53 protein-coding genes (2 of these 53 only partly in view) are annotated in these 55,759 nt (G+C 64.8%); 25 read left to right on the top strand and 28 right to left on the bottom strand.

Features of this window, described 5'->3' with window-relative positions:
• From OSH05_RS08470 to OSH05_RS08460, 3 genes are all read right to left on the bottom strand, one after another.
• Positions 1–393 carry the 5' portion of a Zn-dependent hydrolase gene (locus OSH05_RS08470; RefSeq protein ID WP_104221217.1) on the bottom strand. The gene continues 858 nt to the left of window position 1, outside the view, so the window shows 393 of its 1,251 coding nt (coding positions 1–393); it begins with the start codon at positions 391–393; its stop codon lies off the left edge, out of view.
• A 155-nt stretch (positions 394–548) separates the two neighbouring features.
• Complete coding sequence (locus OSH05_RS08465; protein WP_104220744.1) at positions 549–2,042, bottom strand: CoA-acylating methylmalonate-semialdehyde dehydrogenase; 1,494 nt, start codon at positions 2,040–2,042, stop codon at positions 549–551.
• A gap of 25 nt (positions 2,043–2,067) precedes the next feature.
• Positions 2,068–3,390: an aspartate aminotransferase family protein gene (locus OSH05_RS08460; protein ID WP_104220743.1), complete on the bottom strand. Its 1,323-nt coding sequence runs from the start codon at positions 3,388–3,390 to the stop codon at positions 2,068–2,070.
• Between the two features lie 123 nt (positions 3,391–3,513).
• Between OSH05_RS08460 and OSH05_RS08455 the strand changes: the two genes are divergently transcribed.
• The 3 genes from OSH05_RS08455 (at position 3,514) to glsA (ending at position 6,850) form a co-directional block, all read left to right on the top strand.
• Positions 3,514–4,077 carry a cupin domain-containing protein gene (locus OSH05_RS08455; protein ID WP_104220742.1) on the top strand — a complete coding sequence of 188 codons (564 nt, stop codon included), beginning with the start codon at positions 3,514–3,516 and terminating at the stop codon, positions 4,075–4,077.
• A gap of 79 nt (positions 4,078–4,156) precedes the next feature.
• On the top strand, positions 4,157–4,807 hold the full coding sequence (locus OSH05_RS08450) for a TetR family transcriptional regulator C-terminal domain-containing protein (RefSeq protein ID WP_104220741.1): 651 nt from the start codon (positions 4,157–4,159) through the stop codon (positions 4,805–4,807).
• A gap of 183 nt (positions 4,808–4,990) precedes the next feature.
• Complete coding sequence (gene glsA / locus OSH05_RS08445) at positions 4,991–6,850, top strand: glutaminase A (RefSeq protein WP_165801686.1); 1,860 nt, start codon at positions 4,991–4,993, stop codon at positions 6,848–6,850.
• Between the two features lie 15 nt (positions 6,851–6,865).
• On the opposite strand, the gene bglX is transcribed toward glsA, so the two are convergent.
• The 3 genes from bglX to OSH05_RS08430 all read right to left on the bottom strand — a co-directional run bounded on the left by bglX (position 6,866) and on the right by OSH05_RS08430 (position 12,139).
• Complete coding sequence (gene bglX / locus OSH05_RS08440; protein ID WP_104220739.1) at positions 6,866–9,142, bottom strand: beta-glucosidase BglX; 2,277 nt, start codon at positions 9,140–9,142, stop codon at positions 6,866–6,868.
• Positions 9,143–9,449: 307 nt separating this feature from the next.
• Complete coding sequence (gene preA / locus OSH05_RS08435) at positions 9,450–10,772, bottom strand: NAD-dependent dihydropyrimidine dehydrogenase subunit PreA (protein WP_104220738.1); 1,323 nt, start codon at positions 10,770–10,772, stop codon at positions 9,450–9,452.
• Positions 10,773–10,786: 14 nt separating this feature from the next.
• The gene (locus OSH05_RS08430; RefSeq protein ID WP_104220737.1) at positions 10,787–12,139 is read right to left on the bottom strand and encodes an NAD(P)-dependent oxidoreductase; all 1,353 of its coding nucleotides are present in this window, start codon (positions 12,137–12,139) and stop codon (positions 10,787–10,789) included.
• 305 nt (positions 12,140–12,444) lie between these two features.
• Here OSH05_RS08430 and waaF point away from each other — a divergent pair, with 305 nt between their 5' ends.
• Positions 12,445–13,452, top strand: a complete 1,008-nt coding sequence (waaF, locus tag OSH05_RS08425; protein ID WP_104220736.1) for a lipopolysaccharide heptosyltransferase II — start codon at positions 12,445–12,447, stop codon at positions 13,450–13,452.
• A gap of 53 nt (positions 13,453–13,505) precedes the next feature.
• Here the strand turns inward: waaF and OSH05_RS08420 are convergent, their stop codons facing one another.
• Together OSH05_RS08420 and OSH05_RS08415 are read right to left on the bottom strand one after the other, a co-directional pair.
• On the bottom strand, positions 13,506–13,772 hold the full coding sequence (locus tag OSH05_RS08420) for a DUF2798 domain-containing protein (protein WP_104220735.1): 267 nt from the start codon (positions 13,770–13,772) through the stop codon (positions 13,506–13,508).
• Between the two features lie 168 nt (positions 13,773–13,940).
• Positions 13,941–14,684, bottom strand: a complete 744-nt coding sequence (locus OSH05_RS08415) for a GntR family transcriptional regulator (RefSeq protein ID WP_104220734.1) — start codon at positions 14,682–14,684, stop codon at positions 13,941–13,943.
• 285 nt (positions 14,685–14,969) lie between these two features.
• On the opposite strand from OSH05_RS08415, the gene OSH05_RS08410 reads away from it, so the two are divergent.
• The 7 genes from OSH05_RS08410 to OSH05_RS08380 all read left to right on the top strand — a co-directional run bounded on the left by OSH05_RS08410 (position 14,970) and on the right by OSH05_RS08380 (position 20,848).
• On the top strand, positions 14,970–15,953 hold the full coding sequence (locus tag OSH05_RS08410) for an ABC transporter ATP-binding protein (protein WP_104220733.1): 984 nt from the start codon (positions 14,970–14,972) through the stop codon (positions 15,951–15,953).
• Positions 15,954–16,001: 48 nt separating this feature from the next.
• Positions 16,002–17,282, top strand: a complete 1,281-nt coding sequence (locus OSH05_RS08405) for an ABC transporter substrate-binding protein (RefSeq protein WP_104220732.1) — start codon at positions 16,002–16,004, stop codon at positions 17,280–17,282.
• Between the two features lie 118 nt (positions 17,283–17,400).
• Complete coding sequence (locus OSH05_RS08400) at positions 17,401–18,282, top strand: ABC transporter permease (protein ID WP_104220731.1); 882 nt, start codon at positions 17,401–17,403, stop codon at positions 18,280–18,282.
• Positions 18,283–18,287: 5 nt separating this feature from the next.
• Positions 18,288–19,241 (top strand): ABC transporter permease, encoded by a 954-nt coding sequence (locus OSH05_RS08395; RefSeq protein WP_104220730.1) that lies wholly within the window; start codon positions 18,288–18,290, stop codon positions 19,239–19,241.
• 13 nt (positions 19,242–19,254) lie between these two features.
• Positions 19,255–19,989 (top strand): aspartate/glutamate racemase family protein, encoded by a 735-nt coding sequence (locus tag OSH05_RS08390; RefSeq protein WP_104220729.1) that lies wholly within the window; start codon positions 19,255–19,257, stop codon positions 19,987–19,989.
• 212 nt (positions 19,990–20,201) lie between these two features.
• Positions 20,202–20,498 carry a glycine zipper domain-containing protein gene (locus OSH05_RS08385; protein WP_104220728.1) on the top strand — a complete coding sequence of 99 codons (297 nt, stop codon included), beginning with the start codon at positions 20,202–20,204 and terminating at the stop codon, positions 20,496–20,498.
• Positions 20,495–20,848: a hypothetical protein gene (locus OSH05_RS08380; RefSeq protein ID WP_104220727.1), complete on the top strand. Its 354-nt coding sequence runs from the start codon at positions 20,495–20,497 to the stop codon at positions 20,846–20,848. The genes OSH05_RS08385 and OSH05_RS08380 overlap by 4 nt, the downstream gene beginning before the upstream one ends.
• 28 nt (positions 20,849–20,876) lie before the next feature.
• Here OSH05_RS08380 and OSH05_RS08375 read toward each other — a convergent pair whose 3' ends face one another.
• The gene (locus OSH05_RS08375) at positions 20,877–21,680 is read right to left on the bottom strand and encodes a response regulator (protein ID WP_104220726.1); all 804 of its coding nucleotides are present in this window, start codon (positions 21,678–21,680) and stop codon (positions 20,877–20,879) included.
• A 195-nt stretch (positions 21,681–21,875) separates the two neighbouring features.
• On the opposite strand from OSH05_RS08375, the gene OSH05_RS08370 reads away from it, so the two are divergent.
• Both OSH05_RS08370 and OSH05_RS08365 read left to right on the top strand, forming a co-directional pair.
• Positions 21,876–22,088, top strand: a complete 213-nt coding sequence (locus OSH05_RS08370; protein ID WP_133163154.1) for a NepR family anti-sigma factor — start codon at positions 21,876–21,878, stop codon at positions 22,086–22,088.
• Between the two features lie 11 nt (positions 22,089–22,099).
• Positions 22,100–22,642: a sigma-70 family RNA polymerase sigma factor gene (locus OSH05_RS08365; RefSeq protein WP_104220755.1), complete on the top strand. Its 543-nt coding sequence runs from the start codon at positions 22,100–22,102 to the stop codon at positions 22,640–22,642.
• 75 nt (positions 22,643–22,717) lie between these two features.
• Here the strand turns inward: OSH05_RS08365 and OSH05_RS08360 are convergent, their stop codons facing one another.
• Both OSH05_RS08360 and ribB read right to left on the bottom strand, forming a co-directional pair.
• Positions 22,718–22,882: a DUF1328 domain-containing protein gene (locus OSH05_RS08360; protein WP_104220724.1), complete on the bottom strand. Its 165-nt coding sequence runs from the start codon at positions 22,880–22,882 to the stop codon at positions 22,718–22,720.
• A 120-nt stretch (positions 22,883–23,002) separates the two neighbouring features.
• Positions 23,003–24,103, bottom strand: a complete 1,101-nt coding sequence (gene ribB, locus OSH05_RS08355) for a 3,4-dihydroxy-2-butanone-4-phosphate synthase (protein WP_104220754.1) — start codon at positions 24,101–24,103, stop codon at positions 23,003–23,005.
• Positions 24,104–24,274: 171 nt separating this feature from the next.
• Between ribB and OSH05_RS08350 the strand changes: the two genes are divergently transcribed.
• Entirely contained in the window at positions 24,275–25,024 is a 750-nt protein-coding gene (locus OSH05_RS08350) for an SDR family NAD(P)-dependent oxidoreductase (protein WP_104220723.1), read from the top strand.
• A 170-nt stretch (positions 25,025–25,194) separates the two neighbouring features.
• Here OSH05_RS08350 and eno read toward each other — a convergent pair whose 3' ends face one another.
• Together eno and OSH05_RS08340 are read right to left on the bottom strand one after the other, a co-directional pair.
• The gene (eno, locus tag OSH05_RS08345) at positions 25,195–26,484 is read right to left on the bottom strand and encodes a phosphopyruvate hydratase (RefSeq protein WP_104220722.1); all 1,290 of its coding nucleotides are present in this window, start codon (positions 26,482–26,484) and stop codon (positions 25,195–25,197) included.
• Entirely contained in the window at positions 26,481–27,485 is a 1,005-nt protein-coding gene (locus OSH05_RS08340) for a phosphotransferase family protein (protein WP_266352120.1), read from the bottom strand. The genes eno and OSH05_RS08340 overlap by 4 nt, the downstream gene beginning before the upstream one ends.
• 110 nt (positions 27,486–27,595) lie before the next feature.
• On the opposite strand from OSH05_RS08340, the gene uxuA reads away from it, so the two are divergent.
• Both uxuA and OSH05_RS08330 read left to right on the top strand, forming a co-directional pair.
• Positions 27,596–28,792, top strand: coding sequence for a mannonate dehydratase (gene uxuA, locus OSH05_RS08335; RefSeq protein WP_104220720.1), 1,197 nt, complete (start codon positions 27,596–27,598; stop codon positions 28,790–28,792).
• Positions 28,793–29,072: 280 nt separating this feature from the next.
• Complete coding sequence (locus OSH05_RS08330) at positions 29,073–29,729, top strand: cyclic nucleotide-binding domain-containing protein (RefSeq protein ID WP_104220719.1); 657 nt, start codon at positions 29,073–29,075, stop codon at positions 29,727–29,729.
• A 15-nt stretch (positions 29,730–29,744) separates the two neighbouring features.
• Here OSH05_RS08330 and phaZ read toward each other — a convergent pair whose 3' ends face one another.
• Positions 29,745–31,394, bottom strand: a complete 1,650-nt coding sequence (gene phaZ, locus OSH05_RS08325) for a polyhydroxyalkanoate depolymerase (protein WP_104220718.1) — start codon at positions 31,392–31,394, stop codon at positions 29,745–29,747.
• 222 nt (positions 31,395–31,616) lie between these two features.
• On the opposite strand from phaZ, the gene OSH05_RS08320 reads away from it, so the two are divergent.
• Positions 31,617–33,005 carry an ActS/PrrB/RegB family redox-sensitive histidine kinase gene (locus tag OSH05_RS08320; RefSeq protein ID WP_104220753.1) on the top strand — a complete coding sequence of 463 codons (1,389 nt, stop codon included), beginning with the start codon at positions 31,617–31,619 and terminating at the stop codon, positions 33,003–33,005.
• Between the two features lie 91 nt (positions 33,006–33,096).
• Complete coding sequence (locus tag OSH05_RS08315) at positions 33,097–33,654, top strand: ActR/PrrA/RegA family redox response regulator transcription factor (protein ID WP_104220717.1); 558 nt, start codon at positions 33,097–33,099, stop codon at positions 33,652–33,654.
• A gap of 12 nt (positions 33,655–33,666) precedes the next feature.
• Here OSH05_RS08315 and OSH05_RS08310 read toward each other — a convergent pair whose 3' ends face one another.
• From OSH05_RS08310 to OSH05_RS08260, 11 genes are all read right to left on the bottom strand, one after another.
• On the bottom strand, positions 33,667–34,146 hold the full coding sequence (locus tag OSH05_RS08310; protein WP_104220716.1) for an MmcB family DNA repair protein: 480 nt from the start codon (positions 34,144–34,146) through the stop codon (positions 33,667–33,669).
• A gap of 60 nt (positions 34,147–34,206) precedes the next feature.
• The gene (locus OSH05_RS08305; protein WP_104220715.1) at positions 34,207–35,142 is read right to left on the bottom strand and encodes a lipid A biosynthesis lauroyl acyltransferase; all 936 of its coding nucleotides are present in this window, start codon (positions 35,140–35,142) and stop codon (positions 34,207–34,209) included.
• Positions 35,143–35,151: 9 nt separating this feature from the next.
• Positions 35,152–36,177 carry a zinc-binding dehydrogenase gene (locus tag OSH05_RS08300; protein WP_104220714.1) on the bottom strand — a complete coding sequence of 342 codons (1,026 nt, stop codon included), beginning with the start codon at positions 36,175–36,177 and terminating at the stop codon, positions 35,152–35,154.
• 83 nt (positions 36,178–36,260) lie between these two features.
• On the bottom strand, positions 36,261–37,541 hold the full coding sequence (locus OSH05_RS08295) for a beta-ketoacyl-ACP synthase (RefSeq protein WP_104220713.1): 1,281 nt from the start codon (positions 37,539–37,541) through the stop codon (positions 36,261–36,263).
• Positions 37,542–37,552: 11 nt separating this feature from the next.
• Entirely contained in the window at positions 37,553–38,773 is a 1,221-nt protein-coding gene (locus OSH05_RS08290) for a beta-ketoacyl-ACP synthase (RefSeq protein WP_104220712.1), read from the bottom strand.
• Positions 38,773–39,237: a 3-hydroxyacyl-ACP dehydratase FabZ family protein gene (locus OSH05_RS08285; RefSeq protein ID WP_104220711.1), complete on the bottom strand. Its 465-nt coding sequence runs from the start codon at positions 39,235–39,237 to the stop codon at positions 38,773–38,775. The genes OSH05_RS08290 and OSH05_RS08285 overlap by 1 nt, the downstream gene beginning before the upstream one ends.
• A gap of 20 nt (positions 39,238–39,257) precedes the next feature.
• Positions 39,258–39,539 (bottom strand): acyl carrier protein, encoded by a 282-nt coding sequence (locus OSH05_RS08280; RefSeq protein WP_104220710.1) that lies wholly within the window; start codon positions 39,537–39,539, stop codon positions 39,258–39,260.
• Between the two features lie 166 nt (positions 39,540–39,705).
• Entirely contained in the window at positions 39,706–40,587 is an 882-nt protein-coding gene (locus OSH05_RS08275) for a transglutaminase family protein (protein ID WP_104220709.1), read from the bottom strand.
• A gap of 2 nt (positions 40,588–40,589) precedes the next feature.
• On the bottom strand, positions 40,590–43,103 hold the full coding sequence (locus OSH05_RS08270) for a circularly permuted type 2 ATP-grasp protein (protein WP_407660385.1): 2,514 nt from the start codon (positions 43,101–43,103) through the stop codon (positions 40,590–40,592).
• A gap of 4 nt (positions 43,104–43,107) precedes the next feature.
• Complete coding sequence (locus OSH05_RS08265) at positions 43,108–46,428, bottom strand: transglutaminase family protein (protein WP_104220707.1); 3,321 nt, start codon at positions 46,426–46,428, stop codon at positions 43,108–43,110.
• Positions 46,429–46,543: 115 nt separating this feature from the next.
• A complete protein-coding gene (locus OSH05_RS08260; protein WP_104220706.1) occupies positions 46,544–47,515 on the bottom strand; it encodes an isopenicillin N synthase family dioxygenase in 972 nt (323 codons plus the stop codon).
• A gap of 53 nt (positions 47,516–47,568) precedes the next feature.
• Between OSH05_RS08260 and OSH05_RS08255 the strand changes: the two genes are divergently transcribed.
• Positions 47,569–48,576, top strand: a complete 1,008-nt coding sequence (locus OSH05_RS08255; protein ID WP_104220705.1) for a heparan-alpha-glucosaminide N-acetyltransferase — start codon at positions 47,569–47,571, stop codon at positions 48,574–48,576.
• 21 nt (positions 48,577–48,597) lie between these two features.
• On the opposite strand, the gene OSH05_RS08250 is transcribed toward OSH05_RS08255, so the two are convergent.
• Complete coding sequence (locus tag OSH05_RS08250) at positions 48,598–49,029, bottom strand: RbsD/FucU family protein (protein WP_104220704.1); 432 nt, start codon at positions 49,027–49,029, stop codon at positions 48,598–48,600.
• Between the two features lie 194 nt (positions 49,030–49,223).
• On the opposite strand from OSH05_RS08250, the gene OSH05_RS08245 reads away from it, so the two are divergent.
• The 6 genes from OSH05_RS08245 (at position 49,224) to OSH05_RS08220 (ending at position 54,436) form a co-directional block, all read left to right on the top strand.
• On the top strand, positions 49,224–49,655 hold the full coding sequence (locus OSH05_RS08245) for an RrF2 family transcriptional regulator (RefSeq protein WP_104220703.1): 432 nt from the start codon (positions 49,224–49,226) through the stop codon (positions 49,653–49,655).
• 145 nt (positions 49,656–49,800) lie between these two features.
• Positions 49,801–50,838 carry a sulfate ABC transporter substrate-binding protein gene (locus OSH05_RS08240; protein WP_104220702.1) on the top strand — a complete coding sequence of 346 codons (1,038 nt, stop codon included), beginning with the start codon at positions 49,801–49,803 and terminating at the stop codon, positions 50,836–50,838.
• A gap of 6 nt (positions 50,839–50,844) precedes the next feature.
• Positions 50,845–51,693, top strand: coding sequence for a sulfate ABC transporter permease subunit CysT (gene cysT / locus OSH05_RS08235; RefSeq protein ID WP_104220701.1), 849 nt, complete (start codon positions 50,845–50,847; stop codon positions 51,691–51,693).
• Complete coding sequence (cysW, locus tag OSH05_RS08230) at positions 51,686–52,567, top strand: sulfate ABC transporter permease subunit CysW (RefSeq protein WP_104220700.1); 882 nt, start codon at positions 51,686–51,688, stop codon at positions 52,565–52,567. The genes cysT and cysW overlap by 8 nt, the downstream gene beginning before the upstream one ends.
• 10 nt (positions 52,568–52,577) lie before the next feature.
• Complete coding sequence (locus OSH05_RS08225) at positions 52,578–53,669, top strand: sulfate/molybdate ABC transporter ATP-binding protein (RefSeq protein ID WP_104220699.1); 1,092 nt, start codon at positions 52,578–52,580, stop codon at positions 53,667–53,669.
• 77 nt (positions 53,670–53,746) lie between these two features.
• Positions 53,747–54,436 (top strand): D-lyxose/D-mannose family sugar isomerase, encoded by a 690-nt coding sequence (locus tag OSH05_RS08220; RefSeq protein WP_104220698.1) that lies wholly within the window; start codon positions 53,747–53,749, stop codon positions 54,434–54,436.
• A gap of 7 nt (positions 54,437–54,443) precedes the next feature.
• On the opposite strand, the gene OSH05_RS08215 is transcribed toward OSH05_RS08220, so the two are convergent.
• Both OSH05_RS08215 and OSH05_RS08210 read right to left on the bottom strand, forming a co-directional pair.
• Positions 54,444–55,211, bottom strand: a complete 768-nt coding sequence (locus tag OSH05_RS08215; RefSeq protein WP_207778807.1) for a siderophore-interacting protein — start codon at positions 55,209–55,211, stop codon at positions 54,444–54,446.
• A gap of 73 nt (positions 55,212–55,284) precedes the next feature.
• A protein-coding gene (locus OSH05_RS08210) for an MFS transporter (protein ID WP_104220697.1) crosses the window boundary here: on the bottom strand, positions 55,285–55,759 show its final stretch. Its footprint extends 1,238 nt past the window's final position; only the last 475 of its 1,713 coding nucleotides appear in the window; its start codon lies off the right edge, out of view; the stop codon is at positions 55,285–55,287.

Here is a 55,759-nt window from a genome sequence, read left to right as displayed (position 1 = left end):
GTTCGTCCAGTTGGTGACGACGATCGGATGCTTGGTCTGAATGCCGAGATCGTTCAGGCTGCGGACGACTTCCAGCGCCGAGAGCACGCCGAGCACGCCGTCATATTTGCCGCCGGTCGGTTGGGTGTCGAGATGCGAGCCGACATAGACGGGAAGCGCATCCGGATCGGTGCCCGGCCGCGTCATGAACATGGTGCCCATCTGGTCGACGCCCATGCTGAGGCCGGCGGCCTCGCACCAGGACTGGAACAGCTTGCGCCCCTCGGCGTCGGCATCGGTCAGCGTCTGGCGATTATTGCCGCCGCGCACCCCCGGCCCGATCTTCGCCATCTCCATCAGGCTGTCCCAAAGGCGCTCGCCATTGATGCGGAGGTTATCGGTCGGGGCGGTCATGTCGGTTCGCTATCCTCATTGGGCTCGATAGCCTGTTATTGCGGGGCTTGACCCGGCAATCCAGACCTTACTTGAGATCGGCAAGAAGTCTGGATCCCCGGGTCAAGCCCGGGGATGACGCTCGAGAATATGGCTGCCGAACCTGACCATATCCCTCACATCGTCGGGAAGTTGAACACGGCGCCTGACTTGATGCCGTCCGGCCAGCGGCTCGTCACGGTCTTGATCCGCGTATAGAAGCGCACGCCCTCCGGTCCGTAGATCGCATGGTCGCCGAAGATCGACCGCTTCCAGCCGCCGAAGGAATGATAGGCGACCGGAACGGGGATTGGCACGTTGATGCCGACCATGCCCGCCTCGACCTTGTCGGCGAAGGAGCGCGCCGCGTCGCCGTCGCGGGTGAAGATGGCGGTGCCATTGCCGAATTCATGGTCATTGATGAGCTTGAGTGCCTCGTCATAGGTCGACGCCCGGAGCACGGAGAGGACAGGACCGAAGATCTCCTCGCGGTAGATCGTCATTTCCTTGTCCACATGATCAAAAAGCGTGCCACCGACGAAATAGCCATTCTCGTAGCCCTGCAGCTTGAAGCCGCGACCGTCGACGATGAGCTTGGCGCCCTCGGCGACGCCCTTGTCGATATAGCCGAGCACCTTCTCCTGGTGCATCTTGGTGACCAGTGGCCCCATCTCGGCCTCGCGGTCGGTGGCCGGGCCGATCTTCAGCGCGCGCACGCGCGGCGCCAGCGTCTCGATCAGCGCGTCCGCCGTCTTCTGGCCGACCGGAACGGCGACGGAAACCGCCATGCAGCGCTCGCCGGCCGAACCATAGCCCGCGCCCATCAGCGCGTCGGCTACCTTGTCCATGTCGGCGTCCGGCATGACGACCATGTGGTTCTTCGCGCCGCCCAGAGCCTGAACGCGCTTTCCGGCCGCCGTGCCCGTCGCATAGACATAGGACGCGATCGGCGTCGAGCCGACGAAGGAGACCGCCTTGATGTCGGGATGGTGGAGGATCGCGTCGACGACCTCCTTGTCGCCATGCACGACATTGAGCACGCCCGGCGGCAGACCGGCTTCCTGCAGCAGCGAGGCGACGAGCAAGGCGGCGCTCGGGTCGCGCTCCGACGGCTTCAGGATGAAGGTGTTGCCGCAGGCGATCGCCACCGGATACATCCAGAGCGGCACCATGCAGGGGAAGTTGAACGGCGTGATGCCGGCGACGACGCCCAGCGCCTGGCGGTCGGAATAAGTGTCGATCGCCGGGCCGACATTCTTCGAATATTCGCCCTTCAGCAGATGAGGGATGCCGCAGGCGAACTCCACGACTTCGAGCCCGCGCTGCACTTCGCCCAGCGCATCGTCATGCATCTTGCCGTGCTCGGCCGAGATCGCGCGCGCGATCGCGTCGGCGTTCTGCTCCAGGAGTTCCTTGAACTTGAACATGACGCGCGCGCGCTTCAGCGGCGGCGTGTCGGCCCAGCGCGGAAAGGCGGCCTTCGCGACCGCGACCGCGGCGTCGAGTTCCGCGGCGGTCGAAAGCGGCAGCGTCGCCACCGCTTCGCCCGTCGCGGGATTGAAAACGGGCTGGCTGCGCGTCGAGGCCGAGCGGATTGGCTTGCCGCCGACGAGATTGTCGATCGTCTGCATGGTCGTTTCTCCCGGGGGGCCGGCCTTAGTCGATCTGCTTCAGGACGCGCGAAAGCGTCTCGAAGATCTGGTCGATATGGCTCTTTTCGATGATGAGGGGCGGCGACATGGCAATGATGTCGCCGGTGGTGCGGATCATGAGGTTGCTCTCGAACGCCTTCAGGAAGGCCGAGAAGGCGCGCTTTGTCGGGGCGCCAGGAATCGATTCCAGCTCGATCGCGCCGATGAGGCCGAGATTGCGGATATCGATGACATGCGGCAGGCCCTTCAGCGAATGCAGGCCGTCCTCCCAATAGGAGGCGAGATCGGCGGCGCGGGTGAGAAGGCCCTCTTCCTCATAGACGTCAAGCGTGGCGAGCGCCGCGGCGCAGGCGACCGGATGGGCCGAATAGGTATAGCCGTGGAACAGCTCGATCGTGTTCTCGGGCGCGTCCATGAAGGCGTCGTAGATATGCTTGCCGGCAAAGACGGCGCCCATCGGGATCACGCCCGAGGTGATGCCCTTGGCGACGCAGACCATGTCCGGCACGACGCCGAAATAATCGAGCGCGAAGGGCGTGCCGACGCGGCCGAAGCCGGTGATGACCTCGTCGAAAATGAGCAGGATGTCGTGCTTGTCGCAGATTTCGCGCAGGCGCTGCAGATAGCCCTTCGGCGGGATCAGCACGCCGGTCGAGCCGGCGACGGGCTCGACGATGATCGCGGCGATGTTCGACGCGTCATGGAGGGCGATGACCCGCTCCAGCTCGTCGGCGAATTCGGCGCCGTATTCCGGCACGCCGCGCGTGAAGGCGTTACGCTCCAGGTCATGCGTGTGGCGGATATGGTCGACGCCGGTCAGCATTGTGCCGAAGGTCTTGCGGTTGCCCGAGATGCCGCCGACCGAAATGCCGCCGAAGCCGACGCCGTGATAGCCGCGCTCCCGGCCGAGCAGGCGATATTTCGTGCCCTTGCCGCGGGCGCGCTGATAGGCGAGCGCGATCTTCAGCGCCGTGTCGACCGCCTCGGAGCCGGAATTGGTGAAGAAGACATGGTCGAGCGGCGCAGGCAGCATGTTGGCAAGGCGCGCGGCCAGTTCGAACGCCTTCGGGTGGCCCATCTGGAAGGCCGGCGCATAGTCGAGCTCGGCGACCTGCTTCGAAACCGCCTCGACGATCTTCTGGCGGCCGTGGCCGGCATTGACGCACCAAAGCCCCGCCGTGGCGTCGAGGATCTCACGCCCGTCGGCCGAGGTGTAATGCATGTCCTTGGCGGCGACGAGGAGACGCGGGTTCTGCTTGAACTGCCGGTTGGCCGTGTACGGCATCCAGAAGGCTTCGAGATTGTTCGAACGGAGCGGAGCGGTCATGCTAGGAAAAGTCCCTGTGCGAGCTCCGCGTTCTAGCGGAGCGATCATTTTCATGAACGTATTCTCCGCAAAACGGCCGGTCAATTCGTTGCAGCCGTTAATACTGTTCTATATATTGAACACATGAACGCGGGAAGCTTCGATATCGACGTCGGCGCGCGGCTGCGCGAACTCCGGCTTGCCGCGGGCCTATCGCAACGCGCTCTGGCCAAGCGCGCCGGGGTCTCCAACGCCACCGTCTCGATGGTCGAGGGCAACCGCGTCAGCCCTTCGGTCTCGGGGCTCCGGCAGATCCTGTCGGGCATCCCGATCAGCCTCTCCGATTTTTTCGCCGAGACGAAGAGCGATCGCGAGCAGGTCGTGTTCCGCGCCTCCGAATTGAAGGAGATCGCCGGCGGGCCGATTTCCTTCCGCCAAGTCGGCGCCAATCTCGATGGCCGCCAGCTGCAGATGCTGCATGAGCGCTACAAAGCGGGCGCGGAAAGCGGCAAGGCGATGCTGTCGCATCAGGGCGAGGAAGCCGGCCTCGTTATTCGCGGCCGCATGCTGCTCGAGGTCGCCGGAACCCGCTACGAGCTCTCCGCCGGCGATGCCTATTTCTTCGACAGCCGCAAGCCGCACTCGTTCCGCAATATCGGCGAGGGCGAGCTGGAACTCGTCTCCGCTTGCACGCCGCCGACCTTCTGACCGTCCCACCGGTTGAACCGCGCGCAGAATCATCAGAAGGTTCGCCCGACATGGCACAGACAGCAATTCGGGCGACGCGATGAACCCTGCCGGCATGGCGCGCGCGCATCGCACCAAGAAGCGCACCCGCATCCAGGAGGAGAACGAGGAGCGTATCCTCGACGCGGCGCTCGACATCTTCTCCGTCTACGGCTTTCGCGGCGCCACGATCGATCAGCTCGCCGAGCGCGCCGGCATGACCAAGCCGAACCTGCTCTATTATTTCCGCCGCAAGGACGACATCTATCTCTCCGTGCTCACCCGTACGCTGGAAGCCTGGCTGCAACCGCTGGAGACGCTGGGCGACACCGACGATCCCAAGGCCGAGATCCGCGCCTATCTCGACCGCAAGCTCGAAATGTCGCGCGACAATCCGAAGGCCTCGCGCCTCTACGCCATGGAGATCATGCAGGGTGCGCCGGTGATCGGCGAGATCTTGACGACAAGGCTCAAGCGTCTCGTCGATGACAAGGCCGCCGTGATGCAGCGCTGGATCGATGAGGGCCGCATGGCGCCGGTCGATCCGCGCCATCTCATCTTCATGATCTGGGCGACGACCCAGCATTACGCCGATTTCGAAGTGCAGGTCCGCGCCGTGCTTGGGGATGCCACCGAGGGCAACCGCCATCTGGAGACGGCGACCCGCACGATCGAGGACATCTTCCTGAACGGGATGTTCGAGCGCCCCTGAGCTCCGGCGCCCTGGCGGTCAGCTGATTAATCATTGGGCGATAACCGCGCGGCTGGCGTTTGTTAAGGCAGAGTGCTGGGCAGAAGCTGATGCAGGGCCTTCCGAACAGGCTGTTGGGTTGGCACGCAACTTGTGTTGATGCCGCCATCAACCCAGGGGGTGGTTCATCGGATGGACGTATCGTTGATCGAATCAATTTCGGCGAGTTCCGATGGGCCTGTCGCGGATTATCTGAGCGATCTGCATTTCCGGGTGAGCCGGCTCAGCGGCGGCAACGTCGCCACCTATATCCCCGAGCTTGCCAAGGCCGATCCCAATCTCTGCGGCATCGCCATCGCCACCACCGACGGCAAGATCTATGCGGTCGGCGACGCCGAGCATGAATTCACCATCCAGTCGGTGTCGAAACCCTTCGTCTATGGCTATGCGCTCGGCCGCTACGGCCGCGAGACCGTCCTGCAGCGCGTTGGAGTCGAGCCGACCGGCGAGGCGTTCAATTCGATCGTGCTCGACGACAAGCACAACCGGCCGTTCAATCCGATGGTCAATGCCGGCGCCATCGCCGTCGCGGAGACGATCCGCGGCAAGACCGACGATGAGCGCGTCGCCAACATGCTGGACCTGTTTTCGCGCCTGGCCGGGCGGCGGCTCGACATCGACGAGGCCGTGTTCCGCTCCGAGCGCGACACCGGCCACCGCAACCGCGCCATCGCCTATATGATGCTGAACACCGGCATGATCCGCCGGCCGCCGGACGAGATCCTCGACATCTATTTCCGCCAATGCGCGGTCCGCGTCACCGCCATTGACCTTGCCGTGATGGGCGCGACGCTCGCCAACAAGGGCGTCAATCCGCTGACTGGCGAGCGGGCGCTGCCGGAGGAGTTCATTCCCGACATCCTGACCGTGATGAATTCCTGCGGCATGTATAACTACGCCGGCCAATGGTCCTACGAAGTCGGCATCCCGGCCAAGAGCGGCGTTGCCGGCTCGATCATGGCGGCGATCCCCGGCCAGATCGGCATAGCCGTGTTTTCGCCGCCGATCGACGAGCATGGCAATTCGGTGCGCGGTGTCGCCGCCTGCCGCGAGATCGCCTCGGCCTTTGGGCTGCATGTCTTCAAAACCACGGTGGCGACCGGCACCGTGATCCGACGCGAACTCGACGGTGCCGCGGTGCGTTCCAAGCGGCTCAGAAGCCCCGTCGAGCGGGCGATTCTCGATCAGCACGGCGCCAGCAACCGCATCATCGAGGTTCAGGGACCGCTCTATTTCGGCTCGGCGGAACGGCTGATCCGAAGGGCGCGCGAACTAGCCTCCGAGGGAGCGCAAGTCGTGCTCGACCTCCGCCGCGTGCCGGCGATCGATGATACCGCGGCAAAGCTCCTGGCCCGCCTGGCTGCGGGGGACGAAACGGAGGCGTCGGCGATCCTCTTCGCCTATTTGCCGCGCGAGGGCCCGCTGGCCCGCCTCAGGGAAGAGCTGGAGTCGGCCGAGAGCGACACGTCAGCAGCGATTTTCGCGACGCGCGACGAAGCGCTCGAATGGTGCGAGAACCGGCTGATCGAGCGCGAGGGTCGCTCGCCGGACCTGACGCGCTTCTCGCTGTCCGAGATCGCGATCTTCAAGAACCTGGCGCCGGCCTATCTGAAGCTTCTGGAGGGCGCGGCGCGACCTTTGATGTTCGAGGCCGGCGCCACGATCATCCGCGAGGGCGACGCGGCGCGGATCTTCTTTGCGCTGGCGCGCGGCACTGTGGCGGTGCAACTCCCCGGCACATCGGAGGGCGGGCGCCCGATCCGCGTCGCGATGATGGGCCCGGGCCTCACCTTCGGCGAGATGGCGCTCTTCGATGGCGGCAAGCGTTCGGCCGATGTCGTCGCACTGGAACGGGTCGTCTGCTACGGCTTCGCCATCGAAACGCTGAAGGAAATCAGCCGCGACCACCCGGAAATTCTGACGACGATCTATGCAAATGTCGTCCGCGATTTCTCCGAAAGGCTCCGGCGGGCAAATGACGAGATCCGGGCGCTGGAATATTGAGAATGGGCGAGGCCCTCAAGCGATCAGTTCGACGCTGGCCGGAATGCCTCCCACGGCTGACGGCGCGATCCAGATGTCGAACAGGCCGGGTTCGGCCGCGAATCGCAGCTTGGCCGTCATGAATTCCAGATCGCTGCGGCGAAGGGTGAAGGTGACCGTCTGGGTCTCACCCGGCGCCAGATCGATATGGCGGAAGCCTGTCAGCGCCCGCACCGGCTGGGTCAGGCTGGCGACGCGGTCATGGATATAAAGCTGCACGACCTCATGCGCCGCGCGGCGCCCTTTGTTGGATACAGTGGCGCTCACCCCGACCGTACCGTTCCACTTGAGTTTCGCAGCATCGACCATCGTGGCGCCGTACGAGATGTCGCCATAGGTCAGGCCATGGCCGAACGGATACAGCGCCTCATTCGTAACCTCGCGGTAGCGCGCCTTGTATTCTCTGTCCGCGGTCCTCTGAGGCCGGCCGGTCGCGCGATGATTGTAATAATAGGGTTCCTGACCCGACGCCTGCGGGAAGGAGACCGGAAGACGGCCCTGCGGCGCATAATCGCCGAAGACGATGTCGGCGACGCTGTGGCCCGTTTCGGAGCCTAAGAACCAGGTGGCGAGGATGGCTGGAGCGGTATTCGCAGCGCCGGTCAGCGCCAGAGCGCGGCCGTGACGCAGCAGGACGACGACGGGCTTTCCCGTAGCCGCGACGGCCTCGGCCAGCGTCAATTGCGCCTCCGGGATGGAGATATCGACGCGCGATTGCGCCTCGCCCGACATGCCGGCGCTTTCGCCGATGACGAGAACGACGACGTCCGACGCTTCGGCGGCGCGGACCGCCTCGTCGATACCGCCATCATAGAGGCTTTCGTAGTGGCTACCCTTGGCCATGGTCAGGGTACCGTCGGCTCCCATCGCCGCCTGAAAACCCTCGGCCATCGTCACGCAGGTTGCGATGTCTGGAAACACCGCCCACGGGCCGGGATAGTCGTACTTGTCGTCGATGCAGGGACCGATCAGGGCTATCCTGGCCGATTTTGACAGCGGTAACAGGCCGCCCTCGTTCTTCAGCAGGACGATCGATTTCCGGCCGGCTTCGCGGGCGAGTGCCAGCGTTTCCGCCGTGCGGATGTCGGTCTTTTCCCGATCGAGTTCAAGCGAGCGATAGGGATTGTCGAACAGGCCGAGCGCCTGCTTGACGCGGAGCACGCGGCGTACCGCTTCATCGACGGTCGCCATCGACACCGTGCCGTTCCTGACGAGATCGGGCAGGTACGCGTTGTAGAGGCCCGACTGCATCGCGACATCGCAGCCAGCATTGATCGCCTTCGCCGTGGCGTCGGCGCCATCGGCGGCGAAACCATGCGCGACCAGTTCCTCTTCGGAAGTGTAGTCGGAAACGACCAGCCCCTTGAAGCCCCATTCGCCGCGCAGGATGTCGGTCAACAGGTAGTGATTGCCGGTTGAAGGCACGCCGGCGACGTCGTTGAATGCCGACATGGTCGATAGCGCGCCCGCGTCAAAAGCCGCCTGGAAGGGTGGCAGATGGGTCTGGCGCAGCGTCGTTTCCGGAATGTCCGCGGTGTTGTAGTCCATGCCGCCCTGGACGGCACCATAGGCGGCAAAGTGCTTCGGGCAGGCCAGCAGGGACGTATCGTCCTTGAGGCTGCTCCCCTGGAAACCGTTCACACGGGCGACGGCGAACTGGCTGCCAAGGAACGTGTCTTCCCCCGCGCCTTCCGCATTGCGCCCCCAGCGCTGGTCGCGCGCCACGTCGACCATGGGCGCGAAGGTCCAATGCAGGCCGACGGCGGTCGCCTCGACCGCGGCGGCACGGGCGGTGCGGAATGCCAGATCCGTGTCGAAGCTGGCGGCCTCCGCCAGCGGAATGGGAAAGGTCGTCTTGAGGCCGTGGATGACGTCGCCGGCGAAGACCAGGGGGATGCCGTGCGGGCTCTGTTCGACGGCGATCTTCTGCATCTCGCGGGCGCCGGCCACGCCGATGCCGTTGAAGAGACCGGTGATGCGGCCGGCGGCGATGTCGGCATAGACCCTGTCCTTGGTCGCGGCCTGTTCGCTGGTCGGGTTGATGATCGCGCCCTGAAAGCGCGTCGGGTCGCTGAAGAGGCTGAGCTGACCGGCCTTTTCCTCGATCGACATTTTCGAGATCAGGTCTTCGATGGAATCCACGGCTTTCCCGGTGGCTTTCGCTCTCGCGACGCCCAACGCGGCCACGGCGACCAAGGCGGCGGCTGACACGCCCTGGAGGAGGAGGCGGCGAGTGGGGTTGAGCAGGGTCATGGCGCGCCTCGAACGGGGCCTATCGCTATGCGGATATCCTCGCGGGCCGTGGCGAAGCAAGTCCCCGATCGCCCAAAGGCTTGATTCGATGGTTTGATGACGTGAATTCTTTGGAGCGAAAGGAAGGAGGTACAAGTGGCGCCATCGGTCGCCACTTTCATTCACCGTTTATGCCGCTCGGTGTGCGACCGGTCATCCATCGCCGCCTATAGCGGCACGGCCTTGCTTGCCTGACGGCCCCCGGTCCCTCGGCCGTTCACCGGAAAACGAAAGGTGGCGACCCGGACGAGGCCGCCTCCCGTCGTCCTTACTCCGCCGGCTCGACGACCACCGCCGGCTTCGCCATCGGGTTGTTCGGGTGCGTCGTCCAGTTGGCGTATTGGCCCGTGACCGGGAAGCCCGTACGCGGATCCGTGCCCGCGGTCATGGGCTCCATGGTGATGCAATCATCGATCGGGCAGACATTGACGCAGAGATTGCAGCCGACGCATTCCGCGTCGATCACTTCGAAATGGCGCTTGCCGTCGACCATGGAGGTGATCGCCTGGTGCGAAGTGTCCTCGCAGGCGATGTGGCAGCGGCCACACTTGATGCAGAGATCCTGGTCGATCTTCGCCTTGGCGACGTAGTTCAGGTTCAGATACTGCCAGTCGGTGACGTTCGGCACGGCGCGGCCAACGATCTCGTCGACCGAGGTGAAGCCGTGCTTGTCCATATAGTCGGAGAGGCCGGTGATCATGTCCTGGACGATGCGGAAGCCATAGGTCATGGCGGCGGTGCAGACCTGCACATTGCCGGCACCGAGCGCCATGAATTCAACCGCGTCGCGCCAGGTGGTGACGCCGCCAATGCCGGAAATCGGTAATCCGCGCGTGTGATGGTCGCGGGCGATTTCCGCCGTCATGTTGAGGGCGATCGGCTTCACCGCCGGGCCGCAATAGCCGCCATGGCTGCCCTTGCCGTCGATCGAGGGCAGCGGCGAGAAGGTGTCGATGTCGACGCCGATGATCGATGAGATCGTGTTGATCAGCGACACCGCATCGGCCCCGCCATCCTTGGCGGCGCGCGCCGGATAGCGGATATCGGTGATGTTGGGCGTCAGCTTGACGATGACGGGCATGCGCGTGTGCTGTTTGCACCAGCGCGCCACCATCTCGATATATTCAGGCACCTGGCCCACCGACGAGCCCATGCCGCGCTCGCTCATGCCGTGCGGACAGCCGAAATTCAGTTCGACGCCGTCGCACTCGGTCTCCTCGACCTTGGCGAGGATGTCCTTCCAATAATGTTCCTCGCAGGGGACCATCAGCGAGACGACCAGCGCCCGGTCCGGCCAGTCGCGCTTCACTTCCTTGATCTCGCGAAGGTTCACCTCCAGCGGCCGGTCCGTGATCAGCTCGATATTGTTGAGCCCGATCAGCCGGCGGTCGTTGGAATGGATCGCGCCATAGCGCGGGCCCGAGACATTGACGACGGGCGGATCGGTGCCGAGCGTCTTCCAGACGACGCCGCCCCAGCCATCCTTGTAGGCGCGCACGACATTATAGGCCTTGTCGGTCGGCGGTGCCGAGGCGAGCCAGAACGGGTTCGGCGATTTGATGCCGACGAAATTCGAAGCGAGATTGGCCATGGTGAAGTCCTCCCTCAGCCGGCACTGAGCGCGCGATGGATGGATTCGGCGGCGATGCGGCCATCGGCGACGGCCTCGACCGTAAGCCCGTCGCCCGCGGCCGAGCAATCGCCTCCGGCCCAGACACCCGGCATCGACGTGCGGCATTCATCGTCGATGTCGACGGTGCCGTGCTGATAGCGGAAGCGGATGGCGTGGTCGTGCAGCGGTGCGGTGATCAGCTTCTGGCCGATCGCCTTGAAGACCATGTCCGCCGAGATCTCGAACGTTTCCCCCGTCCCGACGAGCTTGCCGGCCTCCTCCATCGTCATCTCGAACTCCACGCCGGTGACGCGGCCTTCCGCCGTGATCAGGCGGGTGGGGCGAGCGCTGTCGCGGATGACGACATCATTGGTCAGGGCAAGTTCCTGCTCGTAGCCCGAGGCCTTCATCTTGTCGCGGGGACGGCGATAGACGAGGGTCACCTCCTTGGCGCCCAGCCGCTTCGACTGCACCGCGATATCGATTGCCGTCATGCCGCCGCCGATCACGACGACACGGCTGCCGACCGGCAGCCTGCCAAGGTCCTCGGCCTGGCGCAGCTCGGCGATATAGTCGACCGCGTCCTCGATGCCCGGCAGATTGTCATCCGCAAGGCCCAATCCGTTGACGCCGGAAAGGCCGATGCCCAGGAAGACGGCGTCGTGGAAGCGCTTCAGTTCATCCAGCGTGAAATCAAGACCGAGCTTCTTGCCATATTCGATCGTGATGCCGCCGATCGACAGGATGAAGTCGACCTCGGCCTGGGCGAAATCGTCCGGCGTCTTGTAGGCGGCGATGCCATATTCATTCAGGCCGCCGGCCTTCTCGCGCGCCTCATAGATCACGACGTCATGGCCATGCATGGCGAGACGATGGGCGCAGGCGAGGCCGGCCGGCCCGGCGCCGACCACGGCAACGCGCTTGCCGGTCGGGGCCGCGCGCTGGAAGGGCTGCTCGCCCTTCTCTCCCATGAGATAGTCCGTTGCGTAGCGCTGCAACAGGCCGATCTTCACCGGCTTGCCCTCGGCCTCCTCGCGCACGCAGGCCTCTTCGCACAACGTCTCGGTCGGACAGACGCGGGCGCACATCCCGCCGAGAATGTTCTGCGACAGGATGGTCTCGGCCGATCCGAGCGGATTGTCGGTGAGGATCTGGCGAATGAAGAGCGGGATGTCGATGGTCGTCGGGCAGGCCTTCACACAGGGCGCATCATAGCAGAAATAGCAGCGATCCGCCTCGACCAGCGCCTGATGGCGGCCCAACGGAGGATGGATGTCGGAAAAATTGCGGGCATAGTCATCGGCCGCAAGACGGCCCGATGCGATGTCCGGCGCGCTCATCGCCATAGGTCTCTCCTCCATGCGGAGCGGACCGGCGAACCGGTCCCGAACGGGCGCAAGCCCGGGAAACGTTCCGAACGCCGCCTCTGGTTGGTTTTATCGGCGCCGGAAAACTCTTGATCATTTGGACAAATTCTCGAGAGGCCGTCAAGGCGTTGATTTGAGCATTTCCAATCTGGCGCTGCTCATTTTCGGCGCGTTCAGGCCGTTTCAAGCCGCGGATTGACTTACCCGGCCAACCGGCTAGCTAGGGGTTTCCCGATGACGGCGGATGCGACGCGGGCGCGATGGTGGCGTGAGTCAGTTCGAAGATGAGCCGAAGCGGTATTCTGGTTGTCTCCATGCCCGCCATCGGCGATTTCGTGCGCTGCCTCACCGCGGTCAGGATCATCGCCGCGCGCCATCCGGGCGTGCCGATCGATATTCTCGGCTCGCCGCCAGCCACGGCGGTCGGTCCGTTCTCGCCCGATATCCGGCATGTCTATGAGTTCGCCCGCCGCAGCGGCAAGCTTGATCTCGGCCGCCGCCTTGCCGTCGCCCGCGAGGTCGGCAAGGCGCGCCACGCCACTGCCTATGTGCTGGCGACCAATTTCAAGGCGGCGCTGGTGCCGTTCCTTGCCGGCATTCCAGAGCGGATCGGCTGGTTCGGAGAGTTCCGCTATCCGGTAATCAATCGTCCGCGCTTCGGGCTCGACCGCAACGACCCGCCGCTCGTCCTCGAGCAGGCGACGATGCTGCTGCGCCAGCGCGACGTCGATCTGGCGAGCCTGCCGCCGCCTCGGCTCTCCGTCCCGGAAGCCGAACGGGCTGCCTGCCGGGAGCGCGAAGGCGTCGGTGGCGGCGAGCGGGTGCTGGCGCTGGTGCCGGGCCGGGTCGGCGACCGCCGCTCGCTGGCTCTGCCCAAGCTCATCGAGATCGTCCGACACGTCCGCTCGCGCGGCCTGCATGTCTGGCTGATCGGGGCTGGCGACGACCGGCCGGCCGTCGAGGCGATCGGAGCCGCGGTCGAGGGCGTCCGCGACATGACGCACTCGCCGCTTTCGGAATCGATCCTGCGGGTCGCCAGTGCGGATCTCTATGCCGGCACCGACACGGGACTGACCCATGTCGCCGCGGCGTTTGGCGGTCCCGTGGTCGCGATCTATGAGGAGCGCCACCGACACCATGCCGGGCCGCTCAACCGCAATGTCCGCTTCCTGGTCGACGACACGACCGATTGGCGAACGGCGCTGGCGCCCGGCTCGTTCACGGCCGCCGTAACGGCCGAAGCTGTGATCGCGCAGATCGATCAGATCCTGCTGGAGCTGGACCAGCGGTGAGCTGAAGCTCCGCGCCGGCCCGCCTCCTTGCGGGGAGGGCCGGCAGACGCGGTTCAACGCGCCGGGGCGGCGACGATCGCCCCGACGATCCGCCGGACAAGCGGCAGGATCATCAGCAGCACCGGAAAGGCGATCAGCCAGGAGATGCCCCAGGCGGAGAGCCAGCGCGTCGGGAAATCCGGCGTCAGTCCCAGTCCCTTCAATGTCGAGACGGCGGACACGGTGCCGCACATGATGATCGACAGGATGAACGGGAAGACGATGGAATGAAAGTGGGCCGGCAGCCGGCGAGGCCTGGCGGGACGGGAAGTGGTCGTCATGGAAAGCTCCGTGATGTTCTGCCGTGCGCCCGTCCACAAAGGACGTGACCCACGGCAATACGCATGGGTCGTTGAGCGCGTTGGATCACGGTAACGCTTACGGTTCGCCGCTATGAAGCTAGGGAACGATGCGCTTCTAGCGCCGCCGGCTATTGCTGGCAAGCGCCTTTACGCCGTCTGTCGGCTCAAAATGTCGGACAGCGATGAGGGCACTTCCTGCCGTCCTGTCAGATCCAGGCCGTCGACGAGGTCGGCGATATGGTCGGCCATCCGCGCCGCCGCTTCCTCGGCCCGGTGCGCGGCGAGCGCCTCGATGAGGGCGCCATGTGCCGGCGTCGCGCAGGTCGCCTCCTTGCGCCGCCAGTAGAGCGAAATGATCAGCGAGGAGCGCATGATCAGTTCCCTTACAAAGCCGGCAAAAATCGGCTGCGCCGCTATCGCGGCGATCGAATCGTGGAAGTCGCCGGAGAGTACGATGGCGCGGCGATGATCCCCCGCATGGAGCGCCGCGTGCTCGGCCTCGACCTGCCTGCGGAGCGCCTCGATATCGGCTGGCGTCACCAGTTTCGCGGCGGCCTCGGCGACGCGCGGCTCGATCAGTGCCCGTGCCTCGAACACGGCCCGCGCCTCGTCGACGGTTGGATGGGCGACCATGGCGCCGCGATTGGGCTCGATCCGCACGACCCCCTCATGCGACAGCGCCTCCAGGGCCGATCGGACGATGGTGCGGCTGGCACCATAGACCGCGCCGATCTCGTCCTCGGGCAGGCGCGTCCCGGCCGTGAGGCGGTGGTCGACGATCGCCGCCAGCAATTCGCCATAGACGAAGGTGGCGCGCGCGCTGCGGAGCGGCGCCCGCTTCTCGAGGACCGATGGGGCGGCCCGTCGCGACGGGCCGGTCGTGCTTGGCATGGTCGTCTTCCGGGGCCGCACGGAGGGAAGGCTCCGCGACGCGCCGTGAAAGGAGACTAGCCGAGGTCGGCGATGAAGCAAGGCCCGGATCGTATACAAAATGTGCTCATATCGTCCTCATGCGGTGAATTCTTAGGCATGAGGCGTCAGGAGGCATGCGGCTCGGCCTTCTCGGCATTGGAACGACGAATCGTCGCCGAATCAAAGGGAAATGGCGAATCCGGCGGTGCGCCGCCAATTGGCACACGACTTGCGAACATCGCTCCGGCCGACAAGGAGTGACCGATGGCAAGGGCAGCCGATCTCGAACTTGCTTCCGTGACCAAGCGCTACGGCGAGTCGACCGCCGTGGATGCGATCAATCTGAAGATCAAGGCGGGCACCTATTGCTGCCTGCTGGGGCCGTCGGGCTGCGGCAAATCCTCGACGCTGCGGATGATCGCCGGCCATGAGAGCGTCTCCGACGGCGACATCGTGCTCGGCCCGGAGGTCGTCAACGGCCTGCCGCCAGCCAAGCGCGGCACGGCGATGATGTTCCAGTCCTACGCGCTGTTTCCCCATCTCTCGGTGCGCGACAACGTCGCCTTCTCGTTGAAGATGAAGGGCGTCTCCAAGGTCGACCGCTCGATCAAGGCGACCGAAGCCTTGAAGCTCGTCGACATGGAGCGCTTTGCCGAGCGGCTGCCGAGCCAGCTCTCGGGCGGCCAGCAGCAGCGCGTGGCGCTCGCCAGGGCGCTCGTCACCGATCCGCAGATCCTGCTGCTCGACGAGCCGCTCTCCGCGCTCGACCCGTTCCTGAAGATCAAGGTCCGTGCCGAACTGAAGCGCTTCCAGCGCGAACTCGGCATCTCCTTCATCCATGTGACGCACAGCCAGGAAGAGGCGATGGCGCTCGCCGACCTGATCATCATCATGAATGCCGGCAAGATCGAGCAGCAGGGCACCCCGCGCGAAATCTTCAACGCGCCGGCGAGCGAGTTCGTCGCCCGCTTCATCGGCGGCCACAACATCATCCCGGAGGGCGGGCGCAAGGTCAGCGTCCGCGCCGATCGTCTGCAGATCGTGACCGAGGGCGAGGACGGCACCAGCGCCGTCGTGCGCGAGGTCGAATATCAGGGCACGGCCGTCTTCCTGAGCCTGGCCACCGAGGCCGGGATCGAAATGACGGCCATCGTTCCGGAACGAACCTTCTACGAGCGTCCGATCGAGACGGGCGACACCGTGCGCGTCCGCTGGGACCCACGGGACGTGCATGAACTCGCCGCCTGACCACAGGGCCCGGCGCGACGCGAACTGGCATCAGAGGAGACGAACGCCATGAGCAAGACCGACAAGGGCGGGATTTCCCGCCGCACGCTGCTGAAGGGATCGGCGATCACCGCCGGCTTCGTCGGCACGACGGCCGTTACCGGCTTCCCGGCCGTCCATGCCGACGAGCCGATCACGCTGCGCTACCTCTCGACCGCGACCAACCAGTCCCCGGCGATCGCGGCCAAGGCCAAGGAAATCACCGGCATCAACATCGAATATGTGACGGTTACGACCGATGACGTCACCAAGCGCATCATCACGCAGCCGGAATCCTTCGACCTCGTCGACAGCGAATATGCGAGCCTGCCCAACCTGATCCCGTCGGGCAATCTGATGGGCATCGACGCCAAGAAGGTGAAGCTGGTCGACAAGCTCGCCACCGTCATGACCAAGGGCGAGATCGGCGGCAAGAAGATCGGCGACCAGGGCACAGCACCGCACAAGGTGTTCTATCTGGAGAAGCAGCGCGGCAAGACCTTCGCCGCCGAGCCGACCGACTGGATCACGCTGATCCCGACCACCTACAATGCCGACACGCTCGGCATTCGCCCTGACCTGATCAAGCGTCCGATCGACAGCTGGGCCGAACTGCTCAATCCCGAATTCAAGGGCAAGGCCGCGATCCTCAACATCCCGTCGATCGGCATCATGGATGCCGCCATGGTCAACGAGGCCATGGGCCTCGTGAAATATGGCGACAAGGGCAACATGACCAAGGAGGAGATCGACAAGACGATCGCCACCCTGATCGAGGCCAAGAAGGCCGGCCAGTTCCGCGCCTTCTGGACCGACTTCAACGAGAGCGTCAATCTGATGGCCTCGGGCGAGACGGTGATCCAGTCCATGTGGTCGCCGGCCGTCACCGCCGTGCGCCTGAAGGGCATCCCCTGCACCTTCCAGCCGCTGAAGGAAGGCTACCGCGCCTGGGCCTCGGGCTTCGGCCTGCCGAAGACGCTGAAGGGCAAGAAGCTCGATGCGGCTTATGAGTTCATCAACTGGTTCCTCTCCGGCTGGGCCGGCGCCTATCTGAACCGCCAAGGCTATTACGCGGCGGTGCTGGAGACGGCGAAGGAGAACATGGAACCCTTCGAATGGGCATTCTGGATGGAAGGCAAGCCGGCTGAGAAGGACATTCTCGGTCCGGATGGCGGCCTGCTCGAAAAGGCCGGCACGGTCCGCGACGGCGGCTCCTACGACACCCGCATGGGCGCCGTGGCCTGCTGGAACTCGACCATGAAGGAGAACGCCTACATGGTCCAGAAGTGGAACGAGTTCATCGCCGCGTAAGCTGCGTGTCCCCTTGAGGTCTCTCTCCCGAGAGGCGTGAAGAACTGCCTCCCCCGCATCCGGGGGAGGTCTTGCGGTCCATCAGGACGTTCGCGGACGAACAGGAGCTGTCCTCACGATGCTGGACGTGAAATCGCGTTGGACGCCCTATTGGCAGGCGGCTCCGCTCGCCCTCGTATTCCTGATCTTCTTCCTGCTGCCGCTGCTCGTCACGTTCATCGTCTCGTTCTGGACTTACACCGGCTATTCGATCGAGCCGGCTTTCGTCGGAGACAATTACGCCTCGGCCTTCGACAAGTGCTTCGCATCTCTGCCCGACCTCTGCACGACGTTCCGCACCTATCTATCGACGCTGAAATTCTGCTTCCTGGTCTGGCTGATCACGCTGCTGCTCGGTTTTACGATCGCCTACTACCTCGTCTTCGAGATCAAGACGAACACGATGCGCATCGTGCTGGCGCTGCTCTGTACGATCCCGTTCTGGACCTCGAACGTCATCCGCATGATCTCGTGGATCCCGCTGCTCGGGCGCAACGGCCTCGTCAACCAGGCGCTGATGAATGCCGGCATCACCTCGCAGCCCATCGATTGGCTGCTCTATTCCAGCTTCGCGGTGACGCTGTCACTCGTGCACATCAACACGGTCTTCATGATCGTGCCGATCCTGAATTCCATGTCGCGCATCGACAAATCGCTGGTCGAGGCGGCCTATGATAATGGCGCCTCGGCCTGGCAGACCATCTGGAACGTCATCGTGCCGTTGTCGAAGACCGGCATCGCCATCGGCTCGATCTTCGTCATCACCGTCGTGATGGGCGATTTCATCTCGGTCGGCCTGATGGGCGGCCAGCAGATCGCTTCGGCCGGCAAGGTGATCGAGACCCAGATCACTGCGCTGCAATTCCCCATCGCCGCCGCCAACGCGATCGTGCTGCTCGCCGTCGTGCTGATGATCATCTGGACGATGCTGCGCTTCGTCGACATCCGCAAGGAGCTCTGACGCTTATGTCCGAGGGCCGCTCCCGCACCTTCTATGTCCTGTCGGCGATCTTCGCGCTGTATGTGCTGTTCCTCTATGGACCGACGATCACCATCCTGGTGCTGTCCTTCCAGGGCCCGAGCGGCGGCATGACCTTCCCGATGAACGGGGTGTCGCTGCACTGGTTTCACAATCTGTGGGCCGGTATCGGCGTGCCCAATGTCGTCGACGCGCTGATCAACTCGCTGAAGCTCGGCCTCGTCGTGACGCTCCTGACGGTCGTGATCTCGATCATGGCGGGCTACGCGTTCCGCAAGAAATTCCGCGGCTCGAACGCGCTGTTCTTCACGGCGATCGCTAGCCTGATTCTGCCGTCGATCGTCGTGTCGCTCGGCATCGCGCTTGAGTTCCAGCTCGTCAACCAGACCATCACCGGCTGGGGCGACAGTCTGGTCGAGAACTACGCGGACATCGAGAACCCGACGGCCTGGACCGGCTTCCTCGTCTGGGTCGGGACCTCGATCCAGGACAATTACCAGACGCTGATGGGCCTCTTCACCTCCGGCCTCGGCGCGCATCTGACCTGGACGCTGCCCTTCGGCCTCCTGATCATGTTCGCCGTCTTCAACCGCTTCAACCCGGCCTATGAGGAGGCGGCGCGCGATCTCGGCGCCTCGCCCTGGCAGACCTTCCGCCACGTCGTCTTCCCGATCATCCTGCCCTCGCTTTTCGGCGTGGCGCTGTTCGGCTTCACGCTTTCCTGGGACGAGATCGCGCGCTCCAGCCAGGCCGTCGGCTCGGCCAACACGCTGCCGCTGACGCTGCGCGGCCTCACCACGACCGTCACGACGCCGGTGATCTATGCCCTCGGCACGGTCACGACGGCGGTCTCCTTCGCCGTCATCCTGACCGCCTTCGTCGGCGTGCTCATCGTTCAGGCCCGCCGTCGCCGCCACGGTTCCGACGCCGGCAAGGCGTAGTTTGAGACAGACCATGCGTATCCAGATCATCAATCCCAACACGACGGCGAGCATGACGGCCAAGATCGCCGCCGCCGCGCGCCAAGCCGCTTCAGCGGGTACGGAAATCCTCGCGGTACAGCCCAGTGAGGGCCCCGTGTCGATCGAGGGCTATTTCGACGAGGCGCTGTCGGTCCCGGGTCTGCTGGAGGAGATTGCGCGCGGCGAAGGGCAGGATATAGCCGGCCACGTCATCGCCTGCTTCGACGATACCGGCCTCGACGCCGCCCGCTGCTTCGCGAGCGCTCCCGTCATTGGCATCGGGGAGGCCGCCTATCACATGGCGAGCCTCGTTGCCGGCCGGTTTAGCGTCGTGACGACGCTGTCGCGGTCGATCCCCGCCCTGGAGCACAATCTCGTGCGCTATGGCCTCGCCTCGCGCTGCGGACGGGTCCGCGCCGCCGAGGTACCGGTGCTGGCGCTGGAGGATCCGCATTCGGCGGCTCGCGACCGCGTTTCGGCGGAAATCGACCGAGCGATCCGCGACGACAGGGCCGAGGCGATCGTGCTCGGCTGTGCCGGCATGGCGGATCTCGCCCGCTCGCTATCGGCCGAGCACGGCCTGCCGGTGATCGAAGGCGTCTCCGCGGCCGTTCGGCTCGTCGAGAACCTTGCGGTGCTCGGCCTTGCGACGTCGCGGATCGGCGGTTGGGCCCCGCCCCGCCGCAAGCCGCTCTCCGGCCGCTATGCGGTATTCTCGCGGTCCTGAGCGGCGCCGGCCTCGTCGCATCATCGCGATCACCGCACGGAACCGTTCCCTGTGTTTACCGTTTGCTGACGGGTCGCGCGGAAATTGACGGATGCGAAATCCGTCGAGCGCGGCTTCTGATAGTATCCAGTGATGCACCGGATCGGGAAAATTGTCCGATAGGCGGTGGATCATGCATCGCCGGCCCCGGCCGGGCGCGAGGAGTGGACGATATGGCAGATAAGAGCGAAGGCGCAGCGGATCTTTCCGAACAGATCAAGGCGATCCAGGCCGAGTTGCTAGCCCTGACGGAATCGATGCGCAGCTTCTCCTCCGAGAAAGCTCATGCCGGTGCCGAGGCTTTGCGCGACGCAGCCGGGCGGGCGGGCGATGCAGCTGATGACGCACGCCGGCATGGGGAGCATATGGCCGAGGTGCTGGAAGGTCGCATCACGGCCAACCCACTGCCTTCGGTACTGATCGCCGCCGGCGTCGGGCTCGTCATCGGCGCCTTGCTGGGCCGTCGATGAGCGGGATCTTCGAAGCGATCGCCAGCATCGCGACGGCCGCCGCCACGGAGGCGACGGCCCGAACGGCGAAGCGCCTTGTCCTGGGCGCGGCGGCGGTCCTTTGCCTGCTGCTGGGTGTCGGCTTTGCCGCTGCCGCGGGATATGAGGCCTTGACGATCGCCTATGGGACGCTGACGGCTAAGCTGATTGTGGCCGGCGGTTTCCTGCTGGCCGGACTGATCATTTTCGCCGTGATGGCGATCCAGAAATCGCAGAAGAAGCGCAAGGCCGCCGAAAGCGGTCCGACGACGGCCATGGCCGTCGCCTTCGCTATGGGGTTGCTGAGCGGCCTCGGGCGGCGGCGCAAATAGCCGGCGCCGCCTGACCTAGGATGGCGGCTCAAGCCGCCATTGAGGCCGTCGAGTTGAAGAACAGCGCCTGACTGATCGCCGCCTTGACCGTGCGCGGATCGAACGGCTTGGTCAGCAGGAACGTCGGCTCGGGCCGCTCTCCCGTCAGCAGCCGCTGCGGGAAGGCGGTGATGAAGATCACCGGCACGCTGAAGCCCGCGAGAATATCCTTCACCGCATCGATCCCGGAGGAGCCGTCGGCGAGCTGGATGTCGGCAAGCACGAGTCCCGGCTGCTCCGCCGCGGCGGCTGCCACCGCTTCGTCGCGGGTGCGGGCAATACCAGCCACTTCATGGCCGAGTTCCTGGACGATGCCGGAAAGATCCATGGAGATCATCGGCTCATCCTCGATGATCAGGATGCGTGTGCGGGTTTGACGGTCGATTTCGGTCAGCGCATCGGCGACGAGCGCGCGGATCGCCATCTCGTCCGTGCCCATCACCAATGCCGTGTCGGAATCGGAGAATCCCTCCATCGTGGTGAGCAGAAGCGCCTGACGGCTCTCGGGGGTCATGGTCGAAAGGCGCTGCTGCGTGGTCGTCTCCTGCCGGGTGAGATCGTCGACCATGTCGATGCCGCCGACCTGCGTCCCGGACCAGATCCGGTGGAACAGCGCATAGAGCGCGACCTTCGGATGGACGGTGCGATCGATCACGCCGGGTTCATTGACGATCGCCTGCAGGCAGGCGCGCACATAGGCGTCGCCGCTGCGCTGTCCTCCCGTAAGGGCGCGCGCATAGCGGCGCAGGAAAGCGAGGTGCGGCGCGAGAGATTGCGACAAGGAGTCAGGCATGGATGGGACCTTCGAAAGCGAGCGTCGACAACCATCAATGCGCTTACCACAATTGGGTTCCGAAACATGGAACCAAAATTCGCATCCCGCATTGGAGGCGAGTGAGACGCTGGGCTGATGAGTTCGGCCGGGGGCGAATGGCGGAGTCAACGACGAGAAGACGAGCCGCGCATGCGCAAATCTGGGATAGAAAACGTGAGTCAGGATGATAAGGAACGGAGAGGCCTCGTAGCGCCGCTTCCGTCGACCGAGGAACTGAGGCACAAGGAAGACTGGATCGGTCGGCAGCTCCGCCGCGTTTTCGACGACGCGCTGAACGAACCCATGCCCGACGATATCATGTCGCTTCTGGAGCGCATTGAGGACGATCCCGGCAGCCGGGGCGAACCCGGCAAGGGGGCGGTGTGAGCGCCGCGACCATGAAGAGCGGTCTTGTCGAGGCGTTGCCGATGCTGCGCGCCTTCGCGCGATCGCTGGCCGGCAACCGTGATCGCGCCGACGATCTCGTGCAGGAAACCGTCATGCGGGCGCTCGCCAACCGCGACAAGTTCCAGGAAGGCACCAATCTGCACGCCTGGCTGGTCACGATCCTGCGCAACCAGTTCTATTCGGAAGTGCGCAAGCGCCGCCGCGAGGTCGAGGACGCGGACGGGCTGCATGCCGGCCGCCTCTCCGATATCGCCGCCCAGCCCGGGCATCTCGAACTCGATGACTTCCTGCGCGCCATGCGCCTCCTGCCGGACGAGCAGCGCGAGGCGCTCATCCTGATCGGCGCCAGCGGCTTCTCCTACGAGGAAGCAGCCGAGATCTGCGGCGTGCGCGTCGGCACGGTGAAGAGCCGCGTCTCGCGCGCGCGCGCGAGGCTTGAGGAAATCATGCAGGGCGGCGTCGAGTTGCCCGATAGCAGCACGGCGAAGATCTCGGCCGAGGAAATCGCGGCGGCCATGCGCCTCCGCGCCTGACCGGATCGTCCAGCGCACAACAAAAACCCCGCTTCGAGATAGCTCGAAGCGGGGTTTTTGTGTCGCTACGACGCGTCAGGCGCGGCGCATCAAATGCATGACGGCAGAGATCAGGAACAGCACGATGGCGACGACGAAGATGATCTTCGCGATGCCGATCGCCGTTCCGGCAATACCGCCAAAGCCGAGCACCGCGGCAACAAGCGCCACGATCAGAAACAGAATGGCCCAGTTCAGCATGGTCTTCTCCGTGTTTGGCACGGCCCCCAGGCCGTTCGGAGAGTCCAATGCGGTGCCTGGACTTTCGTTCCGCGCAAAATGCGCCGGGCCGCAGACAAGAGCCGGCGCTCGGGCGAATTTCTACTCGGCGCTGACGCGTCCCGTGATCTCGATGCCGAAGCCCTGCAGGCCGACATATTGCCGTTCCTGCGACGTCAGCAGGCGGATCGAGCGCACCCGCAGGTCGCGCAGGATCTGCGCGCCGACGCCGACTTCGCGCCAGCGCTCCTTGCGCTGCCGGGCCGAGAGATGCTTCTCCTCGCCATCGCCGGCGACCGAACCGTCGGGTCGGACCACGGCGGGATCGCGGATCATGACGAAGACGCCTCGATCGGCCGTCCCGACCTTCCGGAGCGTCGTCTCCAGCCAGCTCTTCGAATCCGGCCCGCGCGACACAAGATCGCTGATCGGGTTGGCGCGGTGGATGCGCACCAGCACGTCGTTCTGCTCGGCAACATCGCCAAAGACGATAGCGAGATGCTGCAGTGGATCGAACGGCGTTTCATAGACATAGGCCATGGCGGTGCGCCCACCGACCGGCGTCTCGAACCGGTCGACTTCCTTGATGAAGCTTTCCGTCCGCGCCCGATAGGCGATCAGATCCTCGATCGAGACGATCTTGAGGCCATGCTCCCTGGCGAACTCGATCAATTCCGGTAGCCGCTTCACCGTGCCGTCGTCATTGACCACTTCGGCGAGCACGCCGGCGGGCTCCAGACCTGCGAGCCGGGCTAGGTCGATCGCCGCTTCAGTATGGCCGGAGCGGATCAACACGCCGCCGTCGCGCGCGATCAGCGGGAAAATGTGGCCGGGGCGCAGGAAGTCGGCGGCGGTGCAATTGTCGTTGGAGAGCGCCTGGATGGTGTTCGCCCGCTCCTCCGCCGAAATGCCCGTTGTCAGGCCGACCTTGTAATCGACGGTAACGGTGAAGGCGGTGCGCATCGGATCGCGATTATTGGCGACCATGGGCGGTAGGTGCAGCTGCTCGGCGCGCTCGCCCGTCACCGGCACGCAGAGGATGCCGCTCGTGTGTCGGATCATGAAGGCGACCTTCTCGGCCGTCGCCTTCGACGCCGCCATGATCAGATCGCCTTCGTTCTCGCGATCGGTGTCATCGACCACCACGACCAGTTCGCCGGCCGCGATCGCGGCAATGGCTTCTTCGACGCTGTTCAAGGACATGGCGCGTTCCATCGATGCATAAGTTCGGTTGGCTTCCTTATAGGCGATCGGTGCTGGCACGCCAGAGCAGGCCCTTCTCAAAATCGGTTGTGCGAGAGGTTTGCTTTGCTTACCACTAGCGACCGTCGGGAGGCCGCGTGCGCAAGGCATGCCATCTGAAAGAATGGGACAATGGTGGATACGACTAGGTTTGCAGGGCGAGGAGCCATCATCACGGGCGGTGCTTCGGGCATTGGTCTGCGGACGGCGGAGCGCATCGTCTCCGAGGGGGGAACAGTCTGTCTCTGGGATGTGGACGCTGCCCGCATCGGTGCCGCCAAGGAAAAGCTCGGCCCGAACGCCCATGGCGTTGCGCTCGACATCTCCCAGCCCGAGGCCGTCGAAGCCGCCGCGGCAGAGGCCGAGGGCCATCTCGGTAAGATCGACATCCTCATCTGCTCGGCTGGCGTCGCCGGCAAGAACGCCCTGGTCGTCGACTATCCGATCGAGGAATGGCAGCGCGTCTTCGCCATCAATGTCCACGGCCTCTTCTACTGCAACCGTTTTGTCGCGCCCTATCTGAAGAAGAACGGCTATGGGCGCATCGTCAACGTCGCCTCGATCGCCGGCAAGGAAGGCAACCCAACGGCTTCCGCCTATTCGGCGGCCAAGGCGGCCGTGATCGGCCTTACCAAATCGCTCGGCAAGGAACTCGCCAAGGACAACATCACGGTCAACGCGATCACGCCCGCCACGGTCGACACCCCTATCCTCGCCCAGGTCAGCCAGGCCCATATCGACTACATGCTGTCGAAGATCCCGATGGGGCGCTTCGGTACGGTCGACGAGATCGCCTCGATCATCACCTGGCTCGCCAGCCCCGAATGCTCGTTCACGACCGGCGCGGTGTTTGATGTTTCGGGTGGCCGCGCGACATATTGAGATCTGAAAGGTCTCGACTCTTCGCCCCCTCCCCAACCTTCCCCCGCTGCGCGGGAGAGGGAGCAGGCCGGCGGAGTTCAGGGGTTTCGCCCTCAGTGATTGTCGTTCCCTCTCCCGCGCAGCGGGGGAGGGCTAGGGAGGGGGCCAGCCGCCGCAGGCGTCGATAGCCCCTACTCCTTTGAGACCCCCAGCGCCTTCTTCCCCGAGAACACCGCCTCGGCGCCGAGCGATTCCTCGATCCGCAGCATCTCATTCCATTTCGCCATGCGTTCGGAGCGCGAGAACGAACCGACCTTGAACTGTCCGGCATCCCAGCCGACAGCGAGATGGCAGATGGTAACGTCCTCCGTCTCGCCCGAACGCGCCGAGACGATGGTGCCGAAGCCGGCCGCCTTGCCGGCGTCGAGGGCCGCCTTCGTCTCGGTCAGCGTGCCGGCCTGGTTTGGCTTAACCAGCACGGCCGTGGCGGAGCGCTTCTGCGCCGCTTTCTCGACGCGGGCAGCATTGGTCACGAGGAAATCGTCGCCGATCACCTGACAGCTCGCACCGAAGCGGCGGGTGAATTCGATGAAGCCCGCCTCGTCATCCTCGGCCAGAGGATCCTCGACCGAAAGGATCGGATAGGTCGCGAGCCAGCGGCCGAGCAGGTCGATCATCCCCTCGGTGTCGAGTTCGCTGTCATCGAGCGTCAGGCGGTACCTGCCGTTCCGGCCGAACTCGGAGGCGGCGACATCCAGCGAGATTCCGATATCGGGCCCCGGCGTGAAACCGGCGTCGGCGATCGCGGCGACGAGTTCGTCCAGCGCCTCCTCATTGGAGCCGAAGGCCGGCCAATAGCCGCCCTCGTCGGCAACGCCCTGCAATTTTCCGGCTTTCTTCATCCGGAGCCCGGCGGCGCGATACACTTCCGCCGTCCAGTCGAGCGCCTGGGCGAAGGACGAGGCTCCCGGCGCCATCACCATGAAATCTTGGATGTCGACGCGCCGTGCCGCATGCGCGCCGCCGCCGAAGATCTGGATTTCCGGCACGGGGATGCGGATCGCGCCTCCACCGGAAAGGTAGCGCCAGAGCGGCTCCCCGGCCTCTGCCGCTGCCGCATGGGCCAGCGCCATCGAGGTGGCGATCATGGCGTTGCCACCGAGCCGGGCCTTGTTCGGCGTTCCGTCGAGCGCGATCAGCGCCGCGTCGATGCCGGCCTGGTCGCGGGGATCGCGACCCTTCAGCAGGGCCGCGATCTCGCCATTCACGGATCGAACCGCGCGGGTCAAGTCGTAGCCGCCAAAGGCTGTTCCGCCATCGCGAAGGTCGACGGCCTCGCCGCTGCCCATCGAAGCGCCGGCCGGCGCGATGGCGCGGCCGATGGCGCCGGAGGCGAGGCGGATCTCGGCCTCGACGGTCGGCCGGCCGCGCGAATCCCAGACGCGCCGGCCGATCACGGTGGCGATTTCACTTGTCGTCATGCGGTGAGTTCCGTGTTCCAGATCGTGCGGATCGCCGAAAGGCGCGTCGGCGGGTTCATGAGAAGACGGCGCGCCGTCCGCCGGACCTTCTCCCGGTCCGATTCCTCGGTCACATATTCGACAGGCGATTTGCCGTCGACGCGGGCGAGAAAGAGCCCGGGCAGCAGCCGCGCGGCGCGTGCTTCGAGCGAGTCGACACTCTCCCAGCGGACGGCGCCGAGATAGGCGGCGGCGAGCCCATCATAGCTGGCGAGGAAGTTCTCGCGCGCTGCCGGGACCCAGAGACACTTCAGCAGCATGTGATTGAGGCAGAAGGCGATGTCGAAGGCCGGGTCGCCATACCAGGCGCACTCGGCGTCGAGCAGCACCGGCCCCTGTGGGCCAACCAGTATGTTCTTGGGCGAGATGTCGCCATGGACTAGAGCCTTGCGGCTTGCCAGCGTCTGCGCCACCAGGGCATGCAGCGCCGGGGCGAGATCGGGGTGGGCCTCGGCGGCGGCGTTCAGATAGGGATCGAGCCGCAGCGCGCTGAAGGTCTCGTTCGAACCGAACCGGCCCGCCTCGTCCGCTCTTCCAGCCGTGCCGCCATGGATCGCGGCAAGCGTTGTCCCGACCTTCGCGGCGAAAGTGGGGTCGGCCCGGCCAGCTCTAAGCTCGGCCTTCCAAACCGGATGATCGTCCGGATCGAGATAGTCCATGGCGAAGGCGCCGACCTCGGTATCATGGGCGAGGATTTTCGGCACGGCATCCGGGACGATCGCGCTGGCCGTTCGCAGCCATTCGACCTCATTGGCGTTGCGCGACACCGGCGCCCGCCAGTCGCGCGCTACCTTCAGCTTGGCGAGCGCCCGCTTGACGGCGAAACGCCGGCCGCCGGCCTCGACGCGCCAGATATCGGAAGCGACACCGCCGGTCAGCGGCTCGGCGCGGACCGAGGCGCGATCCGGCGCGAGGCCCTCCCGGACCAGCCAATCCTCCAGCGCCGGATCCAGATCCGTCACTCTCTCCCTCCCCATATTTCTTGATCGAAGCCTGCGCGAAAGCGTTGGACAGCGGCTTCGTCCGGTCTATGCCTATCCCCCGATCGATAATCATCGGAGAGGAAAAGTCCATGGAGCAGTGCTGGCGCTGGTTTGGCCCGGAAGACGCGGTCACGCTGGATCATGTGAAGCAGGCGGGGGCGACGGGTATCGTCACGGCGCTGCATCACATCTATGACGGCCGGGCCTGGACCCTCGACGACGTGCTGGCGAGGAAGGCGATCATCGAGGCTGCCGGCCTCCGTTGGAGCGTCTGCGAATCAATCCCCGTTCCCTCCGAGATCAAGCTCCGAAACGGCGCCTATCGCGAAAAGATCGACGCCTGGAAGGGCAGCCTCGTCAGCCTGGCGCAAGGTGGCATCGACACGATCTGCTACAATTTCATGCCTGTCGTCGACTGGACGCGTACCAATCTGATGTGGAAGCGCCCCACGGGCGGCTATGCGCTGCGCTTCGACATGGTCGATTTCGTCACCTATGACGTCCACATCCTGAAGCGTCCGAACGCTGCCGCGTCCTATTCCGACGATCTGCTGAAGGCGGCCAGCACCCGCGCCGCCTCGATCAGCACCGATGAAGAGGACCGCCTGGAGAAGAACATCATCGCCGGCCTACCGGGCGGCGAGGATTCCTTCACTCGCGAGGGCATCGCCCGCCAGATCGCCCGCTTCGACGGGCTCGGTCACGCCGAGATGCAGGAGCATCTGATCGAGTTCGTGAAGGAAATCGCGCCGCTCGCCGAAGAACTCGGCGTTCGCCTCGGCATCCATGCCGACGATCCGCCCTTCTCGCTGTTCGGCCTGCCGCGCGTCGTCTCTACCGCCGCGGATGCCCGCCACCTGCTCTCAACGGTCGATATTCCCGCCAACGGCCTGACGCTCTGCGCCGGTTCCTATGGCGCGCGTCCCGACAACGACCTGCCGGCCATGGCCGAGGAATTCGGCCCGCGCGTCCATTTTGTGCATCTGCGCAATGTGACGCGCGAGGCCGATGGGTCCTTCTTCGAGGACGATCACCTCGCCGGCGGCACCAACATGGTCGACCTGATCGTCGCGCTGACCCGCGAGGAACGGCGTCGCAAGGCCGAGGGCCGCACCGACACGGCGATCCCGATGCGCCCCGACCACGGTCATCTCCTCGTCGACGACATCGACAAGGTCGAGAAGGGCATGCGCGTCAATCCGGGCTATTCCTGCATCGGCCGCCTCAAGGGCCTCGCGGAACTGCGCGGCGTCATGCAGGCGGTGGAGCAACTGGTTCCGGCGTGAGGCTGCTTCTTCTTCCTCCCCCTTGTGGGGAGGATCGAGGAGGGGTACTGGCGCCGATTTTGGGGATTGGCGAGCAGCGGGCGCGCAAGCCGTCTTAGAGAACTCGCCGTTACCCCCTCCCTAACCCTCCCCGCAAAGGGGGAGGGAATCCGCGCCAATGCCCAAATCCCGCTCGGTCTGCCCCATCCAGTCGCCCGGCGAAGAATTGGCTTTTATATGACAGAGCTCCGTGGGACGCATCGGGACCGCCGACACCGGCTTCGCCGATTAGCGATTCTCCATGGCCCTCGAAATCCTGTTCCATGTCGGCAATGCGATCACGCTCATTGCCTTCCTCTTCCGCGACCAGATCCAGCTTCGGGCGCTAATGGTGCTGAGCATGGCACTGCAGGCGCTTTATTATACGTGGCTGCCGGGCGGGCCCTTGTTCGATCCGCTGCTCTGGAAGCTGCTGACCATCGCCCTCAACCTCGTGATGATCGTCATCATCATCCGCGATCGCTTCGGCTACGACATCGAAGCGGATCTCAGGCCGCTCCATGAGGCGATCCATGTGCTGAGCCCCGGCCAGTTCCGCCGCCTGATCAAGATCGCAGTGCGAGTCACGGGACCGAAGCCGATCCTGGTACGTGGAACCCGGCCGCAGGAGCTGTTCTATCTCGTCAAGGGAAGCGCCGACATCGCCAAGGACGGCAGGCACCTGACGGTGGGAGCCGGCGTCTTTCTGGGCGAGATCGCTTTCCTGTCTGGCGGGGAAGCAACCGCCGACGTCACCCTCAGCGCCGAGGCCGAGGCGCTGGCCTGGCCTGTTGCCGATCTCAAGTCGTTGATGTCCAAGATAGCTGACATCGATATCGGCATACGCGGCGTCCTCAGCCACGATCTCGCCGCCAAGACGGCGAGAAGCCATCTCCCCGTGCCGGAAGCCGCCGGCTGATCCGCGAAACCGCGATCAGTTGACGGCGAGGCTCTCGCCGGCCAGCGTCGCTGCCTGCCCCACCCATTTGTCGCGCGCGGCCCGGCCCTTGAAGGCAAGGCGCGAGTCGAGTTCCGTCAATTGCGCGGCTGTCAGGGCGGCGAGCTGCCAGAAATGGAAGATGCCGATTGCGTTCAGCGTCGTCTCGAGCTTCGGACCGACGCCCGAAATCTGCTTCAGATCGTCGGCAACGCCGTCCGGCGCCGAGAGCAGGATTGCGTCGAGCCTCTCCGCCTTTGCCTTGCGCGAGGGGCGCTTCGCCGGGACCTTGGTCGCCGCCGGCTCGGCGGATACCGTCGGCATGGCTGACTCGATGGGTGCCGACGGCTCGGCCGGCGCAACGATCTCCGGCTCGATCTTCGCCAAGGGCGGCTCGCTGGCCACGCGCGGGCGATTATGCGTCAGCACGAAGTCGGCGATGCGCGGCGCTACCTCGGCACGGAAGCGCGATCCGTTGAAGACGCCGTAATGTCCGACCTTGGGCTGCATGTAATGCGCCCGCATGTCGGCTGGAATATTGATGCACAGATGTTGTGCCGCCTCGGTCTGGCCGACGCCGGAAATGTCGTCGTTCTCACCCTCGACCGTGAGGAGCGCGACGTTGCGGATGGCCGTCAGGTCGACTAGCAGATCGCGATGCATCATCTCGCCCTTCGGTAGGGCATGACGAATGAAGACGGTATCGACCGTCTGCAAGTAGAATTCCGCCGTCAAATCCATCACCGAAAGATATTCGTCGTAGAATTCGGTGTGTTTCGTCTGCGAATCGCCATCGCCTTCGACGAGGTGCTGGAAAAATTTCTTGTGCGCCGAGACGTGACGATCGAGATTCATGCCCATGAAGCCGGAAAGCTGCAGGAATCCGGGATAGACCTCGCGCATGAACCCCTGATGCGGGAACGGCACTTGCATGATGGTCTTTTCGCGGAACCAGTCGATCGCCTTGCCCTCGGCCATCTTGTTGACCTTGGTCGGGTTGACCCGCGTATCGATCGGCCCGCCCATCAGCGTCATGGTGCGTGGCAGGTCACTCTCGCCCCGCGACTCCATCACGGCAACGGCGGCCAGGACGGGCACGGCCGGCTGGCAGACCGCTACGATGTGAACGTCGCCGCCGAGGGCGTGCTGTATCTCGATGAGATAATCGATGTAATCGTCGAGATCGAAATGACCGTCGGAAAGTGGAACAGCCCGAGCATCAACCCAGTCGGTGATATAGACCTCATGCCTCGGCAGCATCGCCTCGACTGTCCCGCGCAGGAGTGTTGCATAGTGCCCCGACATCGGCGCGACGATCAGTAGCTTGGGGTCCTTGCGCGGCCGCTCGAGAGCGCGCTCGAAATGGATCAGCCGGCAGAAGGGCCGTTCCCACACGACCTTCTCGGTGACGGCGACACGCGTTCCGCTGACCAAAGTCGTCGGGAGATCGAAGCTCGGCTTGCCGTAGCGGCGCGTGATGCGCTCGAAGACTTCGAGGCCGGCCGACCAGTTCTTGCCGAGTGCGGTCTGCCCGAACGGATTGAACGGATTGCGCAGCGCCAGCTTCATCGCGTCCGCCGCCGCTCGCATCGGCGACAACGCGGCATGCTGGAGTTCGTAGAGCTGATAATAGGACAGGGGACCCATTCAATCGTCCTTTTCAGGCCACGAGGCCGACAAACGTCACAGTCCCACCGGACCGCGCTACCGACCGGCCTTGTGCATCGCAGCATGTAAGGACGAATTTAGCGACGATGCAAGCCGGGAAAGACGTTTATACTTGCCACCGACCGGGCTGGGACAGGGAATCGCTCGGTGAGCCGGCTTTGGCGCGCTCGAGCATGGGGAGTTGATTTGTTGCAGGCCTCGATGCCGACACAGCGCCCGAATGCGCCGCGTCTGAAGCTCGACACGCTTGTGCGCCTGCGCTGGATGGCCGTTGCGGGCCAGACAGTCGCCGTGGTGCTGGTCAGCTTCTGGTTTGGCTTCGCGATGCCGATCGGACTCTGTCTTGCCGCCATTGCGCTTTCGGCCTGGCTGAACCTCTTCCTCAAGGTGCGGTATCCCTCGTCCCTGCGCCTGCGCGGCCAGACGGCCGTTCTTTTGCTCGCCTATGATCTGCTGCAGCTCTCGGCGCTTCTCTATCTGACCGGCGGGTTGCAGAATCCGTTCTCGATCCTGATCCTCGTCCCGGTCATGGTTTCGGCGACGGCGCTCTCGCCGCATCTGACCGTATCGCTCGGCTGCCTCGCCATTGCCGCTGTATCCGTCCTCGCCCTTTGGCACCTGCCACTGCCCTGGCATGCCGCGGAGCCGATCGTGCTGCCGATGCTCTACATATCGGGCGTGTGGATGGCGCTGGTCTCGGCGGTATTGTTCATGGGGGTCTATGCCTTCCGCGTCGCGGAGGAATCGCGCCAGCTCGCCGATGCTCTGGCGGCGACCGAACTCGTTCTCGCCCGCGAGCAGCATCTCTCCGCGCTCGACGGGCTGGCCGCCGCTGCCGCCCACGAACTGGGAACGCCGCTCGCCACCATTGCCCTCGTCTCCAAGGAACTGGAGCGCGAACTACCGAAGGACAGTCCCTATGCCGAGGATGTTGCGCTGTTGCGAAGCCAGTCGCAGCGCTGCCGCGACATTCTGGGCAAGCTGACCTCGCTTTCGACACAGACCGACAAGATGCTCGATCGCTTCCCGATCAGCCATCTGCTCGCCGAGGTCACGGAGCCGCACCAGGGCGCCGGGGTGGAAATCGATGTCGATCTTTCGGGCTCCGGTCCGGAGCCGGTAGGGCGTCGCAATCCGGCCGTTCTCTACGGTGTCGGAAATCTGCTGGAGAATGCCGTCGATTTCGCCAATTCCAAGGTCGAGATCGTGGCGAAATGGGACGAGACAAGCGTTTCGCTCGTTATCGCGGATGACGGCCCCGGCTTTGCGCCTGACGTCATCGATCACATTGGCGAGCCCTATGTGACGACGCGCAGCCGCAATGACGATGCCGGCGAGGATCACGAGGCCGGCGGCCTCGGCCTCGGCTTCTTCATCGCGAAAACGCTTCTTGAGCGCTCGCAGGCGCGGGTGGAGCTCTCGAACCGGGCGGCGCCCGCACATGGCGCCGTGGTTCGCATCCTCTGGCCGCGTGAAGCCATGGATCGAAACCGGGATGATTCTCCCGGACAACCGGGCTATCTTGATGCTCCCCATAAAGCCAGGAGCGAACCGTCGAAGCCGCCGGCACCCGCCATTTTTCGAACTTGATCGTCAGGTTGGGCTTGGCGAGCCGACACTGCCTTCCTATAACCCGCATGGGATGGAACAAGAAAAGTCGGGGGGATGAAGGCAAGATCCGATGACGGACATAGAAGCTGCCGGCCTGTCCGGTGCCGATACCTCTCTCATTATCGTCGATGACGACAAGGCTTTTTTGCAACGTCTTGCCCGCGCCATGGAATCGCGTGGTTTCATCGTCGATACGGCCGACAGCGTCGCGGAGGGCATGCGGAAAGTCGACCATAATCCGCCAGCCTTCGCCGTCGTCGATATGCGTCTCGAAGATGGCAATGGGCTCGACGTTATCGAATTGATCCGCCGCCGCCGGCCGGAATCGCGCATGGTTGTCCTCACCGGCTATGGCAATATCGCGACGGCGGTCACGGCGGTGAAGCTCGGCGCCGTCGATTATCTGGCGAAGCCCGCCGACGCGGACGAAGTGTTCCTCGCGCTCACCCGCGATCCGACCGAGAAAGCGACGCCGCCGGACAATCCGATGTCGGCCGATCGCGTCCGCTGGGAGCACATCCAGAGGGTCTACGAGCTTTGCGAGCGGAACGTCTCGGAAACAGCGCGCCGGCTCAACATGCACCGCCGCACGCTGCAACGAATCCTGGCGAAGCGCGCACCGCGCTGAACGGCGGGAGCTTCAGATCTCGGAGAAGCCGGCTTCCGGGTCGAACAGCCGATGTAGCCGGTGCGCCGCGGCCTGTCCGAAACGGATGGTCACGGCTTTGCGCCGCGCCGCCGGGAGCACGCAGACCGGCGCCTCCCTGAGGATCTCGGCGCCGTAGCCATCGGCGAGAATAAGGCCCGCTTCTTCGGGGAAGATCGCGGCAGGCACGCCGCCATGGCTGGCGAAGTAAAGCCGGTCGCAAAACGGCCCATAGTCGAACCATTTGGTATCGGCGCGGAAATCCTCGATCGACGACTTGATCTCGACGATCACGATCTCGCCGCCCGGCCCAAGCGCCACAATGTCCGCTCGCCGGCCGGTGGCCAGAACGAGTTCGCTCACCACCGCATAGCCGCGGCTGCGGAACAGGCGGCCGACCCCGCGCTGCAAGGCGAGGGCGGTATCGGATTGCCGGCCGTCGCGGGGGAGGGCACTGGGATTGGGGTAAAGCATGAACGGATCATGCCACGACGCGGCGCCTGCGAGAAGATGGATGTTGAGGTCTGGCGACTTTCAGCGCCAGCGATTGTGCAGCCACAGCCACTGATCGGGATGTTCCCGCACCCATCCTTCCACGACGGCCATGACGGCGGCGGTTCCTGCCGTGACGTCGATCAACCCTTCCAAATCGCGCGGCATGTCGAGGGGCGGGGTCAGTTCGACGCGGAAGCGTCCATTGGGGAGGCGGATCGAACGGGCGCCATGCACCGGGCAGTCATAGTGGCGCGCCAGGCGGGCGACGAGCGGATTGGCCGCGACCGGCCGTCCGAAGAAGGGGACCCGTGGACCCGCCGAATGGTGCTGGTCGGTCAGGATGCCGAGATGCTCGCCGCGATCGAGCGAGGCGCCGACCTCGAAGGTGGCGCCACGCGAGGACGAGACGAGACGCCCCATCAGCCGCGCACGCTCGTCGAGCAGGTCCTCGGCGATGCGGTTGTTGCGCGGGGCGCGAAACAGTGAGACCAGCGGCAGGCCGAACTTCGCCGCGACGACCGCCAGGATCTCCCAATTGGCGAGATGGGCAGAAAAGATGATCGCCGGCTTGCCGTCGTCGCGCAGGGACTCGAAATACTCGATGCCTTTGACGTCGATACGGCCCTCGCCGGGGCGCTCCGGGTCAAAGTCGACCAACTGGTCCAAGAACACATACTCGACGGCCGTGTGCCCTAGCCCGCGCCAGACGCCGTCGAGGATCGCCTTTCGCTCCGCCTCGCTCTTTTCCGGAAAGGCCGCGCCGATATTGGCGAGCGCGAGCTTCGATTCCGGCACCAGAGGCGCGATGAAACGGGTGATCCGCTCCGCCCAGCGGCCAGCTCGCGGAAGGCCGAGCCGGCGGATGCCGGCAATGACATTGCGCACCGAAAAGGCGATCGCGGCATTCGCCGGACGGCTACGGCTAACCTTGCGGAAAAACGCTTTGAAAGGACGTTTGCGGCTACCGCCCGACATGTCGATGCGTCAGAGCGTCATGATGATCTTGCCGAAGACCTGCCGTTGCTCGATCCGGTCGAGCGCCATGTCGATGTCCTCGATCGCGATCACGCTGTCGATGACCGGCGAGACGACGCCCGATCCGATCTTGCCGAGCGCATGGCTGATATTCTCGATGCGGCAGCCGAAGGAGCCCATGAGCCGCAATTGCTGCTGATAGAGCTGGAAGAGATTGATTTCGGTCGAGATGCCGGTGGTCGAGCCGCAGGTGACCAGCGTGCCGCCCCGACGCAGGGAAAACATGCTGCCGGCCCAGGTGTCGACCCCGACATGCTCGAAGACGACATCGACGCCGCGCTTCTTGGTCAGCTTGCGCACCACGCCTTCAAAGCGCTCTTCCCGGTAGTTGATGACGTGGTGAGCGCCAAGCGCCAGTGCCTTCTCCGCCTTTTCCGGGCTTCCGACGGTGGTGATGATGGTTGCGCCGGCCGCCTTGGCAAGCTGGATCGCGGCGGTGCCGATGCCGCTGCCTCCCGCCTGGATCAGGATCGTCTGGCCGGCTTCGAGCTTCGCGTTGTCAAAAAGCATATGCTCGACGGTGCCATAGGTGACCGGCGTGCAGGCCGCGTCGCGTACGGTGACGCCTTCCGGCGCCGGAACCACGAGCCGGGCCTTCATCGTCACATAGTCGCAGGCGAGGCCGTCAATATGGAAGCCGCGCACGCCCGCGACGTTCTCGCAGAGATTGTCCTTGCCCGCATGGCAGGCCGGGCACATGCCGCAGGTCTCGGCACCATAGATCGCGACCCGCTGGCCGACGACAAGCCCCTCGACGCCGGCGCCCACCGATTCGATCGTTCCCGCCGCTTCGGCACCGATCGTCAGCGGCAGCTTTCGCTTGGCAAAGGCCATGCCGCGCCAGCCCCAGACGTCGATATGGTTGAGGGCGACCGCACCGACCGCCACCCGCACCTCGCCCGCGCCCGGAGGCGGTGCCATCGGCACCTCGACAATCGAGAGCTTCCGGTCGGCGAGCAGTTGCAGGGCGCGCATTCTTTTGATTTCCATCCGTCGAAACAGGCGCCCTGCTTAGCGGTTCGCGCCCAAAGATGCCAGAGCCCCGCGTCGGCCGGCCTTCAGGCGGGCTCAGCCGCGATGAGCAGGCACGCGTTCTGGCCGCCGAAGCCGAAGGAATTGGAGAGGACGAGCGACACTGGCGCGCTACGGGCCACGTTCGGGACGACGTCCAGATGGATCGACGGATCGGGCATATGAGAATTGATGGTCGGAGGAATGACGCCTTCCAGAATCGTCTTGATCGAGAACACGGCCTCAATGGCGCCGGCGGCGGTCAGCGTATGGCCGATCATCGATTTGTTGGAGGAGGCTGGGATATTGGTGACGCGCTCGCCAAACACGGCTTCGAGCGACAGCGCCTCCATCTTGTCGTTCTCGGGCGTGCCGGTGCCATGGGCGTTGATGTAGTCGACATCGTCGATCCCGGCGCCGCCATCGTCGAGCGCCTGGCGAATGGCCGCGATGACCGGCGAACCATCGGGGGTGGAGCGGGTGCGGTGGAAATCATCCGCCTTCTCGGCGATGCCGCGAATGACACCGAGGATCTTGGCGCCCCGGGCTTTGGCCGCGTCATAATCCTCCAGCACCAGAGCGCCCGCGCCCTCGGCCATGACGAAGCCGTCGCGGTTCTTCGAGAACGGCCGCGATGCCGCGGTCGGGTCCTCGTTCGCGGTGGAAAGCGCCGAAAGAAGCTGGAAGCGGATCAGGCCCTCGATATGGATCGAACCGTCCGTCCCGATGACCAGCGCCGCGTCAGTATCGCCGCGACGGACGGCCTCGACGCCGAGCTGAATGGCCGAAGCCCCCGAAGCACAGGCGGTCGACAGCGAAATCGGCGCGCCGCGCGTGCCGAAGGCATCGGCAATGCGGTCGGCCACGCAGGCATAAAGGGCAAACTCGTAGGCGTCTGGATCATTGAGCTTCAGCGCGCGACCGATCATCCGGTCATAGGCGTCGCCCTCTTCCGGGCCGGTGCCGACATAAAGATCGCGTCGCGCCGGCCATTCCAGCTCGACGGGCGGGACGGCCATGAAAAGCATGCCGGGAAAATCGCCGGGCGTGCCGAGGTTCGATTGCGTGATCGCCTCGTCGGCGGCCAGATGCGCCAGACGTTCGCTCAGCACCGGCGAGCGCACTTCCTCGGGGAAGAGAAAGTCGACCGTGCCGGCGATCGTGGTGCGCAGATGGTCGGTCGGGAAACGCGTGATCCGATGAATGCCGGACCGGCCCGCCGTCAGGGCGGCCCAATTATCGTCAATGCCCTGGCCGAGCGAGGATACGATCCCTATCCCGGTCACGGCGACGACCGGCCTTCCGAGATGATCCCGCGTGCGGCCCATGACCTGCTCCTTCAATCGATCGCTTCGACCAGCGCCATGCCTTCGCCGCGCCAGAATCCCCAGGACGTCGCCAGGATCTGTCGTGGCGTGCCAGCAACGGGACGCTCGAAGCCCCCGCCATCTCTGGGAAGATAGAAACCGCCCCGCTGTACCGCCAGAGCCGCCAGTGCAACTTGCGCCGGAAATGCCGTCTCGAGGCTGTTGCCGATCCAGCTTTGCGAGGCCCGGACCGGGCCGATGCGGCGCTCTGTCGCGAGGCGCTCATAGAGCCCGCGTTCTTCAAGCGTCGCCGCGGCGAGGCCGCTCGCTCCCGAAATCACGCCGACGGGTTCTGCCGCAAAGCCCGGCTCCAGCTTCTCGAACTGGCGCAGCGCAGCTGCCGCGGCTTCGCCCGGCCGACGCCGGCTGCGATCCGACAGCACGGAGGCGAGGCGGGCATAGGCCTTAGCACCGCGTGCCTCGCCATGAGCGCGCGATTCAAGCACCAGAAAGGCCCCGACGGAGCCGGTGATTGTCCCGCCATCGCCCTGGGCGGCGCGCTCCCAGACGGGGACGTCGGCCCCTTCCCAGAGCACTCTTCCGAGCGCCAGGCTCAGGAGCATGTCCTTGCGCTCGGCGTTATAGGCGCCGCCGACGATGAAGAGATCGCCCTGGCCCGCGCGAATCCGGCGCGCCGCCACTTCGACGGCGCCGATGCCGGCAATCTCTTCGCCCATGAAGGTGCGCGACGAGCCCGTGACCTTGTGGACGATGGAGATGTTGCCGGCGAGGAGATTGGAAAGCTGGGCGAGAAACAGCGTGGGACGAAGGTCGTTGGCGAGCCGTTCGTTCAAAAAGGCCTCGGGAGCCCCGCCGTCCAGCCCGGCCAGAATTTGTCCGTCGACCTCAAGATCGCGCTCTCCGCCACCGGCGGCCACGATCATGTCCATGTGCGAGAGGCGCGGCAGGTCGCCCTTGAGGCCGGCATCGTCCAGAGCCAGACCAGCGGCGTAGGTGCCGAGGCGCTGCCACGTCTCCATCTGGCGCTGGTCGGCCTTGCGCGGTATCTGCCGGTCGAGTTCCAGAGGCACCATGGGGTAGACGGGAAATGGCTGGAAGCGCTCCAGATCCGCCGCCGTCGGCCGGGGTTCGCCCTCCGCCATGACGCGCCAATGCGCGTCCACACCCTCGCCGAGCGAAGAAATGAGGCCGATGCCGGTGATCCAGATGTCGTTATCGGCCGCAGCGGTCATCACGTTCTCTCAACAGCCGAAAGTCCGATGGACTCGGCGCGCTCGCGGATCATGCCCTCAAGCTCGGGAGCCGGAAAATCCATGATGCGCAGCGTCAGTTCGGCGTCGCAGACCGGACCATTCTGCTCGATCCGAGCCTGCGTGACGCTGTAGCCGGACCCGTCATGAACGAGGTCCGCATAGACGTCCAGCTCGCTGCCGGGCTCGATGAACTTGCGGAACTTCGCCTTCTTGACGCCGGCGAAGAACGGCATCCGACTGAGCCCGTTCATGCCAAGGATCAGATAGCCCGAGGCCTGCGCCATGGTCTCGATCAGAAGCACGCCGGGCAGGATCGGGTAGCCCGGGAAATGCCCCTCGAAAATGGGGCTGGTTAAAGGCACGTATGCCTTGGCGTGGATCTGGCCGGTCGACGCGTCGAAGGACACGACGCTGTCGATCATCTGGAAATATTCGAGCCGCATGGCCGTTCAAACGCCGTTCGTCACGCGTTCTTCTTCGCGACCAGTTCGTCGATATGGGCGCAAAGGTTCTTGAGGACGAAATATTCCTCGACCGTTGCCTTGCCAGCGTTGACTTCCTGCGTCCACTGCTCGAGCGGAATCTTGATTCCGAACTTCTTGTCGAGCGCGAAGACGATATCGAGGAAGTCCAGGCTGTCGATGCCGAGATCATCGATCGCGTGCATCTCCGGCGTGATCTTCTCCCGCGGGATTTCGCTGGTTTCGGAGATTACATCTGCAACGATGTCGAATGTTGAAGACATGACGATCACGTAATCCTATCTTGAACCGGTGGTCGAGGTGTGGCTCCCCGGAGCCGCGTCGACAGCAGAGGCTATCGGGCCAATCGGCCGAGAGACTCACCGGGAATGTGAAAACTGCCCCCGTCCTGATACATTGTACAAACTCGAAATACCAGCCTGCCCGGGATCAGGATTCAACGGGCACGACATCGACGGCGACATCGAGCGTGTGATCGCCCGAGGTCACGATAACGCCGTCCACCGGAGCGGCGTCCGCATAGTCCCGGCCAATCGCCAGGACGAGATGGTCATTCTCCGCAATCACGCCGTTCGTGGGATCGAAGCCGATCCAGCCCGCATCGCGCCCGCACCACACCGCAACCCACGCGTGGGTCGCATCGGCGCCTTCGAGGCGCGGCCGTCCCGGCGGCGGCTCGGTGCGCAGGAAGCCGCTGACATAGGCCGCCGGCAGGCCCATCGTGCGCAATCCGGCAATCATGATATGGGCAAAGTCCTGGCAGACTCCGGCGCGCTGTTCGAAAGCCTCGGCAGGTAGCGTGGTGACGTCCGTCGCCTCGGAATCGTAGCGGAACTCATCCTTGATCCGCCGCGTCAGATCGAACGCCCCCTCTAGGACCGGCCGGCCCTCTGGAAAGCTGGCCGCGGCATATTCCCCGATTTCGGTGTTGATGGCGATGAGGCGGCTGGGAAAGAGGAACTGGACCGGCGAGCGCGGCCCGAGATCGGGTTCGGTCAGGGCGAGCCGTCGCACCGTCTCGAAGCGCGGCGTCGAGGCTGCCTCCGGCAAGGCGGGCGTATCGACGAGGACGCGGGCCCGCGTCTCCAGTCTCAATTCATCGTGAGGAAAGGCGAAGGCGACGGTGGTGATGCGGTTGCCGAAAAAATCGAAGGCGTCGTCACGCTCGGTCGGTGCGGGACGGATCGACAGGTCGGAGGCGATGACGCGCTGGCCCGGCCGATCGACGGGGAGAAGGCGCAGCGCCTGACGCGCGAAGGGGACGGGCAGGGCATAGCTGTAATGGGTGACCTGCCGGATGTCATAAAGCACGATCAGTCACTGGCCTCGGCACGGTCGGACGCCGTGCGATGGGTGAAATAGGCGAGCGCGATCTCGTCCGAGATTTGCATCAGGCTCTTTTCGTGGGCGAACACGCTATTGGCGTCGAGCTTTGCCGCATCGGCGGTCTCCAGCTCGGCGAAAAGTCGCGTCGCCAGGCGATCCGCCGGCGAGAGCAGGCCTCCCGGGGCATGAGCGGGCAGCTCAGCGAGCGCCTGCCGGATGCGGGCTGCCTGGAAGGCAAGCGCGCGCGGATTGCCACTATCCAGCAGCACGAGGTCGAGCACGGGAATGCGCGCCGACTGCATGACATAGCGGATGCGGTAGGTGATCTGGCTGTCGGCGAGTTCCAACAGTGCGTCGAGTTCTCCCGAACGTGCGTCGAAGCCGCAATGGCGGGTGGCACGGGCGATGGCGAGGCCGCGGTCGATTCGGCGGCCGAGTTCCAGGAAGCGCCATCCATGCTGGCGCACCATGTTTTCCTGAGCGAGGCCGGAGAAGGCGGCGATCATGCGCAACGCGTCATTGGCCCGTTCGAGCATGTCGCTGCCGGTGCGGCCTTCGAGCGGCCGCGCCGTGAGAATTTCGAGATCTGCCACCGCGCGCCAAGCGTCTGGCGACAACCGGTCCCGGATGACGGACGCGGCGCGGCGGCAGGATTCCGCGAGACGGGGAACCGTGTTGAACGAGCCACGATCCGTGAGGGCGGCATAGGCCAGCGCCGGCGGCTGCGTCGGCCCTTTTTCGGACATCGCCGCCCCGGAGGAGACGAGCGTCGCAACGAGCCGGTTCATCACCGAGGATCCGGTACCCTCGGCATCGACCAGCCGACCGGCGATGGCGCGCACGATCCGAAGCGCCGCCTCGGTCCGTTCGACATAGCGCCCGAGCCAGAAAAGGTTCTCGCCGGCCCGACTCGGCAGCGTCGTCGTCGTGCGCCGGAGGGCCACCTTGTCGGGCGAGGAGAGCAGGGTGGTCTCCGCCACCGGCTGGTCGGAAAGCACCCAGACATCGGCCGAGACGCCGCCCTGCTGCAGCGTGACGGCGCGGGCGTCGGGGCGGTCCGAAATGCGGCAGAAGCCGCCGGGCATGACCGTCCAGCCGTCGCTCGATCGCGCCACATAGAGGCGCAGGATTGAGGGGCGTGGCTCCAGATGCGCGCCCTCGCCTTCGCCGCGCCAGACCGGCGTCGTCGAGAGCTTGACCACTTCCTGCCCGACATAATCCGATCCGCGCCGGCCGATGTCGTGGATCAGCTCGGCCTTCTGCTCGGGCGTCAGTTCGCCGCCAAGCACGGAGCCGCGCGAAAGAATGCCGGGCATGGTCGAGCCGAGCGCCGGCGCGATGACCATGCGGTCGAATTCCTCGACGACATGGTCGCGTTCCAGCGACTGGCCGCACCACCAGGTGGCGACGTTGGGCAGCAGCAGGCTTTCGCCCAGCACCCGGCGGCAGAGCCCCGGCAGAAAGCCGAGCATGGCGCGCGCCTCGACGACGCCGGAACCCAGCGCGTTGGCGATCGCGACGTTCCGGTGGCGCACGGCGCCGGCAAGGCCCGGAACACCCAGGCGCGAGGCGGGATTGAACTCCAGCGGATCGGTGAAATCCGCATCGAGGCGGCGCAGCAGCACATCGGCGCGCTTCAGCCCCGATATGGTGCGCATATAGACCGTGTTGTCGCGGACGGTCAGATCTCCGCCCTCGACGAGAACGAAGCCGAGATAACGCGCGAGATAGGCGTGCTCGAAATAGGTTTCGTTGAGCGGGCCGGGCGTCAGCAGCGCGACGCGCGTCTCCTCGTGCCGGTTCAGCGTGTTGAGGCCGGCCCGAAAGGATTGAAAGAAGCCGGCGAGCCTCTCGACGTTGAAATTGCGATAAATGTCGGGGAAGGCCTGCGACAGAGCGATGCGATTCTCCAGCGCATAGCCCGCGCCGGAAGGCGCCTGCGTGCGATCCGATAGCACCCACCACCGTCCATCCGGCCCGCGGCCGACATCGACCGCGTAGAAGCGCAAATGGTGATCGCCGACGGGGCGCGAGCCGACCAGCGGGCGCAGGAATTCCGGGCTTCCCGCCACGATCGCCGCTGGGAGGGCGCCGTCGCGTGCCAGCTTTCCCTCGTCATAGACATCGCCCAGGATCGCATCGAGCAGCTTGGCCCGCTGGATTAGACCGGCTTCGAGATGCTTCCATTCCTCCGGCGCAATCAGGAACGGCACATGCGAAAGCGGCCAGGGTCGCTCGTCGCCCGTCTCGTCGCCATAGACGCGCAGCACCACGCCGGAATCGGCCAGATGCCGATCGGCGAGGCCAAAGCGGTGCGCCACCTCGCGCGGACCCAGTTCCGCCATCGTCTCGACAAAGCGGACCCAGTGCGGACGCATGCGCCCGTCCTTGCCGATGAGTTCGTCGGCTGCGCCGGGCAGCGGCTTGTAGTTCGCGACGAGCCGCATCGCCCGTTCGGCGGCGGCACGGCTTCGGCGCGACGAGTCCTTTCGGTTCACGATGACCTCAAATGCCGGCGGGCCGGCGCAAATCGAGTGTCACAGGGAACTCGGCCGTTGGCGCTTCCGCGGGTGGCAGATAAGTGCCCGCCGTATGCCCCATGGATTCGAACCGGGCGAGGCGCCGGGCCTCTGCCTCGTAGGAATTGACCGGGAACGTATCGTAGTTGCGGCCGCCCGGATGGGCGACATGATAGACGCAGCCGCCGACCGACCGGTTCGACCAAGTATCGACTATATCGAAGGTCAAGGGAGCATGGACCGGAATCGTCGGATGCAGTCCCGAGGCCGGCTGCCACGCCTTGAAGCGTACGCCGGCGACATAGCTGCCTGCCGTCCCCGTCGACGTCATCGGCATGCGGCGGCCATTGCAGGAGATGACGTGCCGGCGCGGCTCGAAGCCGGCAGCCTTGACCTCGATGCGCTCGACCGAGCTGTCGACATAGCGGACCGTGCCACCGATCGCACCCTCCTCGCCGAGCACATGCCAGGGCTCCAGCGCCTGGCGCAGCTCCAGCCGCACACCCTGCTGCTCGATCGCACCGAAGAACGGGAAGCGGAATTCGCGCTGTGCCTCGAACCAGAGCGGATCGAAGGCGTAGCCGGCGTTACGCAGATCGCCGAGTACGCCGAGGAAATCGGACCAGACGAAATGTGGAAGCATGAAGCGGTCATGCAACTGCGTGCCCCAGCGCATCAGCGAGCCCTGCTGCGGCGACTTCCAGAACCAGGAGATGAGCGCCCGGACCAGCAATTGCTGCGCGAGGCTCATGCGGTAGTCCGGCGGCATTTCAAAGGAGCGGAATTCGACGAGGCCGAGGCGGCCGGTCGGGCCGTCGGGCGAATAGAGCTTGTCGATGCAGATCTCGGCCCGGTGCGTATTGCCGGTGACATCGACGAGCAGGTTGCGGAATAGCCGGTCGACCAGCCACGGCGGCGGGGGCGCGCCCCAGCCCGGCGCCGGTACCTTCGACATGGCGATCTCGAGTTCGTAGAGGCTGTCGTGCCGCGCCTCGTCGATTCGCGGCGCCTGGCTCGTCGGCCCGATGAAGAGGCCGGAGAACAGGTAGGAGAGCGAGGGATGGCGCTGCCAGTAGAGCACCAGGCTCTTCAGCAGGTCGGGCCGTCTCAGGAACGGGCTGTCGGCCGGATGCGCACCGCCCACCACGACGTGGTTGCCGCCCCCGGTGCCGGTGTGGCGTCCGTCCGTCATGAACTTTTCCGTGCCGAGCCGGGATAGCCGCGCCTCCTCATAGAGATCGCGCGTCGTCGCAACGCACTGCGTCCAGTCGGCCGAGGGGTGGATGTTGACCTCGATGACGCCCGGATCCGGCGTCACCTTGATGACGTCGAGGCGCGGGTCGATCGGCGGCGGGTAGCCCTCGACGTGGACGGTGAGGCCCAGTTCTTTCGCGCTTGCCTCGACCGAGGCGATAAGCTCCAGATAATCCTCAAGCCGCTCGGTCGGCGGCATAAACACGCAGAGCCGGCCATCGCGGGGCTCTATGGCGATCGCCGTTCGTACGGAGAGGCCGCCGGTGAAATATTGTTCGACCTGCTCGGCCCGGTCCGGATCCTGGCTCGCCTGTCCGGTCCGCGAAACCAGGGCGGCGAGTTCGTCCGGATCGGGAAGGGTGGCGCTGATCGAGCCGGGGTCGCGCTGGATGATGAACGGGTAGGACGAGACCGGCACATAGGGAAGCGAGGCCAGCGGCAGGCGATAGCCAACCGGACTGTCGCCGGGCACGAGGAACATCTTGCCGCGCCGGAGCGGCCATTTTTCCGAAGCCCAGCGTCGCGCGGCCTTGGCCTGCCAGCGCTGCACCGGAAGGATGTAGCCGGAAGCGTTGCCGAGGCCGCGCTCGAAGACGCGCGCGATCCGGGCCCTTGCCTCTGGATCCTCCAGCTTGGAATCGCCGGTGGTGACGTTCTCCGGCAGTTCGGCTTCCTTGAGAATCCAATGCGCTGGATCCTCAAAGGCCGGGATCACGTGATCCTTCGAAATGCCGAGACGCTCGGAAAGGTTAGTCAGGAACGCACCCGCCTGCTCCGACGTGGCGGCCTGCGGGGTCGATTCGACGGCGATCAGGCTCGGATCGCGCCAGATCGGCTTGCCGTCCTTGCGCCAGTACAGCGCGAAGGTCCAGCGCGGCAGGCTTTCGCCGGGATACCATTTGCCCTGCCCGTAATGCAGGAACCCGCCCGGCGCGAAGCGGGTACGCAGGCGGCGGATCAGATCATCGGCCCGCGTCCGCTTGGTCGGGCCGACCGCGGCGGTGTTCCATTCGGCCGCCTGGTAGTCGTCGATCGAAACGAAGGTCGGCTCGCCGCCCATGGTGAGGCGCACGTCGTTCGCGACAAGATCGGCGTCGACCTGATGGCCAAGCGCATCGAGCGCGGCCCAGCTCTCGTCGGAAAAGGGCAGCGTCACGCGCGGCCGCTCCGCGACGCGATCGACCCGCATCTCGAAGTCGAATGAGGTCTCGGTATCCGGATCGGCGGCGAAGCCTCCCGTGATGGGCGCCGCCGAGCGAAAATGCGGCGTGGCGCAGAGGGGGAGGTGACCTTCGCCGGTGAAGAGACCGGAGGTCGGATCCATGCCGATCCAGCCGGCACCGGGCACATAGACCTCGGCCCAGGCATGCAGGTCCGTGAAGTCGACCTCGGTGCCCGAGGGGCCATCGAGCGCGGCGACATCGGGCTTGAGCTGGATCAGATAGCCGGAGACAAACCGGGCGGCGAGCCCCAGATGGCGTAGCGCCTGCACCAGCAGCCAGCCCGAATCGCGACAGGAGCCGGCGCGGGACGACAGTGTTTCCTCCGGCGTCTGGACGCCGGGTTCCATGCGGATCAGATAGCTGATGTCGTGCTGCAGTCGCTGGTTGATGGAAACCAGGAAGTCGACGATCTGCATCGGCCCGCGCGGGATCGAGGCCATGAAGGCCTCGAGCAGCGGTCCGGCGGGTTCGGGCTCAAGATAGGCTGCGAGTTCGACGGCGAGCGAGGGCTCATAGGCGAAGGGGAACTGGTCGGCATAGGGCTCGACGAAGAAATCGAACGGATTGTAGACCTCGAGTTCGGCGAGAAGGTCTATCTCGATCGAAAATTCCTGCGTCTTTTCCGGGAAGACGAACCGGGCCTGCCAGTTGCCGTGCGGGTCTTGCTGCCAGTTCACGAAATGATTGTCGGGCTTCACCTTCAGCGAATAGCTCGGCACCTTCGTCCGGCAATGTGGCGCAGGTCGGAGGCGGACGACCTGCGGACCGAGCGCGACGGGCTTGTCGTAGCTGTAGCGGGTGACGTGGCGGAGCGCGGCGAGGATGGACATCAGCGTTTGCAACTCTTCATAGGCTGGTCGTCGTCGACGGTAGCGGCTAGGCGGGCATCGGAGAAAAAGGGCGGGAAGCTCAGCGCGCGTTCAAGCTCGGCAACCTCACGGCTCATCACTTCACCACCGTGGAGCGGAACTTCGAGGCGAGATATTCGCCAGATCCGACGGAGGGATATTTCGCCCGCTCGCCGGACGAAAGACAGGTTTCGATGCAGGATATCTCGGCGTCCCAGTTCGGCTGGTGGAAAAAAGCGATCGACTGGCGCCGAGCGCTTTTGGCCAGATCGTGGGGAGGGATGGTGACGCGATGCAGCGTCGATTTCCACAGATCATTGGTCCAACGCTGCATCAGATCGCCAATATTGATAACAAAGCTGCCCGCGATCGCAGGGACGCGGTGCCACGCGCCGTCGAGCCCCTTCACTTCGAGTCCGCCCGGCGCGTCCTCCTGCATGAGGATCGTCAGCGAGCCATAGTCGGAATGCTCGCCGGCGCGGAGCTGGCCCGGCAGCGGCGTTTCCGTAACATCGGGATAGTTCAAGAGGCGAAGCGCGCTCGCCTCGCGATCGATGAACCGAGCGAAGTAATCCTCCGGTAATTCGAGGGCGATGGCGAAGAAGCGCATGATTCGGCCCGCGAGTGCCGACATTTCGCGGTAATAGGCCGTCACCGCCTGGCGAAATTCATCGCCGCCGATCGGCCAAGGATTGGCCGAGAACACGAAGGCTTCGGCATCGTCCGCCGGCTTGTGGTCGAGGCGCTGGAACGCCGAGGGGCCGAAGGAAAAGGTCTCCTTGAGATCGGCCGGCTTCACATCGCCCAGCGAGGCGGCGAGGGTTTCGCCCTTGACCGGACTATAGCCATAGGGATAGCCGGGATAGGGCATCGACGCCGTCATCTTCTCGTCCACCGGACGGTCGAAATAGGCTCGTGCGGCGCGCCAGCCATTGTCGACAATGGCCGGGTCCGCGCCATGTCCCGTCACGAGGAAGAAGCCGGTCTCCCGGCATGTCCGGCCGATCGCCTCGCCGATTGCGGCGTCGCCGCTCCTGTCGGAAAGATCGATGATCGGTATGATCGACATAAACGCGTCCTGTTCTTCCTGTTCGCGAGCGAGACTATGAGGACGGCGAGCGAATGGGAACTGCCAATCTTAAGGGCATGCGCATGAACGAGGCAGAATTCCCGCGGCGTATCGCCCTCATTGATGTCATCCGCGGTGTCGCGCTCATCGCGATGGCGGTTTTTCACGGCGCCTGGGACGTCTCTTACTTCAAGCTTCTCGCCTTCGATCCGGGTGAATCGATCGGCTGGACGATCTTCGCCCGGCTGATCGCCGGTACATTCGTGACCGTATCGGGCATCAGCCTGGTTCTGGCGACACGGGGCGGATTTCGGCCGATGCCCTATTTCCGCCGGCTGGCCATGGTCGTCGCGGCGGCCATCGCCGTTTCGGTCGCGACCTATATCCTGCTGCCGGAAGGCTGGGTGTTCTTCGGCATTCTGCACCAGATCGCGCTCGCCAGCGTGCTGGCGCTGCCGTTCCTTCGCTTGCCGAATCTGGGCGTCCTCGTCGCCGCGGCCTTCTTCCTGTTGCTACCTCAGTTTTTCCGCAGCGACATCTTCGCCACGCCGGCGCTCTGGTGGGTTGGTCTCGCCCCGCTGCCGCCGCCCTCGTTCGATTATGTGCCGCTCTTTCCCTGGTTCGGCTGCTTCCTCTTTGGAACGGTGATCGCGCGCTTCGCGCTGGCGAAGAGGTTGGACCGGTGGCTCGCACAATGGTCGCCGCGCCGCTGGCCCGGCCGGGCGCTGGGCTTTGGCGGGCGCCACAGCCTCATCGTCTATCTGGTGCACCAGCCGATCCTGTTCGGCTTCTTCTTCATACTGGCGCATTTTGTTCTGCCCGGAACTGTGGAGAACACGGCGCGGACGGAATGCCGGGCGAGCTGCATGGCGCATGGCTTCGAAAGCGAGGGCTGCGTCGCCTATTGCGGTTGCGTCTATGATTCAGCCGACACGGCGGGGCTGAAGGGCAAGCTGATCTTCGGTTCGCTGTCATCAGCGGAAGGGGTAATCGTCCAGGATATCGTACGCACCTGCTCGGTGAAGGCGCTGGCGCCGCCCGTCAGCGTCCCCGCACCCTGAGGCGCGGGGCGCCGATAGCGTTCACGGATCGATCACGCCCTTCTTCAGGATGACGTTGCCATAAAGGCGCCGTTCGCCGGTAGCGACGATGGCGAAGGCCTGCTTGGCGCGCTCGTAGAAGGCGAAGCGTTCCATCTTGGCGAGCTTGTAGCCCGGATCGCGGCGATCGATCACGGCCTGGAACAAGTCGCAGACCGGCGGCACCGCATCGGGATCGTCGACCACCTGCATGCGGATGGCTGTCTCCAGCGGCGCGAAGCGATCCAGCGGCATCAGGCTGAGGATCGCATCGGTAACACGGACAGCGTCGTGTCCGTCGAGACGGATCAGCCGCTTCGCCATGGCCAGCGCCGGGAAATTGGCGTCGACGACGACGATCTCGTCGCCGTGGCCCATGGCCTGAAGCGTGAAGAGAAGATCCGGCCCGAGGATGGGGTCGATACCGCGCAGCATGAAGGTTTCCTCCGGCGGCGTCCTGCCGCTCTCGTTAAGGCGACCTCTTGGCCGCGGGGAGGGAGATGGGACAGGCAAAATCGCCCCCCGTCAACCGCTTCGCGGCATCCGTTGACCTCGCGCGTTTCCATGGGCCAGCCGATCCGCTATGAGAGGGAAACGCTCCTCGACTGTGCCACGGCACCGGACACCGCATGATTTCGCAGAAGGCCAAATATGCTTTCAAGGCGCTGATCCATCTCGCCCGGCAGCCCAAGGGCGCTACGGTCCAGATCGACGACATTGCCCGCGAGGCGGCGGTGCCGCGCAAGTTCCTGGAGCATATCCTCCTCGACCTGAAGCACCGCGGCATGATCGCCAGCCGCCGCGGCCGCTCCGGCGGCTACATCCTCATCAAAGCCGCCGACGAGATCACCATCGGCCAGGTCTTGCGGGCGATCGACGGTCCGATCGCCCCGCTCTCCTGCATCTCGCGAACCGCTTACCAGCCCTGTGCCGATTGTCCGGACGAGGAGAATTGCGGCGTCAGGCGGATGTTCGCCGCGCCCTATGCGGCCCAGCTTGTCCTGTTCGACGCCACGACGCTAGCCGATGCGCTGCGAACGGAGGGTGCGGACGAGCTCTAGGCACGCCAGCTCCCTTGTTTCAGAATCATTCCATTTCCAGGAATGATTTTCTCATTCATGCTATCCGCGACCGATCACCGTGGTTTGAAATAGTCGACTGTTCATGTCGAGATAGGGTTGGATATCGACCTTGGGAGTTCCCAGCATGATCGACAAGGCTTTCACTCTGACCCGTCGGCACGGCCTCATCGCCGCAGTTGCCCTTTCCGTGACGGCGTTCGCCGCCCCGGCGCTTGCTGACACGACGCTCCTCAACGTCAGCTACGATCCGACCCGCGAACTCTACAAGGCTTATGACGAAGCCTTCGCGGCGTACTGGAAGGAAAAGACCGGCGAGACCGTGACGATTGAGCAGTCCCATGGTGGATCAGGTGCACAGGCTCGCGCCGTGATCGACGGTCTGGAGGCTGATGTGGTGACGTTGGCGCTCGCGGCAGACATCGACGCGATCGCCAAGAAGACCGGCAAGGTACCTGCCGACTGGGCCACCAAGCTACCCGACAATTCGACGCCCTATACGTCGACGATCGTCTTCCTCGTCCACAAGGGCAATCCGAAGGGCATCAAGGACTGGGATGATCTGATCAAGGACGGCGTCCAGGTGATCACGCCCAATCCGAAGACCTCCGGCGGCGCACGCTGGAACTATCTCGCTGCGTGGGCCTATGCGAACGAGACGTTCGGCGGCGACGAAGCCAAGACCCGCGACTATGTCGGCAAATTGTTCCAGCACGTCCCGGTGCTCGATACCGGTGCCCGCGGCTCGACCACGACCTTCGTCCAGCGCGGCATCGGCGACGTTCTGCTCTCCTGGGAGAACGAAGCCTTCCTCGCGCAGAAGGAACTGGGACCCGACCAGTTCGAGATCGTGGTGCCGTCGATTTCGATCAAGGCGGAGCCGCCGGTCGCCCTCGTTCAGGGCAATTCCGACAAGAAGGGCACGACCAAGGTCGCGCAGGCCTATCTCGACTATCTCTACAGCGACCCGGCGCAGAAGATCATCGCCAAGAATTTCTATCGGCCGGCCAAGCCCTCCGCTGTCGATCCTGCCGATCTGAAGCTTTTCCCCGAGGTCAAGCTGGTCACGATCGACGATCCGCAATTCGGCGGCTGGGCCAAGGTACAGCCGACGCATTTCGCCGATGGCGGCGTCTTCGACCAGATCTACAAGCCGGGCCAATAGGCGTCGATGGCGAACGCAGCTTCCTTTGCTTGGCGCAAGCCGAGTGTCATCCCAGGCTTCGGGCTGACACTCGGCTTCGCCTTGCTGTATCTATCCCTGATCGTCCTGGTTCCACTCGTCGGCCTCGTCGCCAAGACGGCCAGTCTCGGATGGCCACAGTTCTGGGCGATCGCTACCGATCCGCGCACGCTGGCGGCCCTTCGACTTTCCTTCGGCGCCTCCGCGGTGGCCGCCGGCATCAACGCCGTCTTCGGCCTGATCGTCGCGTGGGTGCTGGTCCGGTATGAATTCCCCGGCAAGCGCATCATCGATGCGATGGTCGACCTGCCCTTTGCGCTGCCGACCGCCGTGGCCGGCATCGCGCTGACTGCCATCTATTCCCCGAATGGCTGGATCGGCGTCTACGCGGCGAAGCTTGGAATCAAGATCGCCTATACGCCGATCGGCATCTTCATCGCCCTCGTCTTCATCGGCCTGCCCTTCGTCGTGCGGACGGTTCAGCCGGTGATCGAGGACATGGATCGCGAGATCGAGGAGATGGCGGCGACGCTGGGCGCGAACCGGTTCAAGACCGTCTTCCGCGTCGTCCTCCCGACGCTCGTGCCCGCCCTGCTGACCGGCTTCGCCTTGGCCTTTGCCCGCGCCGTCGGTGAGTATGGCTCGGTGATCTTCATCGCAGGCAACATTCCTTATGTCTCGGAAATCGCGCCGCTCCTCATCGTGATCCGCCTGACCGAGTTCAACTACGCCGCGGCGACCGCGATCGCGACCATCATGCTGGGACTATCCTTCGTGCTGCTGTTCGCGATCAATTTGCTGCAGGCCTGGAGCCGCAGGAGGCTTGGACATGGCTGACGCCGCTCTCGGCCGGCCAGAAGGCGCCGGCAACTTCGAATCGCCGGCGACGGAACGGCGCTGGGTGCGCATCGTGCTGACCCTCGTCGCCATCGCCTTTCTGGCGCTGTTCCTGTTCCTGCCGCTCGTCTCGGTGTTCTACGAGGCCTTCCGGGCCGGGTTTTCCGCCTTCCTGCGCTCGGTCGCCGAGCCGGAAACGGCCTCGGCCATCCGCCTGACGCTGCTCGTCGCCGCTTTTTCGGTTCCGGCCAATATCGTCTTCGGCCTCGCCGCGTCCTGGGCGATCGCCAAGTTCGAGTTCAAGGGCAAGAGCTTCCTGATCACGCTGATCGACCTGCCCTTTTCCATCTCGCCGGTCACCTCGGGCCTCATCTATGTGTTGATGTTCGGCGCGCAGGGCTATCTCGGTCCCTGGCTCTCCGACCACGGCATCCGGATCATCTTCGCCGTGCCGGGCATCGTTCTGGCCACGATCTTCGTCACCTTCCCCTTCGTCGCGCGCGAACTGATCCCGATCATGCAGTCGCAGGGCAATCAGGACGAGGAGGCAGCGCTGTCGCTGGGCGCGAGCGGCTGGAAGACGTTCGTCCGGGTGACGCTCCCGAACGTCAAATGGGCACTGCTCTATGGCGTGCTGCTCTGCAACGCCCGCGCCATGGGCGAATTCGGAGCGGTTTCCGTGGTCTCAGGCCACATTCGCGGCAAGACCAATACCATGCCGCTACAGGTCGAGATTCTCTACAACGAGTATAATTTCGGCGCTGCCTTCGCCGTCGCATCGCTGCTGGCGCTGCTCGCCCTCTTTACACTCATCGTCAAGTCGGTCTTGGAATGGCATTATGCCGACGAGATCGCCGCGACCCGACGCCACTAAGGTGAGATCCATGAACGCGATCACTTCGGTCGATCAGGAGCGGTCGATCGCGCTCGGCGAGCCTGTCGACGTGACGATCGAGAACGTCGTCAAGGCGTTCGGAGAGACTCCGGCTCTGCATGGCGTGTCGCTCGACGTGAAGGCGGGCGAGCTGGTGGCGCTGCTCGGCCCCTCCGGTTCGGGCAAGACGACGTTGCTGCGCATCCTCGCCGGTCTCGATGCGCCGACCGAGGGCCGCGTGCTCTTCGGCGGCGACGACGCGCTCGGCCTGCCGGTGCAGCATCGCAATATCGGCTTCGTGTTCCAGCACTATGCGCTGTTCCGTCATATGACGGTGTTCGACAACATCGCGTTCGGCCTCACCGTGCGTTCCCGTGCCGACCGGCCGGGCAAGGCGGAAATCCGACGGCGCGTGCTCGGCCTCCTCGATCTCGTGCAGCTTTCAGGCCTCGACAAGCGCTATCCGGCACAGCTTTCGGGCGGCCAGCGCCAGCGCGTCGCGCTGGCCCGCGCCCTCGCGATCGAACCGCGCGTGCTGCTGCTCGACGAACCCTTCGGTGCACTCGATGCCCAGGTGCGCAAGGATCTCCGCCGCTGGCTGCGCGAAATCCACGATCGCACCGGCCATACGACCTTTTTCGTCACGCACGACCAGGAAGAGGCGCTGGAACTGGCCGACCGCGTCGTGGTCATGTCCAAGGGCCGCATCGAACAGGTGGGCACGGCGGACGAGATCTACGATTCGCCTGCGACCCCCTTCGTCTTCAGCTTCATCGGCGAATCCTCGCTTCTTCCGGTCGCCATCGTCGGCGGCGAGGCACAGCTCGATGGCGAGCCGCTGGGTCTGTCGGCGCCTGGAACGAGTGCCGGCGTCGCGACGCTCGGCTTTCGCCCGCATGACATCACCATCATCGACGATGGCAGTCCGGCGATTCGCGGGCGCATCGTCGCCGAGCGGCGTCATGGTGCGCGGCGGCGGCTTGACCTCGAAGTGGGCAGCGGTCGCCATCGCGCCGAGATCGACGTTGCCGTCGATCAGGCGCGTCGCGTCGGCGACCCGATCGCCTTCCGCCCGGATCGCTGGCGCATCTTCCCGGCCTGATCGCCTCTTTTCCGCCAGCGTGGTTCCGAATAGTCTCGCCCAGCCGAAAACGGACGGCGGGTCTTGGAGGAAAAACCATGAAGCGATCGCGCGTGAACGAGATCATGCAGGAGGCGGATGAGTTCATCCGTTCGTTCGGCTTCCTGCTGCCGCCGTTCGCCTATTGGACGCCGGAAGAGTTCAAGCGCAATCGCGCCAATGCGAGGGGCGTGATCGACGCGCGCCTTGGCTGGGACATCACCGACTACGGCAAGGAAAAGTTCGACGAGCTCGGCCTCTTCCTGTTCACCGTGCGCAACGGCAACCAGGCGGACCTCGCGACCGGCCGCGGCATGCTCTATGCCGAGAAGATCATGATCTCGCGCCAGGACCAGCTCTCGCCGATGCACCGGCATAATCTGAAGGCCGAGGACATCATCAATCGCGGCGGCGGCACGCTGACGCTGGAATTGTTCATGCCCGATGCCGAAGGCAATATCGACCGCAACGCCGAAGTGACCGTGCCGACCGATGGCGTCGTCCGCAAGCTGCCGGCCGGCGGCATCCTCCGCCTCGATCCGGGCGAGAGCGTCACGCTGCTGCCGGGCGTCTGGCACGCTTTCTGGGGCGAAGGTGCCGACGTGCTCATCGGCGAGGTGTCGACGGTCAATGACGATTTGACCGACAATGTCTTCGCGGAGCCGATCGGCCGTTTTGCGCAGATCGAGGAGGATGTCGAGCCGATGCATCTCCTCGTGGCCGATTACGGAACGTGGCTCAAGGACTGAGGGCCGCTCAGTCCTCGATCCGCTCATGCGCATCGGCCTCGCCGCGCTTCCAGTATCCGGCGGCCTTCATCCATGATTCCAGATGGCCGCGCTCTTCGGTCAGATAGCGGCGCACGGCGCGGGCGACGTTCGTCTCGGCCGCAATGAAGATGAAACCGTCGCCGGGCGGAAGAGGCTGTCCGGCGAGAAGGGCGATGAAAGCGGCGGCGTCATCGGTGCCGGCTTCGCTGCGGAGGCTCCAGAGCGTAGTCCAGTCGGCCTTCGTCTCGATCGCCTGACGCTCAGATGCATCCGCAATCGCGATCGCCGTCAGGATCGGGAGGCCCGGCCGGGCCTCCTCCAGCCAGCGGCCAATCGCCGGAAGTGCCGTCTCGTCGCCGATCAGCCAGTACCAGTCGAAATCGTCGGCAACGACCGCTGATCCGCGCGGGCCACCGATCTCCAGCGGGTCGCCAATCCGCGCCCCGGCCGCAAAGCTCGTGGCCGGGCCTGCCTCATGCAAGGCGAAATCGATCACCAGCGTGCCGGCCTCGCGGTCGAAGCGGCGCGGCGTGAAATCGCGCATCTGCGGACCTTCAGGCGCTGCGAAGAACAGCTTGATGTGGTCATCGGGCGCGAGGCTCTCGAAGCCCTCCATCGTGTCGGCCGAGAAAGTGATCCGCCGCATGCGGGGCGTCACATCCTCGATCGCCTTGACCGTCAGCAGACGGCGCCGCGTTTCATGGCGCACGCGGCGGGCCGCGTGGCGCTGTTCGGTTCCAATATCCATGGCCATTCGGCCTCCAAATCATTCTTACGATATAGCGTAAGATATATATCGAAGGGCACTCAGGCAAGCGAAAGTGACATCATTCAGCGGCGGTCGCCGGGCTTGGCGCCGCTTCGTCGGCATGCACATAGCGCCCGCCAGCCATCCACGACGCGGCGGCGGCCAGGAGGTTGAGGATCAGCGAGAAGGTGAAGGCGAAGACCAGCCCATGCATGAATGGCTCGGCCAGGAGATGCGGGAAGAAGGTCTTGCCGGTGATGACCGCGACACTCTCCTGCGGCAGCGAGGCAAGCGAGGCGGCCGGGATCAGTTCGCCCATCGGATTGTAACCGAGGAAGGCGGCAAAGAGGCTCGCGACTGCCGGTGCAGAAGCCGCATGGCTGGCGATGTCGGCCGGCACCTTCTGGGCGATCAGCGCTGCTTCCATCGATTGCGGCAGCATTTCGGTCAGCCCGGCGATCATCAGGCTGAAGAAGATGCCGATCGACAGCACCTGCCCGGAATTCAGGGTCGTCGCCCGCATGCCGGCGGCCTGACCGCGTTCGGCGGCGGGA

Origin of the sequence: Kaistia algarum, from assembly GCF_026343945.1 — a bacterium.
Classification (GTDB): Bacteria; Pseudomonadota; Alphaproteobacteria; order Rhizobiales; family Kaistiaceae; genus Kaistia; species Kaistia algarum.
This window is presented reverse-complemented; position numbering and strand designations above follow the sequence as displayed.

What these genes read in the sequence shown, in the direction of transcription:
- OSH05_RS08465 (WP_104220744.1), bottom strand. Translation starts at nt 2,042, where the DNA reads ATGCAGACGATCGACAATCTCGTCGGCGGCAAGCCAATCCGCTCGGCC.
- OSH05_RS08460 (WP_104220743.1), bottom strand. Translation starts at nt 3,390, where the DNA reads ATGACCGCTCCGCTCCGTTCGAACAATCTCGAAGCCTTCTGGATGCCG.
- OSH05_RS08455 (WP_104220742.1), top strand. Translation starts at nt 3,514, where the DNA reads ATGAACGCGGGAAGCTTCGATATCGACGTCGGCGCGCGGCTGCGCGAA.
- OSH05_RS08450 (WP_104220741.1), top strand. Translation starts at nt 4,157, where the DNA reads ATGAACCCTGCCGGCATGGCGCGCGCGCATCGCACCAAGAAGCGCACC.
- bglX (WP_104220739.1), bottom strand. Translation starts at nt 9,142, where the DNA reads ATGACCCTGCTCAACCCCACTCGCCGCCTCCTCCTCCAGGGCGTGTCA.
- preA (WP_104220738.1), bottom strand. Translation starts at nt 10,772, where the DNA reads ATGGCCAATCTCGCTTCGAATTTCGTCGGCATCAAATCGCCGAACCCG.
- OSH05_RS08430 (WP_104220737.1), bottom strand. Translation starts at nt 12,139, where the DNA reads ATGGCGATGAGCGCGCCGGACATCGCATCGGGCCGTCTTGCGGCCGAT.
- waaF (WP_104220736.1), top strand. Translation starts at nt 12,445, where the DNA reads ATGAGCCGAAGCGGTATTCTGGTTGTCTCCATGCCCGCCATCGGCGAT.
- OSH05_RS08420 (WP_104220735.1), bottom strand. Translation starts at nt 13,772, where the DNA reads ATGACGACCACTTCCCGTCCCGCCAGGCCTCGCCGGCTGCCGGCCCAC.
- OSH05_RS08415 (WP_104220734.1), bottom strand. Translation starts at nt 14,684, where the DNA reads ATGCCAAGCACGACCGGCCCGTCGCGACGGGCCGCCCCATCGGTCCTC.
- OSH05_RS08410 (WP_104220733.1), top strand. Translation starts at nt 14,970, where the DNA reads ATGGCAAGGGCAGCCGATCTCGAACTTGCTTCCGTGACCAAGCGCTAC.
- OSH05_RS08405 (WP_104220732.1), top strand. Translation starts at nt 16,002, where the DNA reads ATGAGCAAGACCGACAAGGGCGGGATTTCCCGCCGCACGCTGCTGAAG.
- OSH05_RS08400 (WP_104220731.1), top strand. Translation starts at nt 17,401, where the DNA reads ATGCTGGACGTGAAATCGCGTTGGACGCCCTATTGGCAGGCGGCTCCG.
- OSH05_RS08395 (WP_104220730.1), top strand. Translation starts at nt 18,288, where the DNA reads ATGTCCGAGGGCCGCTCCCGCACCTTCTATGTCCTGTCGGCGATCTTC.
- OSH05_RS08390 (WP_104220729.1), top strand. Translation starts at nt 19,255, where the DNA reads ATGCGTATCCAGATCATCAATCCCAACACGACGGCGAGCATGACGGCC.
- OSH05_RS08385 (WP_104220728.1), top strand. Translation starts at nt 20,202, where the DNA reads ATGGCAGATAAGAGCGAAGGCGCAGCGGATCTTTCCGAACAGATCAAG.
- OSH05_RS08380 (WP_104220727.1), top strand. Translation starts at nt 20,495, where the DNA reads ATGAGCGGGATCTTCGAAGCGATCGCCAGCATCGCGACGGCCGCCGCC.
- OSH05_RS08375 (WP_104220726.1), bottom strand. Translation starts at nt 21,680, where the DNA reads ATGCCTGACTCCTTGTCGCAATCTCTCGCGCCGCACCTCGCTTTCCTG.
- OSH05_RS08365 (WP_104220755.1), top strand. Translation starts at nt 22,100, where the DNA reads ATGAAGAGCGGTCTTGTCGAGGCGTTGCCGATGCTGCGCGCCTTCGCG.
- OSH05_RS08360 (WP_104220724.1), bottom strand. Translation starts at nt 22,882, where the DNA reads ATGCTGAACTGGGCCATTCTGTTTCTGATCGTGGCGCTTGTTGCCGCG.
- ribB (WP_104220754.1), bottom strand. Translation starts at nt 24,103, where the DNA reads ATGTCCTTGAACAGCGTCGAAGAAGCCATTGCCGCGATCGCGGCCGGC.
- OSH05_RS08350 (WP_104220723.1), top strand. Translation starts at nt 24,275, where the DNA reads ATGGTGGATACGACTAGGTTTGCAGGGCGAGGAGCCATCATCACGGGC.
- eno (WP_104220722.1), bottom strand. Translation starts at nt 26,484, where the DNA reads ATGACGACAAGTGAAATCGCCACCGTGATCGGCCGGCGCGTCTGGGAT.
- uxuA (WP_104220720.1), top strand. Translation starts at nt 27,596, where the DNA reads ATGGAGCAGTGCTGGCGCTGGTTTGGCCCGGAAGACGCGGTCACGCTG.
- OSH05_RS08330 (WP_104220719.1), top strand. Translation starts at nt 29,073, where the DNA reads ATGGCCCTCGAAATCCTGTTCCATGTCGGCAATGCGATCACGCTCATT.
- phaZ (WP_104220718.1), bottom strand. Translation starts at nt 31,394, where the DNA reads ATGGGTCCCCTGTCCTATTATCAGCTCTACGAACTCCAGCATGCCGCG.
- OSH05_RS08320 (WP_104220753.1), top strand. Translation starts at nt 31,617, where the DNA reads ATGCCGACACAGCGCCCGAATGCGCCGCGTCTGAAGCTCGACACGCTT.
- OSH05_RS08315 (WP_104220717.1), top strand. Translation starts at nt 33,097, where the DNA reads ATGACGGACATAGAAGCTGCCGGCCTGTCCGGTGCCGATACCTCTCTC.
- OSH05_RS08310 (WP_104220716.1), bottom strand. Translation starts at nt 34,146, where the DNA reads ATGCTTTACCCCAATCCCAGTGCCCTCCCCCGCGACGGCCGGCAATCC.
- OSH05_RS08305 (WP_104220715.1), bottom strand. Translation starts at nt 35,142, where the DNA reads ATGTCGGGCGGTAGCCGCAAACGTCCTTTCAAAGCGTTTTTCCGCAAG.
- OSH05_RS08300 (WP_104220714.1), bottom strand. Translation starts at nt 36,177, where the DNA reads ATGCGCGCCCTGCAACTGCTCGCCGACCGGAAGCTCTCGATTGTCGAG.
- OSH05_RS08295 (WP_104220713.1), bottom strand. Translation starts at nt 37,541, where the DNA reads ATGGGCCGCACGCGGGATCATCTCGGAAGGCCGGTCGTCGCCGTGACC.
- OSH05_RS08290 (WP_104220712.1), bottom strand. Translation starts at nt 38,773, where the DNA reads ATGACCGCTGCGGCCGATAACGACATCTGGATCACCGGCATCGGCCTC.
- OSH05_RS08285 (WP_104220711.1), bottom strand. Translation starts at nt 39,237, where the DNA reads ATGCGGCTCGAATATTTCCAGATGATCGACAGCGTCGTGTCCTTCGAC.
- OSH05_RS08280 (WP_104220710.1), bottom strand. Translation starts at nt 39,539, where the DNA reads ATGTCTTCAACATTCGACATCGTTGCAGATGTAATCTCCGAAACCAGC.
- OSH05_RS08265 (WP_104220707.1), bottom strand. Translation starts at nt 46,428, where the DNA reads ATGTCCATCCTCGCCGCGCTCCGCCACGTCACCCGCTACAGCTACGAC.
- OSH05_RS08260 (WP_104220706.1), bottom strand. Translation starts at nt 47,515, where the DNA reads ATGTCGATCATACCGATCATCGATCTTTCCGACAGGAGCGGCGACGCC.
- OSH05_RS08255 (WP_104220705.1), top strand. Translation starts at nt 47,569, where the DNA reads ATGGGAACTGCCAATCTTAAGGGCATGCGCATGAACGAGGCAGAATTC.
- OSH05_RS08250 (WP_104220704.1), bottom strand. Translation starts at nt 49,029, where the DNA reads ATGCTGCGCGGTATCGACCCCATCCTCGGGCCGGATCTTCTCTTCACG.
- OSH05_RS08245 (WP_104220703.1), top strand. Translation starts at nt 49,224, where the DNA reads ATGATTTCGCAGAAGGCCAAATATGCTTTCAAGGCGCTGATCCATCTC.
- OSH05_RS08240 (WP_104220702.1), top strand. Translation starts at nt 49,801, where the DNA reads ATGATCGACAAGGCTTTCACTCTGACCCGTCGGCACGGCCTCATCGCC.
- cysT (WP_104220701.1), top strand. Translation starts at nt 50,845, where the DNA reads ATGGCGAACGCAGCTTCCTTTGCTTGGCGCAAGCCGAGTGTCATCCCA.
- cysW (WP_104220700.1), top strand. Translation starts at nt 51,686, where the DNA reads ATGGCTGACGCCGCTCTCGGCCGGCCAGAAGGCGCCGGCAACTTCGAA.
- OSH05_RS08225 (WP_104220699.1), top strand. Translation starts at nt 52,578, where the DNA reads ATGAACGCGATCACTTCGGTCGATCAGGAGCGGTCGATCGCGCTCGGC.
- OSH05_RS08220 (WP_104220698.1), top strand. Translation starts at nt 53,747, where the DNA reads ATGAAGCGATCGCGCGTGAACGAGATCATGCAGGAGGCGGATGAGTTC.
- OSH05_RS08215 (WP_207778807.1), bottom strand. Translation starts at nt 55,211, where the DNA reads ATGGCCATGGATATTGGAACCGAACAGCGCCACGCGGCCCGCCGCGTG.